Raw genomic sequence first — 57671 nt, forward strand, 5'->3', positions numbered from 1 at the left:
TAATAACACAAGTGATAAAATAAAAGCGCTGAATCATCTGAGGAGGAATCATCGTGACAAAGTCGAGATTAGAAGCATTTACTGATGGAGTAGTGGCCATAGTTTTGACAGTTCTTGTATTAGACATCAAGATTCCTGATCCATCTGGTATCCATTCTTTATGGGCCATCCGAAATACATTATTAGCTTATGCAATCAGTTTTATATTTGTTGCGGTAATTTGGGTGAACCATCATCGTATATTCCAGATGGCAGAACGCATCAATTACCGAGTGGTCTGGTCGAATATCTTTTGGCTCTTCTGGCTGACCTTATGTCCTTCCGTTACTAGTTGGGTCGGGCGTAACCCTGAAGCTTTTTGGCCTGAGATGGCTTATGTCTTAGTATACACGATGTGGAGTTTTTCTTTTGGTATATTGATGAGGCAAATCATGAAAGCAAATAAACCAGATTCCCATGTCGTGAGAGTTTTGTCAAAGGACCATCGAAGTTTTATCTCCATGTTTATTAACTTATGTTTGATTGCCGGTATCTTTTTTGTACCGATGATTGGGTTATTCGGACGTTTTTTCGTATCTGGTATTTGGATTTTTTCCTATAAAAAAGCAGATGCCTATTATCAGCGGTTGTTTCCTGGGAAATAAAAAGGCTGTGACAAAAATCTTGTCACAGCCCTTTTTCCGAATAAACGGTGTTCTCCTGCCAACTCCTCGGTAATAAGTCTAGCCAAACAAAACATATGAAGAGCTATTTTTTATTTGACTATTCTTATTACTTGATGCAGGACAGCTTTTTCACATCCTCTGATTCACGGTGTTCCAGAAGTAGCTTCTTTGAAATAAGCCGAAATTTCACAAAAATTTAAGAAGCAATTTTCGTCAATTCCTTCTTATTTCTTGAAGCTGACCACTTCTGTCACAACCTCTTTCTTACTTCTTACGTTCATATTTCATATGATAGATCAGTAATAGAAGCAAGAACCACACAGGTGTCAGTAATAAAGCGATTCTCGTATCTTTTCCTAGGAACAAGACGACACACACAAAGGCCATATAAAGAAAGACCAAATAATTACTTAATGGATACAGCGGCATTTTAAATGAATGTGCTTTTTTGCCGAGGATACTTTTACGATATTTCATATGTGTGTAGACAAGCATACTCCAAATAAACAAGAAACAAGTAGTGGCAATACTGCTTACGAGTGTGAATACTTCACTAGGCATCACGTAATTCAAGATAACCGAAATGAAAATGACGATCGTAGAAAACGTCAAAGCATTCCCTGGAACATGATGTGTTGTTAACTTTTTGAATTTTTTAGGAGCACTTCCTTCTTGTGCTAAAGAACGAAGCATACGTCCTGTACTGTATATTGCGCTGTTGCAGGCAGAAGCTGCTGCACTTAATACGACTAGATTGATCAAGGATGCAGCAATCGTGATCCCAATTTCCGAAAATACCTCTACAAATGGACTATTATCTGGGTTCAAGCTATTCCATGGATAGATCGCCATAATGACAAAAAGAGAACCTAAGTAAAATAAGATGATCCTGATAGGAATATTATTGATAGCTTCCGGCAATACTTTTTCAGGATTTTCTGTTTCCCCAGCGACTAATCCAACTAATTCGATCCCAGCAAAAGCAAAGGTCACCATTTGGAAAGCCAAGATGAATCCTTTGGCACCAGTCGGAAAGAATCCGCCATGAGACCATAGATTCGTGATGCTGGCTGTGCCAATATCTGTCGTATAGTGGGTGAGGATCATATAAGCACCTACGAGGATAAAGGCGATGATCGCTACAACCTTGATCAAGGCAAACCAGAACTCTAACTCACCAAACAACGAGACAGCCACCATATTCAAGCAAAGAAGAAGACCTAATGCAATCAGTTCAGGAAGCCACTGAGGAACACCAGGTGCCCAGTAGCGTACATACATCCCAATGGCTGTTAAATCTGCCATTGCAATCGATACCCAGCAGAACCAATACGTCCAACCAGTGATGAAAGCCGCTTTTTTGCCAAGATATTCTGCAACAAAATCCAGAAAAGAATGGTTATTAGTGTTTGATAACAGAAGTTCGCCTAACGCACGCATAATGAAAAAACAGATGCATCCAGTGATGAGATAGGCGAGCAATATCGAAGGGCCAGCTAGCTGGATAGACTTTCCGGAACCTAAAAACAGCCCCGTTCCAATCGCTCCGCCAATAGAAATCAGTTGGACATGTCTATTTTTCAGTCCACGCTGCAGTTCTTGCTCTTCATTCATTTTTAAATCATCCTAACTAAAAAAGTTTAATTACTTCCATATTAAGAGAGTTTTCTGAAAAACACAACTAAGATTCCATAATTTTCAGAAATTTACCTTTTATGAGTAGGCGCAAAAAAAGAACTGCGGTAAATACCGCAGCTCTCTGTCCCAATCAGCGATTGATCCTAAGCATTTAAAATACGTGAAAGGAATTCTTTTGTACGTTCTTCTTTCGGATGGACAAAGATATCTTCTGGTGTACCTTCTTCTGCAATCACACCTTTATCCATAAAAATGACACGGTCAGATACATCTTTTGCAAATTCCATCTCATGCGTCACGATAAGCATCGTCAAGCCAGTATGTGCTAAGTCTTTGATCGTATTAAGCACTTCGCCAACCATTTCAGGGTCTAACGCCGAAGTAGGTTCATCGAATAACAATACATCTGGATTCATCGATAATGCCCGAGCAATTGCGACACGCTGCTTCTGCCCGCCAGACAATTGTGCTGGTTTAGCTTCGACATAACGATCCATACCAACTTTTTCCAGATTTTCGATTGCTACTTTTTTGGCAGTTTCTTTATCTCGTTTCAGGACAGTTGTTTGTCCAGACATACAGTTTTCCAAGACGTTCATATTATTGAAGAGATTGAAGGATTGGAAAACCATACCTAGATTCGTTCGATATTTAGGTAAATTATATTTAGGAGCTAATACATTTTCTCCATTATAAATGATCTCGCCGCCTGTCGGTTTTTCTAGTAAATTGATACAGCGCAAGAAAGTAGATTTACCAGAACCAGAAGAACCGATGATCGTCACAACTTCACCTTTGTTGACTGTCACGCTGATATCTTTCAATACTTCATTTTCACCGAAGCTTTTTCTTAGATGGTTGATTTCAATAATTTTTTCACTCATGATTCTTCCTCCTTATTCCTGCAAATTTGAATTGTCGATTTCTTCAAGCTTTGTGTAAGCAGAAGGTCCATCGATTTTCTTTTCTACCGCACGCAGGATTCTGGTGATCGTAAAGGTCATGACTAAGTAGATGATCCCGACGATCGTAAATGTTTGGAAGAATTGGAAATTCGCACCGGAAGCAGAGTTCCCTTGGAAGAACAAGTCAGCTACGCCGATTACACTTAAAACGGCTGTATCTTTGATATTGATAACAAATTCATTCCCCGTTGCCGGCAAGATATTCCGTAAAACTTGTGGAATAACAACTTTTCTCATCGTTTGGCCATGCGTCATACCAATGGCTTGCGCAGCTTCGAACTGTCCTTCATCTACTGCAAAAATCCCCCCACGGACGATCTCTGTCATGTAAGCTCCAGTATTGAGAGAGACGATAAACAAAGCGGCAATCGTTCGATTCAACGAAATACCAAAAGCGAGTGCCAGGCCGTAGAAGATGACCATTGCTTGTACCATCATCGGTGTTCCGCGGAATATTTCGACATAGATAGATAGAAGTGCATTTCCGATTTTTTGGAAGAAGCGAGTCAGTGCATTTCCTGATTCAGGTACCGAACGGAAGACACCAATCAGTAATCCAAGTGTGGTACCGACAACTGTCCCAATCAATGCGATGAACAAGGTAAGTCCAGCACCTCGTAAGAACATATTGCCGTATTGTTTCCAAATCGTAGTGAAGTCAGAAATGATGCCGGGTTTTTCTTCGCTATCAGTTGCAGCAGGCTGATCTTTGACTGCTTGGTCCATGATTTTTGTTCGTTCATCGTTAGAAATGCCAGAAAGAATCTGGTTTACTTTTTGGATATCCGGGTCGCCTTTACGCATACCAACAGAAATCTGAACATCTTCCGGGTTTGTCTGGAAGCCATCTGCACCGCTGAATTCGAGCATTTCCAGGTCTTTGTTCACACTAGTTGCCGTTACACCTTCCGGACGTTCGCTGACATAACCATCGATCATTCCAGAAGCTAACGCTGTTCTCATGGCTGAGAAATTATCCATTGCTTGTTGTTTCTGAACATCCGGTATCTGATCGATCACCGTATAATGGAAGGTATTTAACTGAGCAGTGATCTTTGCTCCAGAAAGATCTGCTAAACTTTTTGCCTTTGCGTATTTGCTATCTTTTTGGACCACCACTACTAATTGTGATTCATAATAAGGATCAGTAAAATCAATTTCTTTTCGTCGTTCAGCAGTAGGGCTCATTCCGGCGATGATCGCATCGATCTTGCCTGATTGAAGGGCAGGAGCCAGACCATCCCATTTTGTTTGGACGATGACTAATTTTTTCCCTAAACCATCTGCTACTTTTTTAGCGATTTGAACATCATAACCGCCGGCGTAACTATTTTGGCCTTGGATTGGCAAGGCGTTATTCTCATCTGTTTGTTGAGACCAGTTGAAGGGTGCATACCCAGCCTCCATACCTACGCGAAACTCATCGCTCGGTGTTTTTTCATCTGCATTTGCCAGAGATCCCACACTGAATAGTGAGAAGACAAAAGCAAATAGTACGGCAACTGAAACCATATTTTTTTTCATTTTTTTCTCCCTTTCTGATTATATGATACACGAGCGGTCTAGATGAAATGCGGTAAAGCTTTATCTGAAAAAATAAAAAGCGACCAATTTATAGATATAAAAAGGCCGCTAAAATTCCATAAGGTGATAAACCTCTCACAAAACATAGCGCAACTTAGCATCACTGCTAAGACAGTCCGCAAGCTCTTAACTTGCGTCCCAACATACACTTCAAGCAAAAAAGTGTACATTTCGGCGATCCTCCCTATTCCTGCTTCTCCATGTTTGCTTCACTCCACAGGGTTAATGATTCTCGCGACCTCTACCTCATTGATTGAGGCATCTCGTATTCAGTTATTTATACAAAAAAAGTTTACGATACTCGAGAGGCTTTGTCAATCTATAACTGCTGTTTTTTGAAAAAATACTGATAAATATAGAAATCTTTACTTTTACCGAAAAAACAATCAAAATGTGAATCATCTATCCATTACAAACGATAGTATAATTATACACAAAAATGTATGTAACACAATAAAAAAAGAACTGAAACAGAAAATTTCCTGCATCCAGTTCCACCTCGATTATTTAAGCAGCCGCTTTCTTTGGCTCGCGTCCTAGGAACGCTTGCAAAAGAACAACGAAACCGTAAATGGCTAATATTAGATAAATCAAACTTGAGTATTGAGTGATTCCCCAGCCCCATGTTCGATAAACGGCTAATGTAATGGCTAAAACAATTGCGGCAATCACGTTGAATAAAGCAAAAGCCCAAAGATTTCCGTTTTCTTTGCGTACAAGGTAAAAAACAGAGAAATAAACACTTAACGCTAACCAGGCGATGCAAGCCAGAATAACGCCCCAGTAAATAAAGAATGGTAACATATCGATTCACCTCACTTTTATACAGCAGTATTGTAACACGTTTTCATTCTTTTGTCAGTGAGGATTGTGATAAATTGTTCAAATGTCCCTCACACTTTTTTATTCCTATTTTTCACACTTTTCAACAATAAATTTGTTTGAGTATGGGCTATAATGGAAAGTGAGGTGACAAAACATGAAACAAGGAACAGTAGACGAAGCAGCAAAAGAGATATTGACTCATCAGAAAATCACGTTTTTGACCGGTGCTGGGGTATCCACACCTTCTGGAGTGCCAGATTATCGATCACTGACAGGAATCTACCACGGAATGGAACAGCCGGAATACTTGCTGAGTCATCAAGCAATGGTGAATGAACCGGATAAATTCTATCAATTTGTCAAAAAGATTTATCATCCTGAAGCAAAACCCAATATTATTCATTTAGAAATGGCACATCTAGCGAAAGAAAAAAATGTCTGGGTCGTTTCGCAAAATATCGACGGGTTGCACGCAAAAGCTAAAAGCCCGCAACTCGTCAATTTTCATGGAAGTTTGTATCAATGTCATTGTCGAAAATGTAAGCAAACAGTAGACTGGAAAGAATATCTTCACAGCGACAAACATCAAGCATGCGGCGGACAAATACGCCCAAACATCGTGTTATATGGTGAAGGATTCCAAGATGAAGTCATTGAGCAGGCGGCTTATGCCGTCAGCCAAGCAGAGCTAGTCGTCATTGTTGGAACGAGTTTTCAAGTTCATCCATTTTGTGATCTGGTACAATTTCGCCAACCGTCAGCCAAAATTTTAGTAATCAATCAAACGCCTGTTTATTTAGCGGAACCTTATACGTTTATTCAGGAAGACGGAGCGGTTGTTTTCAAAAAAATACAAGAATTAGGAGTAGACTATGACTGAATTCAAAACAGAAAAAGAAAAAATGATTGCAGGCGAGCTTTATTTTGCCAATGATCCTGAGCTGGTTGCCGACCGTATGTTTGCAAGAAGTCAAAGCCAAATCATCAACCAAGCCGAATCAGCGGAACTGCGATCCCAATTGTTGAAAGAGACATTTGGTCGTACAGGAAAAAAAATCTATATGGAGCCAGTTATCAATTTTGATTACGGATATAATATATTTGTCGGTGAGAATTTTTATGCAAATTTCAACTGTACATTTTTAGATGTCAGCACAATCGAAATCGGTGATAACTGCATGTTCGCTCCCAATGTCCAGCTGTATACGGCAACACATCCATTACATCCAGTGAAACGTAACAGTGGTTTGGAGTACGCAAAACCCATAAAAATCGGTGATAATGTTTGGTTAGGCGGAGGCGTTATCGTCACGCCGGGTGTCACGCTAGGAAACAATGTAGTGGTCGGCGCAGGTTCGGTTGTGACCAAATCTTTCCCCGACAATGTAGTGATTGCAGGAAATCCTGCTCGTATCATCAAGACAGTAGAGGAAGAACCGTTAGAAGAGTCTCTTGAAACATTACGTCAAAAGATCGATATGATCGATCGAGAATTAGTTGCTTTATTAGAAAAAAGAATGGATACAGTAACTAAAATAGGACAAGTAAAAAAAGAAGGAAACCAGGCAGTTTATGATGAAAAAAGAGAGCAGCAAGTATTGGATAAAGTTGCTAAACTGCTGAAAAATAAGGGATACAAAGAAACAATAACAGACACATATGTTGATTTGATGAAACACTCGCGTGAATACCAAAACAAAATGAAGGAGGAATAAGTGTGATCGAAGGAGAGGCACGGCGAAAACAAATCATGCAAACCTTGGCAAATACAGAAAAACCAGTGAGTGCTAGTAAGTTTGCGAAAACTTTTGGAGTCAGCCGTCAGATTATTGTCGGTGATATTGCTTTACTACGAGCGGCAGGTAAAAGTATCGTGGCAACAGCAAGAGGTTATATCCTTGAAACAGAAGAAACCAATACTGGACATATCAGTAAAATCGCTGTCCAGCATGGAAAAGATCAAACAGAAGAAGAGTTGAGACTCATCGTTGAAAATGGCGGTGAAATCATTGATGTGATCGTAGAACATCCGCTTTACGGTGAATTAACAGGCACGTTGCACATTAAAACGCCACAAGACATCGATTCATTTATGAGACGTTATCAAAAAAGCAATGCTTCTTTATTATCCGAACTCACAGGGGGAATCCATCTGCATACGATCCGCTACCCAGAAAAGCATATGCTGAAAACAATCAAGCAAAAACTAGCTGAAGCAGGTATCTTGTACGAAGGATGACAAGCTCCATAAAAAAATAACACCGAAGAACTGGCGAAATTCAAACGCCAGTTTTTTTATTTCCAAGAAAAAGTAGTTCTTTTTGTTTAAGTAAACTGTTCTATACTTTTTAACAAGTCAGAAAAAAGGAGATGTTCAAGATGGACACTGATAAACAGAAAGAACAAAAAATCAGCCTATACATTGACAAAGGATTGAAATTTGATCAGTACGAAGAAAAACATTACACTAATTATTTAACTGCTATAACCGATACTGTGTTTAAGCATGCACCACAGATTTCTGATAAGAACATTCGACAGCAATTTTTTGAAAACTTTACGGCATATCTTTCCCCTGAAACAAAAAAATGGGCTTTATGGGAGGATTTCCAAAAGGTCAGCAGAAAGTATGAAGAACTTAAATTAGAGAATATCTGTAAAAATCTGAATATAACTTTTGATAGTGCATCAATCGATTCTGAAAAGAAAAAATTCGATGATTATTTGTACAACTTGAGAGGACAAATAGCCGTGGAAGTAGCGAAAACAAGTCCGGTGGTTGAGCTGAACCTTTACTATGATCCAGAATTTTTACATGCAGTGGATGCAGTTGATGGTGGTGTGGGTGCTACTGAATTAATAATGATAGTAGAAGAATGGCAAGAAAGTGTGTACGAGATGGAATGTAATATTGCTAATGGAGTGGAAGGAAGCTACTCTAGCCAAATACTCCGATATGTATATCACAACAATGAAGGATTAGAGGGTAAGATTCATTTATATAAACAAAATAATGAGTTCGTTGAAAAGATGCCTTGGGAAAGAGACGAAGATCTTGCTGTGACATGGAAAGAAGAATGTAGGACTACAAATCTTACGTTGGATCCAGCCTATGTAGCCAATACTCAGCATGAAAATGTTGATCAATTAAACGATTGGGAACAAAAAAGTATGGCAAAACAAGATAATAGTGCGAAGACAGAGACGCTGGTAGAGATAAATCCTTTGGAAAATAGAGAGGAATCAAAGCAAAAGACAGATCAAACGACTCAGCCAAAAGGATTACTTCCAGACAAGTCAGCGCAACTAACTGATTTAGCTTCTCGGCATCACCAAAAGTCGCTGTCAGATTTCATAACAGCAGCTAATGTACAACATAAAGCGGATGATCAATTAAACAATCAGCAACAAAATAGTCCAACAAAACAAAACGTGAGTATGAATACACGAACAGAAAAACCGTTGGTAAAAGTAGATTCTTGGGAAAATAGAGAGGGATTGAAGCAAGAGACAGATAAAAATCAAGGGAAGAAGCGAGTGGGACAGTTAATAAAGTCATGGGAAAATCGGCAAGACAGTAACTCAGGACAGGTGCTAGACAATCGCTTCCAAACAACGGGCATAGCAACACTAAATCCAAGAAAACAGAGGTTAAACCAACTCCAAGAAGGCGCAACGAAACATAAAAAATATCTTTTAGGAGATAAAAAACATATCGTCCCCAATAAAAATTTATCTCTATCCAAGACACAGCCACATGCTGAATTTTGATTTTAGTAATTTTGATTTCAGTCAGTGATGAAACATAAAAAGGGAAGTGACGATTTTCTGTCACTTCCCTTTTTTATAAAGCTTTCTTATGCCATAGAATCGAAGAATCAATCCATGTCTCTATTCGATCACCAATACGCCTTCTTTTAATGCAAATGGATTTTGATCGTTGATATGGTCATAGAACATCACACCGTTGATATGGTCGATTTCATGTTGAACGACAATCGATTCATAATTCTTCAAACGAATCTTGTGTTTTTCACCATTCATATCATAATAAGACACAGTGATTTTGGCATGGCGAACGACATATCCTGGTACTTCTCGGTCAACAGATAAACAGCCTTCGCCTTCCCCTAAACAAGCATCTTGAACAGAATGGCTCAAAATTTTAGGATTATACATAACAGTACTTAGAGAAGGTTCATCTACCTCTGGGTCTGCACTTGGTACGTGAACAGCAATGATTCTTTTAGAAATATCTAATTGAGGCGCAGCTAAGCCAACACCGCCTCGTAAATGCAATTCTTCAGCTTTGATTGGATCTTGGCTGTTTTTTAAGAACTCAAGCATCTCTTTTCCTAAAGAGATATCTTCTTCGCTTAATGGAAGAGAAACTTCGTCTGCTACTTCGCGTAAGGTCGGATTTCCTTCACGAATGATATCATCCATTGTAATCATGGAATATGTACCCCTTTCTTAAAAGACTATATTCAAGTCTATTTTCGCATTATAGTTTACCACAAAAATGGAAAAGTAGTAGTAAGATTGTTTGAAAACTACTTTTTCTTAATGATTAACCACTTGATTTCCAGCCCGGTTTCAGGTAAAGTATAGCTGTGTGCTCTAGGCGCACGGCCTGCCACTTGGTTAAGCGAATCACCAACGTTTTACTCAGTCGCAGGGGAATAATCGAAAGAGGTGAAAGAAATGGCAATTTCAAAAGAACGCAAGAATGAAATCATCAACGAATATGCTCGCCATGAAGGGGATACTGGTTCTCCAGAAGTACAAATCGCTGTATTAACTGAAGAAATCAACCACTTGAATGAACATGCACGCGTGCACAAAAAAGACCATCATTCATACCGCGGCCTAATGAAAAAAGTTGGTCACCGTCGTAACTTGTTAGCTTACTTACGTAAAACTGACGTTCAACGTTACCGCGAATTGATCAAACGTTTAGGCTTGCGTCGTTAATTTTAGTCAAAAAGAGTGGGATTCACATGAATCTCACTTTTTTTACTCGTATATCAATTAAGCAAAATTCCGTGATCAAGCTAGATGGACTCCTACTAACCAAATGAAAGCTGCTCAAAAAACGGCTTTCAGCAGTTTTCATTTGTTTAGTAGCGTCTTGCTTTCACGAGAAGGAAAAGGAGAAGTTATGTCAGAAAAACAAGTATTCAAAACGACATGGGGCGGCCGTCCCTTACAAATCGAAGTCGGTCAGCTAGCAAAACAAGCAAACGGAGCCGTTTTAGTCCGTTATGGAGATACAGTGGTCTTAAGTGCAGCTGTGGCCTCTAAAGAAGCAAAAGATACAGACTTTTTCCCATTAACGATCAATTATGAAGAAAAAATGTATGCAGCAGGGAAAATCCCTGGAGGTTTCATCAAACGAGAAGGTCGTCCAAGTACAGAAGCAACATTGACTGCCCGTTTGATCGACCGTCCGATTCGCCCAATGTTTGCGGAAGGCTTCCGTAATGAAGTCCAAGTAACGAACATCGTGATGAGTGTAGAAACTGACTGTTCACCAGCTATGGCAGCGATGTTAGGTTCTTCTTTAGCACTATCGATCTCAGATATTCCATTTGATGGTCCAATCGCAGGTGTAGAAGTTGGTCGTGTAAATGGTGAGTATGTCTTGAATCCAACGGTAGAGCAAGCAGAACAAACAGATATCGAATTGACTGTTGCTGGTACGAAACAAGCGATCAACATGGTTGAAAGTGGCGCGAAAGAAGTTTCAGAAGAAGACATGCTTGGTGCATTACTGTTTGGTTTTGACGCTATCAAAGAATTAGTTGCTTTCCAAGAAGAAATCGTTCAAGCAGTAGGAAAAGAAAAAATGGAAGTCACTTTACTGCAAGTTGATGAAGTATTGAAAAAAGAAATCTTTGATGCTTCTTACGCTACAATGAAAGCAGCAGTAATGACCGAAGAAAAACTTGCTCGCGAAGAGAACATCGAGCAAGTGAAACTCGATATTCGTGAAGCTTACGCTGAGAAATTTGCAGGTCACGAAGATGAAGATCACTTATTGAAAGAAGTCAAACAAATCACGGAAGATCTGGAAAAAGATGTCGTACGTGAATTGATTACCATCGATAAAATCCGTCCTGACGGGCGTAAATTAGATGAAATCCGTCCATTGTCATCAGAAGTCAGCTTATTGCCACGTGTACATGGATCAGGATTGTTCACACGAGGACAAACACAAGCTTTATCTGCTTGTACACTCGCACCTTTAGGAGAACACCAAATCATTGACGGTTTAGGGGTTGAAGTCAGCAAACGATTCATCCACCACTACAATTTCCCTCAATTTTCTGTTGGTTCTACAGGACGTGCAGGATCTCCAGGACGTCGGGAAATCGGACATGGCGCATTAGGAGAACGAGCATTGGCACAAGTAATCCCTTCAGAGGAAGAATTTCCTTATACGATCCGCTTGGTAGCAGAAGTATTGGAATCAAATGGTTCTTCTTCCCAAGCAAGTATCTGTGCTGGCACGTTAGCATTGATGGATGCAGGGGTACCAATCAAAGCACCTGTTGCCGGTATTGCGATGGGACTTGTTTCTGATGGTGAGAACTATACGATCTTAACAGATATCCAAGGGCTGGAAGATCATCTTGGCGATATGGACTTTAAGGTTGCCGGTACAAAAGATGGTATCACTGCTTTGCAGATGGATATCAAGATCCAAGGAATCACAGAACAAATCCTAACTGAAGCATTGACTCAAGCAAAACAAGCACGTATGGAAATCTTAGAAGAATTGACTTCAACGATTGCTGCTCCACGTGAAGAATTAAGCCAATATGCACCAAAAATCGAAATGATCCAGATCGAACCTGCTAAAATCAAAGATGTCATCGGTAAAGGCGGAGATACGATCAATGGAATCATTGATGAAACGGGTGTAAAAATCGATATCGATCAAGATGGAAAAGTAAGTATTGCTTCTGCTGATGCAGAAATGATCAAAAAAGCCATCAAGATCATCGAAGATCTGACAAAAGAAGTCAAAGTCGGTGAAGTTTATCTAGGGAAAGTTGTCCGTATCGAAAAATTCGGTGCATTCGTCAACTTGATCAAAGGAAAAGATGGACTTGTCCATATTTCTCAATTGGCAAACGATCGTGTCAATAAAGTCGAAGATGTTGTTAAACTAGGTGATGAGATCCTTGTGAAAGTAACTGAAATCGATAAACAAGGACGCGTAAATCTGTCAAGAAAAGCAATGTTGAATGAAGATGGTTCAACGAAAAACGAAGCAAAATAATTTTAATTCTTATGAATATTGTGTCTTGTGATCAAGAAGTTGGCAGGAGAACAATAATTATTCGAAAAAAGGGGACTGTGACAAAAAACGTGTCACAGTCCCTTTTTCCGAATAAACGGTGTTCAAAAGCTTGCATCTGCGGTAATAAGTCCAGCCAAGTTAAAAACATTAGGAGCTGTTTTTACTTGGCTGTTCTTATTACTTGATGCAGAACAGCTTTTTTACAACCTCTTGGTAAACGGTGTTCCAGAAGTAGCTTCTACGGAAATAAGCCGAAATTTCACAAAAATTTAAGAAGCAATTTTCGTAAATTCCTTCTTATTTCTTGAAGCTGACCACTTCTGTCACAACCTCTTTTTTCACAGAAGTTTCTTGGTGCATATTTTTGGAGTCCTTCTAAATAAAGCGTAAAATAAAAGTGAGATAAAGGGACGAAGGAGGGGAAGGCTATGCTGAACTTTTTATGGTCGTTGTTTATCGGCGGTGTGTTAGGTTTGATAGCTGGTGCCATTTTGGAAAAGGAAGTCCCAGGTGGTGTATCTGGAAATATCATTATCGGCTTTTTAGGTAGCTGGCTTGGCGAATTTTTACTAGGACCGCTTGGACCGGAACTTGGCGGTTTTTATTTGATCCCAGCATTATTGGGTGCAATTTTTTGCCTTGCTCTTTATTCATTTGTGGCAAGACGTATCAGGGAACGACCAAAGAAAGAATAATTTTATTCAAATAAGTTGACACTTCAGTGTGTTACTTGGATAATTAGAAGCAATTTAGGAAAGCGGGTGTCATGGATAAGAATATCGTCTATCATTCAAGCTTACCTAAAGGATATCCATATAACAAGAAATGAGGGGAAAACGTGGCAACAACGCACAATACCAAAAAGATATCAATGGCTGGCTTGCTTGTAGCGATGGGAGTCGTCTACGGAGACATCGGGACAAGTCCGCTTTACGTGATGAAATCAATTGTTGAAGATAATGGCGGATTGACAGGAATCAATCCTGATTTTGTTATCGGATCAGTCTCATTGATTTTTTGGACATTGACTCTACTGACAACGATCAAATATGTCGTGATTGCACTGAATGCAGATAACCATGGGGAAGGTGGGATTTTCTCACTCTACACACTTGTCCGAAAAGGTGGGAAATATTTGATCATTCCTGCAATGATCGGAGGAGCTGCCTTACTAGCAGATGGGGTATTGACCCCTGCTGTGACGGTAACGACTGCGATTGAAGGATTGCGGGGAATTCCGCAGTTTTTTGACCGGTTCGGTAATAACCAGAACGTGATCGTCATTATCACTTTAGTTATTATTTTTGTCTTATTCATGGTCCAACGCTTTGGGACAGATATTGTCGGAAAAGCATTCGGACCAATCATGTTCGCTTGGTTTACTTTTTTAGGAGTAATGGGGTTGCTGAATTTTAGCCAGGATTGGACAGTTATCCGTGCATTGAACCCTTATTACGCAATCCAGCTGCTTTTTAGTGCAGATAACAAATTAGGCTTGTTCATTCTTGGAAATATTTTCTTGGCTACGACAGGTGCAGAGGCGCTTTATTCCGATCTTGGACATGTCGGCAAACGAAATATTCGTTTGAGCTGGCCTTACGTCAAAATTTGTTTGGTCATCAATTATTTTGGGCAGGCTGCATGGTTATTGAATGTTTATCAAAACCCTGAAGCACAGCAAATCAAGAACCTGAATCCATTCTTCCAAATGATGCCTCAAAGTTGGATCGTGATTGGTGTTGCTTTTGCAACAGTTGCTGCGGTGATTGCTTCGCAAGCATTGATTACAGGCTCGTTTACGCTGGTTTCGGAAGCCATCAAGTTGAAACTGCTGCCTCGATTAAAGATCATGTATCCTGGGAACAGTATCGGGCAAATGTATATCCCAGCAGTCAATCTGATTCTATGGATCGCCTGTTCTCTAGTGGTCGTCACATTCCGAACTTCCCATCATATGGAAGCTGCTTATGGTCTGTCGATCACGGTGACCATGTTGATGACGACGGCACTGCTTTACTTTTATCTTATCCAAAATGGGCATTCTCGTTGGTTTGCATATTTAGTTACCTTTTTCTTTGGTGCAATAGAAGTCGTTTTCTTTATCTCAAGTGTCGTCAAATTCTTCCGTGGCGGTTTTGTAGCCGTTCTGATTGGTTTGATCATCTTAGTTGTGATGTTCATTTGGGAACAAGGAAACATCATCCGCGAATCGTCAACAGAGGATGTGTCTTTGAGGGATTATATCCCACAGCTTAAAGAATTACGTGATGATACTTCTTTACCAATCTATCAGACGAATGTGGTCTTCCTGGTTCCTGATATGGCTGAAGATAAAGTGGGACGACAGTTCATCTATTCGATTTTAGATAAGCGACCTAAAAGAGCACGAGTCTATTGGTTTGTTCATGTGGAAGTGACGGATGAGCCATATACGAAAGAATACCAAGTAGATATGATGGGCACCGACTTTATTGTCCAAGTGAATCTGTTCTTAGGTTTCAGGGTCCAACAGGAAATCAACGTATATGTTCGCCAAGTCATCCATGATTTGATGAAACAAGGCCGTTTGCCAAAACAGCCACAAAGATACTCTCTGACACCAGGACGGGAAGTTGGCGATTTCCAATTTGTCCTGATTGATGAAGTAGTCTCCAATGTGACAACTCTAGGAAAATGGCAGCGTCAAATCATGCAGGCAAAACTGGCAATCAAAAAAATCGCTACCTCGCCAGAAACATGGTTTGGGCTAGAGTACAGTGAAGTAAAACATGAAACTGTTCCGCTTATCATTGGAAATACTCGGAAAACATGGTTGAAAGAGCGGTTGTGAAAGCAGCGTTTTGACCAGAACTAATGCCGAAGGTTAGCTACTTGAACACCGTATATCAGAGATCATGAAAAAGCTGTTTAGCAACAAGTAATGCAATGCTTTTGAGTAAGAAAGAGATGTGGCATTTTTCAGCCACATCTCTTTTTTTACTCCTAATATAAATACGCATTATTTTCAATCTTTTTGTAGAAAAAGGGTACAATAGAAAATGAGAAAGGCGGGAGAATATGGTTATCAATTTCATTATTTTATTTTTGATGATCGCAATTACTTCATTTTTTGTAGCAAGTGAATTTGCTTTAGTGAAAATCAGACGATCAAAATTGGAACAACTAGAAAAGGAAAACGTGAAGAACGCCAAGCTAGCTCTTCATGTTACACACCATTTAGATAACTATTTATCAGCTAGTCAATTAGGAATTACGCTAACCGGTTTGATCATCGGGTGGGTCGGTGAAGGCTCTGTCGCGGCTCTACTGGAACCAGTGATCGGTAAACTACCTTTCAGTTCGGCTATCAGCAGTACAATCTCTGTGGCGCTAGGATTTATTTTAGTTACGTATATCGATGTGGTTATTGGCGAACTGCTTCCTAAGAGCTATAGTATCGTCAATACGGAGAAGGTCGTCTTGTTCGTAGTCAAACCGCTTCATTATTTTTATAAAGTAATGTTTCCTTTTATTTGGGTATTGAATCATTCGGCAGCGGGTCTAGGAAAGCTTTTAGGTGTGCGCCTCGTATCTGAAGGAGAAGAAACCTTGTCTCAAGAAGAGCTGACATTAGTCGCATTGAATTCTTATGAAAAAGGAGAGTTAACCAAAGAAGAATATCATTATTTGGAAAACGTGTTTGAATTTGATGATACCTTGGCAAAAGATATACAAGTAGACCGTACCTCTATGCAAGTATTCGAAGCTTCAGAAACAGTAAAAGAAGCGATAAAAGCTTCGATAGAGCAAGGACATACTCGCTATCCAGTGATTTTAGAATCCAAAGATAATGTTCTAGGTTATGTTACCTTACCAGATTTGATCAAGCAATCTTATAAAGATGACCAACTGACAGTAGAACACTTGATTGAAGAGCCAATCGTAACAACTGAAACGATCCCTATAAAAAAATTATTGACGATCATGCGAAAAAAAGGAAAACATATTGCTATCTTAAAAGATGAATATGGGGGGACAAGCGGCTTAGTGACGATTGAAGATATTTTAGAAGAAATCGTCGGGGAAATCCGGGATGAGACAGATTTGGACGAAGCATTGATAGCGGAACAGTCAGATGGCTCTTATATCATCTCCGGCAAACTAACATTAGATGATTTTCAACGTTATTTTCATGTAGAGATTCCAGAGTTTGAAGAAACGAATTTTACTACACTTGCGGGATTTGCTTCTAGCCGATATAAAGAAATAAACGCAGGAACGATCATTGAGATTGCCTCATTCCGTTTCACGGTATTAGAATACCAGCATGCACATATCGATTATTTCAAAGTAGAGACCATGGAAAGAGAAACAGAATAAAGAAAAAAGGCTGTGACATTTTTTGTCACAGCCTTTTTGTTATCTAAAAAACCTGTTTTCGGTAAACGAAGAAGATATTTTCAATAAAAGTTTTCATTTTTAGCCGCAACGATTTCTTTTAATCAAGGTTACCTTGCTTCGGCATGTTCTAACGTGAAATGCTCCTCTTCACCCATGTGTTTCAATTGTTTCATCGAACGCATATAAGAGTAAAGCAACACAGCAACAGAGCCGATCCAAGCTAGAGGAGAAGCTGCTGCGGCTCCTGGATACCCCCACATTCCTGTAAGAACGATAGCTGCAAAAGAACGCATAAGTAATTCCATCATACCGGCGATCGTAGGAATCTTGCTTTGTCCAAGACCTTGAAGCGTGTAGCGTAAAATGAACAGGACTGCTAAGATCCAGTAAAGAGACCCATTGATATTGAAGTAGGTTTGTGCTAATTCAAATACACGTGTTTCTGATGGACTAACAAACAGTTGAACAAAGAAATGTCCAAAGAAAATGACGATAGCACCTGCTAAAAGACTAAATCCGACACTCATCAATAAAGTTTGTCGTACACCTTGCAAGATTCGGCCATATTCTTTTGCACCATAGTTTTGTGCAGTGAAAGTCGCCATTGCGATACCAAATGACATCATTGGTTGATTGGCAAATTGATCAATACGACCAGCAGCGGCTTGAGCAGCCACAACATCTGTCCCTAAGCTATTTAGTGCCGCTTGTAATACGATAGCACCGACAGCGATGATTGAAGACTGGAACGCCATTGGCAAAGCTGCATTTAGATGTACACGAATCTCTTCCTTATCAAAATTGAAATCTTTTTTGCGTAACTGTAACAAAGGCATCTTTTTCTTGATATACACAAGACACAGTACGCTAGAAGAAACTTGTGCGATTACGGTAGCAATAGCTGCACCTTCCACACCCATACCAAAATAGATAATAAAAATCAAATCAAGTACGACATTGATGATGACCGCAATGATCAGAAAGAATAATGGTGTGCGGCTGTCACCAAGTGCGCGAATGACATTAGAAAGCAAATTGAAACTGACGGATGCAAAGATTCCTAACAAAATAATTGAAATAAACGTTTGTGCTTGATCAATTATTTCAGGAGGAGTTTGCATCAACTGAAGCATCGGACGAATAAACAGGAGACTCAGGATAGTTAAAATCACAGTGACGACAAGACTAATAACAACACTAGCAGCAAAACTTTTCTTCAGACCCCGATAATCTTTTGCACCGTAACGTTGTGCAGTAATAATGGCTAAACCAGCTGTTAACCCTTGGGCAAAACCAATGATCAAAAATGTCAGGCTTCCAGTTGCACCAACCGCTGCCAGCGCATTTTTACCTAGTGTCTGACCCACGATGATCATATCGATCATATTATAAAACTGCTGAAAAACGTTTCCGATCAGTAAAGGAACAGTGAACAGCAAAATCAGTTTAGCGGGGCTTCCTTTTGTTAAATCGCGCATCTTTTAAACTCCTTATATCTTTAAAATTTAGTTAGTAGTATATAGCGTTTATCCTGAGAATACCAATTAGAAATCAATGATAATTGATGAAATTCCATAAAAAGAAGCCAAGAATTGAGTCAAAGAATCAACAACTTGGCCTGGTCTGTAAAATAAGGGACATCCACGTTTATCTATCACCTTAATATTGTCTGATCTCACTTGGTAAAAGGATCGTTTCTCTCGTACCGTCATCATAGGCGTATACTTGAGCAGGAAATTGGTTCGAATAGGCAAACGGCAAATCAATATCCATTTCCACATTGCTTCCTGCTTGAGAAAAATGCATCGTCACTTTTCCACGATTTTCAAACAAATCAAAGGTTAATATATTTTCTAATGGAATGACTCCCTTAAGATCTAGGTCAATAATAAACCATATACTGTCAATCAATTCATCTGGCAAACTTGATACTACACCAACTGAAGCGTAACGGTTGCGGCTGCTATCAAAACTTTCAAACATCTGGTTAACCTCCTTCGAATCAACGAATGTTTTTATTTTTATAATCAATCATAGGATAAACTAGAAATACTTACTTTAACGAGGGTTCATTCTAATAAAGAATCAGGAAAAATGCAACAATAATTGAATACTTTTTTTCAAAGTATAAATTTTTATAAAGGTACGATAAAAGTATGCGAGGGAAAGCTTGGTAAATCAGCATTTTTCTTTTGCAAAGCTATTTACAAAAGTGGAAGCCCCATATGAAAATAAACGATTAGAAATAAAAAAGGCGTGTTAAAAGCTGCTGACCCGCCGCTTCTAACACCACCTGTTTGTTTCAGTATTATTCTTCTTTTGAACCGATTACTTCTGGTTCGCCGCCTTCACCTGTGCTTTCTTCTTCTTCACTTTGAGCGACTACAGCAGCAATTTGTTCTTCACTGTCGGTCACGAACTTGTAATCGTCATTTTTTGGAAGATCGGCTACTGTAATAGAATCGCCTAATTCCAAGTTTGTCACGTCGACTTCAATTCGTTCAGGCAATTTGTCTGGTGTAGCAGATACGACTACTGTATACAAGTTTTGAGCTAACACTCCACCCGATTTAGCACCAACTGATTCGCCAACAAGAACGACTTCTGTTTCGACTTCTGTTTCTTCCGACATGTTGACAGATAGAAATTCTGCATGTTCGAAATGATTAGTAAAAGTGTTCGTTTGGATCTTATGAACCAATGTATTGACTTTTTGTCCGTCAATGTCCATCGTGATAACTGTGTTCGCTCCATGTTCACGCAACAATTTGCTTAGTGTCAAACCATCGAATGAGATAGGGGTACTTTCTACTTTATACCCATAAACAACAGCTGGAACTTTCCCTTCGTGACGAAGTTTATTTCTTAATGAACGGGGACGTACTTCTCTTTTACTTACTTCTAATGATACTGACATAACCAAAATTCCTCCTTAAAATGTGACTGTCTGCTTTGGTAACGGACAGATTTTATTTAAGTGAATTCTAAAGGCTAATCTCGTGCACATCATCGAAGGCAGGGCGCTTAAAAAAACGCAAAAGGAGAGATGTGCGCATCTCCCCTTAGAAAGTCAGGATTCAACTTTTCTCCACCAGGTCATTACGCTGTGTATGAGAAATCCAATTCACTTTACTCTTTAACCGTAACGCGAACTACTGGTTAAGTCAAGGAATAACGCTGATGATTTATTTGCAAGCAAACATATTCAAGGTATAATTCTTATTAGTAATAAGAAAGGAAACGGTATGCGCTTAGATAAATTAATAGAAGAAAAATTAGAAACGACACGTAAGGAAATGAAGCGGCTGTTTGCTTTGAAGCAAGTGATGATCGATGGCACAATCGAATTTAGACAAAATCGAAATGTAGACAGTTTGCTGCATCGGATTGAAGTAGCAGGTGAACATTTAGAAACAAATGAGTCCTACTATCTTCTCAACAAGCCTAAAAAAGCTGTGACTGCTGTGTCAGATCCAGAAAAGACGACAGTAATCGATCTGATTGCAAGTGCCGATCGTTTTCAGCCGCTCTATCCGGTGGGAAGACTGGATAGAGATACAACAGGACTATTGCTGATTACTTCGAATGGCCAATTGGGATATGAAATGCTCCTTCCTGAAAAAAAGGTCTCAAAGACTTATCAAGCAGTGGTGAACGAAAGGGTGACATCAGCAGACGTAGCAGCATTTGAAAAAGGAATCGTATTCGCTGATGGGTACCAGTGCCAGCCGGCTAATCTAAAAATACTCAAAGCAGACAAGCACCAAAGTACTGTTTTATTGACGATCCAAGAGGGGAAATTCCATCAAGTCAAAAAGATGTTTTTAGCCCAAGGAAAGAAAGTGATCGCATTGAAGCGGTTAAGCATGGGACCATTGGAATTAGATGAACAGTTGGCAGTAGGCGAGTACCGATCGTTGACGCTAGCAGAGATGAAAAAGTTAAGTATTTATTTTAAATAGGAGATCAAAAAGATGAGATATAACACTTTGTTGTTTGATGTTGACGATACATTGCTAGACTTTCAACAAACTGAGGCAAATGCTTTAAGTGCTTTGTTCGCAGAGCAAGGAATCACGTTGACACCAGAAATCAAAACGAGCTATAAGGCTTTGAATCATCATTTATGGCAGGAATTTGAAAAGGGCAGACTATCACGAGAAGAAGTAACAGGCAGTCGTTTTGGATTACTCTTCCAGCAATTTGGGAAAACAGTAGATAGTCGCCAAATGGAGAAACGCTATCGTCACTACTTGAACCAAGGACATGATCTTGTTCCGGGGAGTCTAGAACTTCTGAAAAAGGTCCATCCTCACGCCGAACTTTATATTGTAACGAACGGTGTGTCGCACACGCAATATCAGCGTTTAACAGATGCAGGAATGCTTGATTATTTTAAGGATATATTTGTCTCAGAAGCTGTCGGAGCGCAAAAGCCGATGAAAGAATTTTTTGATCATGTATTTTCCCATATTCCTGATCTTGATAAAAAGCAGACTGTGATCATTGGTGATTCACTGACTTCTGATATCAAAGGAGGGAACATGGCAGGGATCGATACGATTTGGTTCAATAAAAACAAATTGCCGGAAATCGAAGAGATCCAACCCACTTATCGAATCGATTCTTTAGAAGAACTTTACTCATTATTGGAAATTGAAAAGGATTAATTTTCAGAAAAATATAGCATTTTCGTGTTTTTTCGCTATAATAGATTAGAATGAAAAAACGGATACGAAAGAGGTTTTAGTCAATGACAAAAAGCAAGCCAATTATCATTGGTGTGACGGGTGGGTCAGGAAGCGGAAAGACAAGTGTCAGCCGTGCGATTTTCAACAACTTCCCGGACCATTCCATCATGATGCTTGAACAAGATTCTTATTATAAGGATCAGAGCCATTTGAGTTTTGAAGAACGATTGAACACAAATTACGATCACCCTTTTGCCTTTGATAATGATCTGCTGATTCAGCATGTAGGCGACTTACTGAACTATAAAGCCATTGAAAAACCCGTATATGACTATGTAGCGCATACAAGAAGTCAGGCAACGATCATTCAGGAACCAAAAGAAGTGATCATTCTAGAAGGAATCCTGATCTTAGAAGATGAACGTCTGCGTGACTTGATGGATATCAAGGTATACGTAGATACAGACGATGATATTCGTATTATTCGTCGTATCAAACGGGATATGGAAGAACGGGGACGCACATTGGACTCCGTGATCGAGCAATATTTGACAGTTGTTAAACCGATGTATCATCAATTTATCGAACCAACGAAGCGCTATGCGGATATCATTGTTCCAGAAGGCGGAGAAAACCACGTTGCTATTGATTTGATTACAACAAAAGTGGCTAGTTTCTTAAACCATAAATAGTGCGCAGTGAAACAGTTGAACGGACTGCGACCGTTTGAAAAGCAAGGATCCTGCTTTTTGAACAGTCACCAGTCAACTGTTTTTTTATTTATAACAAGAGGTTGTGAAATCAGCGTCTTGACTTGAGTATTAGAGAGAAAAAACGGAAAAATAGCTACTTATATTTTACCGTTTTTTGAGCTAATACCGAAGGTCAGCTGATTGAGCACCGTGAATCAGAGGTCGTGAAAAAGCTGCCCTGCATCCAGTAATAAGAACAAATCAAACAAAACAGCTTCTCATGTTTTTCGTTTGGTTGGGTTTATTATCGCAGCTGCAAGCTTTTGAACACCGTTTAACAAGAGGTTGTGACAGAAGTAGTCAGCTTCAATAAATAAGAAGGAATTTTCCGAAGAAGCTACTTTTGTATCACCCCCCTAAGGAGGCAGTTTTAGCAAATGAAAAAAGATATGAGGAAGAAAGATGTCTAAAAAAGCATCAGTTTTACAAAAATGTCTTCAGATCATGCCAATCATCGGTCTGTTGTTTTTCTTTGTGTTGATTCTCTATGCTTATCATCATGGGATTTTTCGTTCAAGCACGTCTTTGCAAGCGTTTATCCAGGAATTCGGCAAGTATGCAGTGATAGTATTTGTTCTGCTGCAAGTGATCCAAGTGATCATTCCTATTTTGCCGGGAGGGATCTCTTCGGTAGCTGGCATGCTGATGTTTGGCAATGGATTTGGGCTTTTATATAGTTGTATTGGTCTAGTGATTGGAGAAGCAATCGGATTTCTGCTTGTCCGTTACTATGGCGTAGCCTTTGTCCAGCTTATTTTATCGCCAAAAAAGTATCAAAAATTTGATGAATTGCTGACAAGAAAAACGAAAGATATCAAAAAAGTATTAGTCGTTACCTTGCTGCTTCCCTTTGCGCCAGACGACTTGATCTGTCTAGTAGCTGGTTTGACGAAATTATCTTTTAGAGAGTTTATGCAGATCGTGATTTTCTTGAAGCCGTGGTCGGTAGGTGTGTACAGTATGATCATGCTCTTTTTATTCCATCAAGCGCAAGGTCATTTATAATGTAAAAAAGGACGTGGGTGTATGGAAAAAATAAAAGTAACAGAAAATGAACTGGATGAGCTGATGGCAGTCATTCAAGAAGTATGGCCGGAAGCTTTTGTACCAATTATTGGTCAAAAGCAAGTCGATTATATGCTGAAAACTTATCAGTCAAAAAAGCAGATCCAAAAAGAACTGGCAGAAGGTGAAGGTGTTTCTTATTTTTTATTAAAAAGTGAAGGGAAGACTGTTGGTTACACTGCTTATGAAGAGATAAAAGGTAAAATCTATTTAAGTAAATTATATTTGCTGAATAAAGCCCGTGGCCAAGGATTGACTTCTTCGGTTTTTCGCTGGTATGAAGAACTTGCTGCGCAAACAAAGGAAAAAGAGATTTTTTTACGAGTGAACCAGGGAAATCATCAAGCAATCGAGGTTTATAAGCATGAAGGGTTTGAGATTACAGAAGAACTTGTTTCAGATATCGGTCAAGGATTTCAAATGGTCGATTATAAAATGAAAAAAGCTCTCGCATAATCTTAGGAACTGTGTTAAAGTAACTTCATGCGACGGGTCGAGAAGGACTCTGGTTTACAGAGCTCCTAATTGATTTTGGAGGCACAGGATAATTGATTTCTATCTTTATCACCTGCCGGATGCAGGGGTGTCGGGCAAGACTTTTGTGGAGAAGGGCTTGTCTGCTTGAGTAATCAAGTACCGTAAAAATGCGGAAAGAAGCTTATGCTTCTTTCTGCATTTTTTTTTACAAGAATATATTCTGTAAAATTGGTTTATTTCCCCTTTAATGCTAAAATCGAAGAGCAGATTAGTTATAAGACTGTTTAAGGGAGCCATTGTCATGTTCGAAAAACTCAAACGATTTGGGCGCAATTTTACGCAAACAACGCCCTTTATCTTAAGCAATACGGTTATTTTGATTCCTTATCTTTTATTTTTGGGAATAACAGATTCGCATAATTGGCTGACGATTTTGCCATTTACGCTGTTTTATGCCTTTCGGATGACTGGGCTGTTTTTAGTCAATAGTCTACGATTTGGTCTAGATAGTTACACTTTGCTGATGATCGCTCTGCTGATTGGTGGTACTGGATCATTGCTTGGAATACTAGGCGTATTTTATTTTCCTTTGTTTTATTTTTCAAGTGTTCTTCTAGGGCTGAGTGCAGCATGGCTTGTACCTGCTAATATCACGGTCAATTTCCATGAGAAGACGCAAGGCTTTATCAATATGGATGGGAAAAAGTACTTATTTGCAGCTATCTGGCTATTTCTCCTGTATCAAGCAATCGGACTGCCTGCACCGACTCAGATTGCAGCAAGCTTTACGATTTATACACTTTTTTACGTCATGGCCTACCATACGGTCAGTCATTATCCGCGTTATGAACTGGATTTCAAAGATATTAAAACAAATTTAGTGGCTACGCGGGAGCTTGTTTTATTTTTGGTGTTCTTTGGCTTATTGTTTCTTTTGAGAAATGCCCGATTGTTATTCGATGAAAGGCTTTTTGATCTTGCTGTTTATGGTTTCTTGGTGTTGTTCATTGTGTTCGTGTTCGTCTTAGGCCACCAGAAGAAGGAATGGAAGTTGCCAAGTTGGCTGAATCTGTTTACTTTTCTAAATGGAATGCTAGGGAATTTTCTTTTTTTGTTTAGCAGTTTTTATGTTGGCATACTGTACGGATTAGAGAAACTTCCGTTTTATATGTATTTTCCTTATGCTGCCGGGTTGATTGCAGCAAAAATAGTCGGACCATTGGTTTTGAAACATTTATCATGGTCTCCATTGGCTACGCAATTGCTTGGACTGAGTTCTTCTTTGCTGGTCCTCTTGATTCCGAATGGTTTTGCGATAGGTGTCTTTCTGCTTAGTTTCTGGCACGTAGTAACAGGCAGTTGGCTAAATAAGGAATACTATCAAACAGATGTAGCTATTCCTATGGATCGTCGGATTATTGCCAAGTACACTACTCAAAATAAAGGAAGTGTGATCCACCAGTTTTTATTGATGACGCTTTTGTTTATTTTAGCAAAAGAAATGGGAGAGCCAATCCATCTACTACTGATTATGCTGAACCATGGAGCAGTGCCGACAGCAAGTACGCAACTGCTTATTTTAGCCAAATGGATCAATGTCGGTCTCTTAATGAGCGGATTGGTGACTGTATATCATTTATGGAAGAAGGCGAAAAAGAATGAGGCTATTCATTGATGGAGATGGTTCTCCAGTAAAAGAAGATGTCATAAAGTTAGGAGAATCCTATGGTCTCGACGTGATGATCGTAACCAGTGTAGATCATTATACGACCAAAGAATACGCTAATCATGTCCAAATCGTCTATGTAGACCGTGGAGCTGATAGTGCAGATTATAAAATCGTCGGTATGGTTAAGAAGAATGACTTTTTGATCACGCAAGATTATGGTTTAGCTTCACTTGTATTGCCGAAGGGTGTGCGAGTGTTCCATCACTCTGGAAAAGAATTTGACGAAGCGAATATCGGCACACTTCTCGAACAACGTTACCATAGTGGGAAATTAAGAAAAGCTGGTATAAGGACAAAGGGTCCAAAACCCTTTACGGAGAAAGATCATACGGCTTTTCGTCAAGCGTTGAAAAAGGCAATTGACCAAGGTTTACCAAGTGCAGAAGATAGTAGGTAACGAAGGTAGTTTACTTGTGCGCGAATACACCAAAAAGGAACAGGGAAACAGGATAAATGGATTCCTTGTTCCTTTTTTGTTGTTCTTCGGTACTCGCTCAAAAAACGGTAAAATAGGAGGAGCTATTTTTATTTGGTCGTTCTTATTGCTTAAGACAGAACAGCTGTCTCCCAACTTTTTTCTACTTTTTCCTTTTCTTATACATTTGGATCAATGCATCAATTGCTAAAAAAATAATGACAAATGCGGCAATAGCATACGTAAATATCCCTAATAAGGAAACGACCTCTGCGTTTTCTACAGGTGCAGCTTGGACAAGCAGGGAAGATCCTACGATCAATGCAGCTAAAATCATACCGAAAACAAGCCGATTGATCATACTTTCGATCCTGCTCAATAATTTGTCTTGCTTTTTTAATTCCAAATTGACTTTTCCTTGTCCCGAAGTCCACATTTCTAATAGATGATGGAGCTGTTGTGGAATCTTAGGCGCAGCCTTCATTCCTTCTAATAGATCTAACCCACTTTGTTTCAATGTATCTTCTACATCCAGATGGGTGAGAAAGTAATGTTGGGCAAAAGGCGAAGCAACTTCCATGAGGGAAACTTCAGGGTCAAGGACACGGATCACCCCTTCTAATGTCCCGAATGCTTTCAGCAAAAGCGTGATATCACGGTCGAACTGCAGATTATTTTGATGACAGATCATCACGACTTGTGCGAATACTTCTTGCAAGTTGATTTCATCAATAGGGGAATCATAATATTGTTCAAGAAAACTTGTCAGTTCTTGGTGAAACCGACTTTCATCAAATAAGCCTTCCTGCTGACAAAGTCGAAGGACCGCTTTTTCGATTCGATAAGCATCTTTCGTATACAGCGCTAAAACGGCTTGTGTGAGCTTTTGCCTAAGACCTGCAGAAAGATGCCCCATCATGCCAAAATCAATGTAGTTGACCGTATATGGCGCAACAGGGTCTTCTGTAGAAGTAGAGGCTCGAAAAGCAAAGGGACCGAATTCTTTTTCATGAACTGTTTCAGCTGTTCGGCGAGCTCGTGTCTGTTCTTCTTTTGTTAGCACATGGAACAACAAATTCCCCGGATGAGGATCAGCATGGAAAAAACCATCATCAAACACCTGTTTCATAAAGTTCTCAACTAAAAGCTTTGCAACTTCTTGTTTCAGCTGCTTGTTTTGAATACCGGTGATAAAAGTTTCTGTTCCGTTTTCGGCATTCATTAAATGATTCAAGTTTTTACCAGACATTTCTTCCATCACGATCACTTTTTTCGAACAAAAAGCGTCATAAATTTTGGGGCTGCGGATCTCTTTCCAGCCATTGTTCTTTTGATAGAATTGTTCGCCATTTTGACTTTCTTTTAAGAAGTCCATTTCATTGATCAAGGAACGTTTTACTTCTTGGAGTACCCCTTTTAGATCAACTACGCTAGTTTCAGGAATGTATTTGATCAAAGGGATCGCACGCTCAAATAGTTGAAGATCAAGGCGGATCTCTTCGGCAATGTTAGGGTGTTGGATCTTAACAACTACCGCGTCACCGCTTTTCAGCTTGGCACGGTGAGCCTGTCCCATAGAAGCGGAGGCAAAAGGCGATTTGGAAAAATCATCGAATATATCTGATACTGAAAGAGAAAGTTCCGTTTCAATCGTCTTTTTGACCGTTGAAAATGTGTCGCTAGGTACACTGTCTTGTAATGTTTTGAATGTCTGAGTGAAGGCAGAGGAAAGCAAGTCCTCTCGAACAGAAAGCATCTGTCCTATCTTGATGAAGGTGGGGCCTAATTCTTCAAAGGCTTTTTTTACCTGTTCGGGATTTTTTTGCTGTACAAAGTTTGGCACTACATTGTAATTGATGAACACTCGAATGATTTCTGCCAAGCGGCTGCGTGGATTTGTTTGCGCCATCATCATCCCTCCTTTCCTTTATCATAACTTTTTATAAAAAGCGGGACAAATAATCTAGCTGACAAAAAATAAATGACGTTTGTTCTTTTAGGAACCAACTCGTTTTTTTATAAATAAGTTATTCGTTTATTTTTGTTTTGTGCTAAAATATGAGAGTAAATCACTGAACGATTTAGAATACAGGAGGACAATCTTTTGAAGATTACTTTACTATATGGCGGACGCAGCGCAGAGCATGAAGTGTCCATTCTTTCCGCATTTTCAGTTTTAAATGCCATTTATTATAATTATTACCAAGTTCAACTCGTATTTATTACAAAAGAAGGACAATGGGTCAAAGGTCCATTACTAACAGAAAAACCTGCCAGCAAAGATGTCTTGCATCTTTCATGGGACCCAAGTGGACAGACAGAGGAAGGCTTTACAGGAAAAGTGATCAATCCGGGCGAAATCAAAGAAGAAGGAGCCATCGTTTTTCCAGTTTTACATGGGCCAAAAGGGGAAGATGGAACGATCCAAGGCTTCTTAGAGACATTGAATATGCCTTATGTCGGCGCAGGCGTATTGACCAGTGCATGTGCCATGGATAAAATCATGACCAAATATATTTTACAAGCTGCTGGTGTGCCACAAGTTCCTTATGTACCAGTACTTAAGAATCAATGGAAAGAAAATCCTAAGAAAGTATTTGATCAATGTGAAGGTTCTTTGCTTTATCCGATGTTTGTCAAACCGGCGAATATGGGTTCTAGTGTCGGCATTACAAAAGCAGAAAACCGCGAAGAATTGCAAAATGCTTTAGCAACAGCCTATCAGTATGATTCTCGAGCAATCGTTGAACAAGGAATTGAAGCGCGCGAAATCGAAGTTGCTGTATTAGGAAATGAAGATGTTCGGACGACTTTGCCTGGCGAAGTCGTAAAAGACGTAGCATTCTATGATTACGAAGCCAAATATATCAATAATAAAATCGAAATGCAGATTCCAGCCGAAGTGCCGGAAGAAGTTTATCAAAAAGCGCAAGAGTACGCGAAGTTAGCTTACACGATGTTAGGTGGAAGCGGATTGAGCCGATGTGATTTCTTTTTGACAAATAAAAATGAATTATTCCTGAACGAATTAAACTCTATGCCAGGATTTACGGAGTTCAGTATGTACCCACTCTTATGGGAAAACATGGGCTTGAAATACGGTGATTTGATTGAAGAACTGATTCAATTAGGAATGAATCGATACCATCAGCGTCAATCTTTTTTTGAAAAAAATGAATAAAGAGAAATAAAGAAGAAGCTGGAGTGATTGCGTAGCCGCGTTCATTCTAGCTTCTAAATACGAATAGAGAAATTTACTTGGAAGTGAGAGTCATGCGAACCCGCCGTTTAGGCCAAACGCTTTTTTCACAACCTTTTTAGGAGAGATCTCAATGAATCTAACAATACAAGAAATTGCACAAGCCGTGGGCAGCGAATGCTCTGCACTGACAAAGATTACCAATGTCGAATTTGACAGCCGGAAGATAACCGAAGGAAGTTTATTCGTTCCTCTTGCTGGTACGAGAGATGGACATGAATTTATCCAGCAAGCGATCACAAACGGAGCATCTGCTTCATTTTGGAGCTTGCCTGTTGAACAAGCTCCAAAAGATTTTCCAGTTATCCCTGTAGCAGATCCTTTGAAAGCCATGCAGCAATTGGCAACCTATTACTTGGAAAAAGTAGGCGCAGAAGTCGTTGCAATTACAGGAAGCAATGGTAAAACCACCACGAAAGATCTAACCGCGTCTGTCTTGTCTGAAAAATACAAAACATATAAGACGCAAGGAAATTACAACAATAATATTGGTCTTCCTTACACGATTTTGCACATGCCCCAAGATACAGAAAAGATTGTTTTGGAAATGGGCATGGATCACGCCAATGAAATCACGGAACTTTCACTTATGGCTCAACCAAAAGCTGCAGCAATCACAATGATCGGTGAAGCACACATAGAAAATCTTGGGTCGCGAGAAGGAATCGCTAAAGCCAAAATGGAAATCACTGACGGACTTGTACCAGACGGATTACTCGTTGTGCCCGCAGATGAACCGTTGCTGACACCTTTAACGGCAACATTAGTACAAACAGTCACAACATTCGGTATTGGAAATGGCGATGTTCATGCGGAAGTGACAGCAGAAGGAAAAGCACAAACCGATTTTGTAGTAGAAGGAGAAACATTTACGATCCCGCTGCCTGGAAGTTATAATGTAACGAATGCTTTGATTGCGTATACGATCGGGCGCTTCTTTGGACTGTCCATACCTGAGATACGCCAAGGACTCGCTCATGTTTCTATCACTCAAAACAGAACTGAATGGCTAACGGCAGGAAATGGTGCAGCTATTTTGAGCGATGTCTACAATGCAAATCCAACAGCCATGGGACTGGTATTAGATACTTTTAAAAATCTGCCAACAAAAGGACGCAGAATCGCTGTGTTAGCAGATATGCTGGAATTAGGGAAAGATTCTTTAAGCATGCATGCGCAAATGAGTGAACATATCGATCCTGAGAAATTTGCCATGATTTTCTTGTACGGGGAACAAATGCATGCATTAAAAGAAGACTTGAATCAAAAATATCCGCAACTACCTGTGTTCTATTTTGAAAAAGAAAAGAATAAATTGATTGAGGCTGTCAAACAAAATCTTGAATCAACAGACAGCATTATGCTGAAAGGCAGCAACAGCATGGGCTTATTCGAAGTAGTAGAACAGCTTCAGCAAATGAAATAAAAATCTGTAAACTTGCAGAAAATGAAAAACTATGTTAGAATAACCTATTGCCGAAAGATGAAGAGAAATTGGACTGGTTTTGCCATGGAAGCAACTTGTCGAAACCAGATGTCATAATCATGATAAAGCTGAACGCGACCCGTTTGGCTTTTCTAATGCCTAAACTTCGCAAAGTGATTTTTCGGTGGTGCCACAGGGGCTAAGAATGGGTAAAAACGTGCGTGGCCACTGTCAAAAAGAAACAATACACTTTGACCGAACAAATCGACGGGGTAGCAAAAAAGCTACATCCTCAGTTAACAACCATATAGGAGGATTCATTTGAAATTTAAAGAACTAGAATTATCACCAGAATTGTTGAAATCAGTCGAACGCGCTGGTTTTGAAGAAGCAACACCTATCCAAGGAGAAACGATCCCGCTAGCATTAGCTGGAGAAGACGTTATTGGACAAGCACAGACAGGTACAGGGAAAACTGCTGCATTTGGCTTGCCAATGTTAGAAAAAATCGATCCAGATCGTCATGAGTTACAAGGACTGGTTATCGCACCAACACGTGAATTAGCTATCCAAACACAAGAAGAGCTATATCGTTTAGGGCGCGACAAAAAAGTGCGTGTGCAAGCCGTCTACGGTGGAGCAGATATTGGCCGTCAGATCCGTGGCTTGAAAGATCGTCCACATATCGTTGTGGGTACACCAGGACGTATGCTTGACCACATCAACCGCCACACATTGAAACTTGGAACTGTTCAAACATTAGTCTTGGATGAAGCAGATGAAATGTTGAATATGGGCTTCTTGGAAGATATCGAAAAAATTATTTCCCAAGTTCCTGATCAAAGACAAACATTACTTTTCTCAGCAACAATGCCGCCAGCCATCAAGAACATCGGCGTTAAATTCATGAAAAGTCCACATCATGTGAAGATCAAAGCGAAAGAAATGACAGCTGACTTGATCGATCAATACTATGTCCGCGCAAAAGAATACGAAAAATTCGATATCATGACTCGCTTGTTTGATGTTCAAACACCAGAACTAACAATCGTCTTCGGACGTACAAAACGCCGTGTAGACGAATTGGCACGCGGATTAGAAGCACGCGGTTATCGCGCAGAAGGAATCCATGGTGATTTGTCTCAACAAAAACGGATGAGCGTATTGCGTTCATTCAAGAGCGGTCATTTAGATATCCTTGTAGCGACAGACGTTGCCGCACGTGGATTAGATATCTCAGGTGTCACTCATGTGTACAACTATGATATCCCTCAAGATCCAGAAAGCTACGTTCACCGTATCGGACGTACAGGCCGTGCCGGAAAAGGCGGTATGTCTGTGACTTTCGTTACACCAAATGAAATGGACTACTTGCATGTAATCGAAAACTTGACGAAAAAACGGATGACGACTTTACGTCCGCCAACCGAAAAAGAAGCATTCAAAGGTCAATTAGGTGCTGCAGTTGAACAAATCGAAACAAAACTTGCAGAAAACGGTCTAGATAAATATCTGCAAACAGCAGATAAATTATTAGAAGAATATTCTGCACAAGATTTGGTTGCATTACTGCTGAAAACGACAGCAAAAGATCCATCTGATGCAGTACCAGTGAAGATCACACCAGAACGTCCATTGCCAATGCAGAAAAAAGGATACAACAAAAATGGCAAACGTGGCGGCGGAAACAACCGTAACCGTCGTGACGGTGGGAATTATCGTGGAAACAAATCAAAAGGCGGTTATAGCAAAAACAATAACAGCCAAAAAGATGGCGGTAAACGTCACAATGATAAAAAACGCGGATTTGTGATCCGTTCAAATAACGATTAAACCTAAAATGAAAGTTTCTCTGTTTTAAGAGAAACTTTCATTTTTGTTATTTGTGGACTTATTTGTGGCAAAATGGTTATAATTTGGTAGAATGAGAGTGTTCTAAATTTATTGAAAAGAGAAAAGCATATGATAAAAGGAATTGGGATCGATGCAGTCGAATTGTCTAGGATCACTCGGCTGATCGAAGAAAAACCAAAATTCATTGCACGAATCTTGACCTCTGAAGAAACGAAACTGTTCCAGTCCTTGCCTTTTCATCGCCAAGTAGAATTTTTAGGCGGACGTTACGCTTGTAAAGAAGCTTTCTCTAAAGCTTGGGGAACGGGGATCGGGAAAGTTACCTTTCAAGATATCGAGATTTTAAAAAATGAAAACGGTCAGCCCGTTGTTACGCGTTCACCTCATGAAGGCAATGTATGGGTCAGTATTACTCACACAAATGAAACAGCTTTTGCACAAATTATTTTGGAAGACTAGAAAGAAGGAAAAATGATGGTTGTCGCTTGGCACCGCCCAACGAAAGCAGTGATACATAAAAAAGCTATAACTGAAAATGTAGCAAATGAAGTGGCAAGACTTCCGCAAGGGAAAGAATTGTTTGCAGTAGTAAAAGCAAACGGATACGGTCATGGAGCTGTAGAGACAGCTGAAGCAGCAGTTGCTGGTGGAGCTTCGGGCTTTTGTGTTTCAAATTTAGATGAAGGAGTCGAGTTGAGAGAAGCTGGATTTACTCAGCCCATCCTTATCTTGAACATGGTTCCTTACGACGCACTGGCTTTAGCTGTTGCTCATGATTTGTCAGTAACTGCAGGTACACAGGAATGGTTGCAAGCAGCAGCTGTTATTTTAGAGGAAAGTAAGCTAGAGATGCCTCTTTCGATCCATTTAAAAGCAGATACTGGGATGGGACGTATCGGTTTTTATACACCTGAAGAAGTAAAAGAGGCAGCTGCATTCATCAGAGAAAGTCGTGTATTAGAATGGGAAGGATTATTTACCCATTTTTCTACAGCAGATCAAGCAGATGATACGTATTGGAATCTGCAAAAGGAACGCTTTATGGAAGTGCTAAAAAAACTTCCTGAACTTCCTCGATATGTACATGTCAGTAACAGTGCAACGGCTTTATGGCATGATGAAACAATCGGCAATATGATTCGTTATGGAGTAGCAATGTACGGACTGAACCCATCTGGACATGCACTTCCGGAAGTTTATCCGTTACAGCCAGCGCTTGAACTGGTTTCTGAATTGATCCAAGTCAAAAAACTCCCAGCAGGTGAAGGAATCGGCTACGGGGAAACATATATCACTCCTGAAGCAGAATGGATCGGAACGATACCGATCGGTTATGCAGATGGCTGGCTACGAAAGATGCAAGGTTTTTCTTTATTGGTAGAAGGAAACTATTGTGAAACGATTGGACGTGTATGTATGGATCAACTGATGATCCGATTGCCTCAAGAATTTCCGGTCGGAACAAAAGTGACGCTTATCGGCAAAAATGCAGACAAAGAAATCACTATGCAAGATGTAGCAGATCAATTAGGTACGATCCACTATGAAGTGGCATGCGGATTAGGACAGCGGATACCAAGAGAATATCAAGAATAAGGAGGATCCTATGGTAAAAAGAGGAGATATTTATTTTGCTGATCTTTCTCCAGTCGTGGGATCGGAGCAAGGCGGAACACGTCCAGTTTTGGTTATTCAAAATAATCTAGGTAACCATTTCAGCCCGACGATCATTGTTGCGGCTATAACGGCAAAAATGGCTAAGCCTAAGCTTCCGACTCACATTGGGATCAAAGCTACTGGAACAGGAATAGAAAGAGACTCCGTTATCCTGTTGGAGCAGATCAGAACGATTGATAAATCAAGATTGAAAGAAAAAGTCTGCCATTTGGATCGACCAATTATGGCAGAAGTTGACCGAGCATTAAAAATTAGTGTGGGCATTGAGGCACTGACTCCTGTTACTAAATAAGTATAGCGAAGTAACCATGCAGCCTTTACATATAAAAAAAGGACCAACTGTGCGTAAAAAAAGATACGTCCGCTTCTAGTACCAGCATTTCTGCTAGAAGAAGCGAACGTATCTTTTTTGATGATCCAAGGAGTGGTCCATGCGCCCTCCTCCTTTACAGCCAGACTTGGACTACCAGCTGGCTTTTTTTACTCCTGGAATCAAACCTTTATGTGCTAACTCACGGAATTTTATACGGGACATCCCGAATTTACGCATGTATCCGCGAGGTCGTCCATCGATTAGATCACGATTTTTCAACCGTTCTGGACGAGCATCTAAAGGAAGTTTACGCAAGCCTTCATAATCTTTTTGCGCTTTTAATTCCTGACGTAAAGCAGCATAGCGTTCAATCGTTTCTTGCTGTTTTTTTGCTTTGGCAATCTTTGATTTTTTAGCCATCAACAAATTCCTCCAATTTTTTTATTAGCGTAAATCGTAATCTTTACGCTTTTAGATGAATAATTTAACACGATACGCGAAAAAAAACAACTATTTTGTTTTGGATCATGTTCCAAATTGAAAAGACATTTTTTTTGTCAAAATAAAGGCATCAACGTAAACTTAAAGAAAAAGGGAGATGGTAACCATGCGAAGATTTGCAATTAACGGTTACGGAGAAGCGCAAGATGTTTTTGAAGAAATCGATGCTCATCCCAGAGAAGTCGATTCCGGACATATTCGTGTAGAAATAAAAGCATTCAGCGTGAATCCGTATGATGTTGCCTTGCGTTCAGGAGAGATGAAAGAGATACGAACATTGAAATTCCCTTATGTACTAGGTAATGATGGCGCTGGTATCGTGACAGAGATTGGTTCAGATGTCACAACTGTTCATGTAGGTGATCGAGTAGCTGTCCATGCAGTCGGCGGGACTTACGGAGAAGAAATCGTACTGCCATCAGCAAAAGCAGCAAAAATTCCAGATGAAATGAGTTGGGAAGAAGCAGCCGGAATGGTCACACCAGGGATTACGGCGTACAATCTAATCAATCATTTGACGGAAATCCAGCCGACAGATACAGTGATGATTCTAGGTGCATCAGGTGCGGTCGGGTCTAGTCTGATCCAGCTTCTCCACGAAAAGGGCATCCGAGTCTTAACCAGTGCCTCTAGTAAAAACGAAGAAAAAGTAAGGAAACTAGGAGCTTCAGCATTTGCTGCTTATGATAAAACAGACCCAGGTATGCAATTTGCTGATCAAGCAGACCTTGTGATTGATGCCACGAAAGGAAGCATCAAAGGAGAAACCGGCATCCAGATCCTGAAACCAGGTGGGAGATATGTTGCATTAAATGACCTCCCAGACCTAGATTTGCGGCAAAAAAAGGAAGGCTTTTATGAATCATTTGTTCCAAGAAAGGAATATCAAGATGCAGAAGCCTTTGCTGGCATAATCAAAGCCTATCAAAAAGGTGCCTTTCATATTTTTATTTCAATGAATCTGTCTGCTTCCCTTACACATGTCATCCAAGCACATCAGCAAGTTGAAGGGCATCCTCCTGCTGGGAAAATCATTTTGTCATTCGAAAAGTAAGAAATATAGGGATAAAAAATGAAAAAAGCTGAAACATTTTTGTAGGGGCAAAGACCAAAAAAAGTGTTTTAGCTTTTTTTGCGTATACGTATAATAGATAAAAATTTTGGCATAAAATTATCTTTCCCTTTTATTTCATGATAAAGTAAAGGCTGTAATCCTTAATTATTTCTCAATATGTAAGAGATTACAATGAGACAATTGCCGTGATATGTCCAAAAATTCGACTTTTTTGAAAAAAGCCGATTGAAAAAAGTATGAAATACATGGTAAAGTAATTCAGCTGAAAAAAGAAGAAGGGGGAGAACTATGCAGTCAATCAAAAATACACTTCGTTTATATTTGCTTGACTGGAAACGGATTTTCAAAAACCCGATTGCTACACTTTTGATCATTGCGATCATGATCATCCCTTCGCTATATGCGTGGTTTAACATTAAAGCACTATGGGATCCATATGGAAATACTGGAGAGCTGCCAATTGCTGTTTACAGTGCAGACAAGCCAGCAGAGTTTCAAGGTAAAGAAGTGGCCATTGGGGAGCAAGTCATCGAATCGCTTCATAAAAATAAACAATTAGGATGGCAATTCGTTGATTCAAAAGAACAATTAGAAGACGGAGTCCGTTCCGGAAAGTATTACGCAGGTATTTACCTGCCAAAGGATTTCTCAGAAGATCTGCTGAGTTTTACTAGTGGTGACATCAAGAAACCAAAAATCGAATATACGGTAAATGAAAAAATCAATGCGATTGCACCGAAAATCACCGATAAAGGAGCAAGTTCGATCCAATCGCAAATCACAAATGAATTTATCAAAACAGCCAGTTCGACTTTATTGAAAGTATTCAATGAAATAGGTTACGACATCGATACGAACCTAGTAAGTATCAATAAAGTCAAAGATATGATTTTATCAACAGATGAAAATCTAGACACGATCGACGGCTACACAAAGCAAGTCCTCGAATTACAAAGCCAGCTACCTGACATCAAGGAAAAACTGAATAAAGCAAATGAATTCGTGGATTACATCCCTAAAGTAGATGAGATGGGCGAAAAAGTCGTTGCATTGAATGATAAAATGCCTGAGTTGAAAGACCAAGCAAAAATCATCCTTGATTTGCAAGAAAAAATCCCAGAGATCCAAAATGCCGGTAAACAACTAGCAGAGATCGACGGTGATTTTGCTTCGATCCAAGAGACAATGAATCAAGGAATTGACGAAGCAAAACAAGGCTTGACGATCATCCAACAAGTACAAGGTATCTTGCCAGATGTGAAAAATTTAGAAAACCAGGCAAGTGATCTAGCAAACCAAACAAAATCAGGTGCCTCTCAGCTGAAAGATGCGATACCAAGCATCACAAACAGTGTAGATGTTACATTGAAGTCAATTGGACAAGTGGCAACAACGACTAGTTCGTTAATAGATACTGTAAGAACAGCTATTGAAGATGGTAAGCTGACTGATGATGAAAAGAAAAACATCAGCAATGTATTGAACGGCTTTATTGACGGAATATCTCAACAACAAAATGCAATCGATAAACTGGTCGAGTTCCTGACTAAATTGCAAACAAGTGCTGGAAATACGAAATTGCAGCCAATTATTGATCAGCTAAATCAATTAAAACCCTTGCTAAGCGATCTGCAAAACCGCCTATCTGCTTTGAACACAGCTGTTCAAAATGAAGACACGAAGGCTATTGATGAATTGCTGGATCAAATTGATGCCGTTGCTAATAATATCAATGGCATCATTGCTGGTATCAATACAGGTCAAATCAGTTCCACCGTCACTTCTCTACTAGACCAAGTCATCGATACGATTGGGACTGCACAAGGCGCACTGAGCAAAGCGGACCAGATCGACTTTGATTCGCTTCTCAGCTCAACGAAAGCAACTGTAACAAATGCAGTGGCAATCTTAGAAAAATATCAAAAAGAAATGCCTGCAATTGGACAAGAAATCCACGATGCCAATACAATGTTGAATGGCAATATGGAGACCATCGTCAATGGCATCAATGAAGGGGCAGACCTATACAACAATGAATTACCGATCCTTCAGCAAAAATTAGGGTTGGCCGCTGATTTTATCCAAAATGATTGGCCCGCACTAAAAAATGAAATCACCGGTACATTGACAACAGTAAATGAAAAAATGCCAGAAGTCGAAACAGCTGTGAACGCTGCTGCGGACTTGATCAACAATGACTGGCCAAATATCAAAGCTGGTATCCAAAAAGCAGCAGATGCGATCCGAAAAGGCGAACAGGAAGTTGATCTAGGCGAAGTCATCAAATTATTGAAACTAGATGCAACAAAAGAAAGTGACTTCTTTACACAACCTGTTGAGCTGCAAACCAATGCGCTCTATCCAATCGCAAATAACGGTTCAGCTAGCACTCCATTTTATACTGCACTATGTCTGTGGGTCGGCGCTGTTCTTCTTTCAAGTGTTGCTACGACAGAATACTATTTAGGAAAGAAAGACCGAAACAATTTTACGAAACGAGAACAATTCGTTGCTCGTATGCTGACATTCTTGACAATGGCAATCGCGCAAAGCTTGATTGTTACATTAGGAAATATTTTCTTACTAGGAGTAGATGTCCAAAATCCAGTCTACAGCGTGTCATTTGCTGTCTTGATCGCCTTAGCGTTCATGATGATCGTTTACGTCTTGGCTGCATTATTCGATAATGTCGGTAAGGGGATCGCTATCATCATTTTAGTACTGTCGATCTCTGGTGGAGGCGGGAACTATCCGATCCAAGTCTCAGGAAAATTCTTCCAAATGATCAATCCGTTCTTGCCATTTACGCATGCGGTAAACTTGTTGCGGGAATCTGCAGGAGGCATTTACTGGCCAAATGCTACGAATGCAATCTGGATCATGGTCGGTTTGTTTGTTGTCTTTGGAGTCGTAGGAACGGCAGTCTATCCGTTCATCGAAGAAAAAATGACGAAATTCAAAGAAGCGGCGCATGAGAGCCATATTTTTCATTAAAGAAAAGAGGTTGTGAAATCAGCGTTTTGAGCTAATACCGAGGGTCAGCTGATGGAACACCATTTACCAAGAGGTTGTGAAAAAGCTGTTCTACATGAAGTAATAAGAATAACCAAACAAAAACAGCTTCACATTTCTCTTTCAAAAGTTAAGATATAAAAAAGGATAGAACCTGATTTTCTAAGTCAAGTTCTATCCTTTTATTATAGAATTCAAAGAAAAAGCCCATAAAAAAATGTTAGATTTTTGCTGTATTAAAGCGTTTGAAAAAGCGCTTGATATTTTTCTGTTTTTTTCCAATTATTTTCTTAAAGTTTATTGACTTTTTAGGTCAGTGAGCGTACTATAACATCTTGTTTACTATAAATTTTCGACTATAATACTTGAAGTAAAATTGCGTGTAAAGGAGTTTAAAAATTGGATTACTTAAAAAGGTTGTTAGTAGGTAAGCCTTTAAAATCTGCTGAAAATGATGAGCACAAATTAACCCGTTTTGCTGCTTTGGCATTATTGTCGTCTGATGCGTTATCATCTATTGCATATGGTACGGAACAAATCGTTGTTGTTTTAGTCGCTTTGTCTGCTGCAGCTATCTGGTATTCGCTGCCCATTGCCGCTTTTGTTATTATTTTATTGATTTCCTTAACGCTATCATATCGTCAAATCATCCATGCTTATCCTCATGGCGGTGGAGCATATGTCGTCAGCAGTGAGAATCTTGGGAAGAATGCGGGCTTGATTTCCGGTGGCTCTTTATTGATCGACTACATGTTGACGGTAGCAGTATCTGTCTCAGCAGGTGCTGAAGCAATCACATCAGCGGTGCCAGCATTATACGGGCATCAAGTTGCTATTTCTGTGACAATCGTTTTACTACTGATGATGCTGAATCTTCGTGGTCTGAGAGAATCTGCATCGTTCCTGTTATTTCCGGTGTACACATTTATCCTTGTGATCTCGTTGCTAATCGTTGTTGGGTTATATAATATCGTGACAGGTGCTGTGCCATTGCAAGCTACTGCGCTTCCAGGGGCGGCTGTTCCAGGGGTTTCTATCGCCTTGATTTTACGAGCATTTTCTTCTGGTTCCTCCTCTTTGACTGGGGTTGAGGCTATCAGTAATGCCGTACCATTCTTCAAAAAGCCAAGAGCCAAAAATGCCGCTGCCACATTGACGATGATGGCATTGATCTTAGGTTTCTTCTTCGTTGGAATCACATTTATCAATTATTGGTATGGAATCGTTCCAGAAAAAGAAGTTACTGTTTTGTCTCAAATCGGTAAAGCTGTCTTTGGACATGGTATTTTGTATTACGTCCTTCAATTTGCTACAGCGCTGATTTTAGCCGTTGCTGCCAATACCGGTTTTTCTGCTTTTCCAGTTCTTGCATACAATTTGGCAAAAGATAAATTCATGCCCCACATGTATCAAGATCGTGGGGATCGACTAGGCTATTCCAATGGGATTATCACACTAGCGCTAGGTTCGATCGTGTTGCTGTTTATTTTCCATGGCTCAACAGAACGCTTGATTCCGTTATACTCTATCGGCGTGTTCATTCCATTTGCTTTATCTCAAACAGGGATGGTCGTCAAATGGAAAAAAGAAGGAAAAAGATGGTTAAGCAAATCGATTGCCAATATTACAGGTGCGTTCATCTCATATGCAATCATTGCGATTTTGTTCGTCTATCGGTTAGGGGACATTTGGCCTTTCTTCATCATCATGCCAATCGTTATGTTCATTTTTTATAAGATCCATGATCATTATAAAAAAGTGGCAGAACAGCTTCGTTTAGAAAATGATGCAAAACTACATGATTATGACGGAAATACCGTTCTTGTATTAGTTGGGAATGTGACACGGGTGAATATCGGTGCGTTGAATTACGCACGTTCGATCGGTGATTATGTCGTTGCGATGCACGTTTCGCTAGACGAAGATGTCGAAAAAGAAAAAGAAATCGAAGCAGAATTTAAAAAGCATTTCCCAGATGTCCGTTTTTCAATCGTCCATTCTTCTTATCGCTCGATTGAAAATCCGATTATCCGTTATGTAGATATCGTAAGTAAAAATGCAGCGAAACAAAACTATACAACTACTGTGCTGATTCCTCAATTTGTACCAAACAGACGTTGGCAGAATATTCTCCATAACCAAACAAGTTTGCGGTTAAGATTGCGATTGTCTTGGCGTGAAAATATCGTTGTCAGCACCTATAGCTACCATTTGAAGAAATAAGCCAAGTTTTAAAATCAAAAACAGACCATCTAGCTCTTAATTGAAACTAGATGGTCTGTTTTTTTCTTATTCTCAGCTAAAGGTGCCCTCTATAAGCCATTAAAGATGGGAACAACGTATGAAATGTTATTATTCTTCTTATTTAGCTGTAAAACATTTTGATTTTGATGCCTTGATCATAATTTCCGAATCCTTTGCCAAATAATGTACAGCCTCCTATATTTTCAGCTTCTTCCTTTACCTCGACTCTTAAGTGCCATGTGTCTTCATAAGTAGGAATATCCTTGATCGTGACATCTGACAATGGTTCGCCTTCCATAATCAATGATCAGGGCGTTGCGTTTCTTGGTCGAAAAGTGTGCGAAGAATAAAAAACAAGCAGCACAATGAGCAGATTGCATTGTGCTGCTTACAAACATATACTGTTGTCATCTACTAAATAATGCCTTTTATTAATCTGACGCCATGAGTAGGAATCTCAGCCTCGTCAAGTGACCATTTTTTTGTTACCATAACTCAGTGCCATTTTTAATGGGTGATTCACAAACCCAACGGTCTAAGCAAGTTTCAAATCAATAGTGAACATGAATGGCAGGAGACGAAAGAGGCAATCATTTTTGAGGCAGTAGAAGACTTGACGGCCAAAATCAGTTTTGAACAACCGTTACAAATCTTGCGTGCGTATACTCAGGTTATTCAAGATATCAAATCAAGTCACACTGCAACGAGGAACCTTCGTGTATTGTATTGGTGTTGTCGCATAGACCCACAGGCTTTGGATACGACCTTTGCTAAATATGATATGTTGTTACCAATTACTTTACGTTTGGCGATCAAAGGTTACCAAAGCGAAGAATGATCTGGAACAACCCTTTACGAAGAACGAGCCGAAACGGTTACACCACATACGTGAGAACTGATTCCTTACCATCTATGGGGCGATCGAGGCATTGGCGAAATGCGCGTTTGGCTACCGCTAGTCGTAAAGGAGTAAGAAGTGATCGTGGACAAAGCTCCTCCCTAAAAAGGGGTCTTTTTTTCTATGTAAAAAAGAGGAAAAAATCTGCTGAATTTAAGTGCTTTATTGTATTTTTTTGACGTACTTAACCAAGTACGCTATAATTATATAAGAAAAAGGAGGAGAGACAATGGCTAATACAACGATGAATCCTAGCACTGCTCGTAAAAATTTTTATCAGTTATTGAAAGATGTAAATGAAAATCATACTGAAATCGAGATTATTAGTGATCGTAGTGGAAACAATGCTGTATTGATTGGGCTGGAAGACTGGAGAGCGATTCAAGAAACCCTTTTTCTTGAGCAAACAGGTACTTTAGATAAAGTACGAGACCGCGAAAAAGACGACAGTGGCTTTACGAATATCGATGATATTGATTGGGAAGCTCTTTGATGAGTAACTATACAGTCGCAATCAAAAACTCTGCGAAAGTGGATTTAAGAAAAATCAAGCAATCGAATTTAAAGAAACAATTTGAAGAAGTGATTCAGACATTGAAGAAAGATCCATATATGCCCACGCAGTCTTTTGAAAAGCTGAGACCTACACATGAAGGCAGATACTCATGCAGGCTGAATAGGCAGCATCGAGTGGTTTACAAAGTTGATGAGGAAAATAAAGTTGTGGAAATTTATTCTGCCTGGACACATTATGAGTGAAGTGAGAAGAGCCAACCTTTTTAGGTAGTTAACAAAGGGCCTCCCCAAAAAGGAGACTCTTTTTTTGTTTTAAAACCAACCTTCTTGGATTTATTGCATGATTTCTTTAATTTGTTCCTATTTCTCCACCTTTGAAGGGTTATCGTTTGTGTTTAGGAATGTTGACGGATTTATGTAAAACAAGGAGGAAGAAGTGTGACAAGGAAAATCAGTAAAATTGGAGCATCGTTGTTAGTGTTGGCAGTGGCAACGACCATCGATTATCGCCAAAGTGAGGCGAAGACAATTGGAAAAGTCGTTTATCGAGAAACAGCCAAAAGTATGTTGAAAAAAGCAATGGATAATCAACCGGAGTCGTCTTATTGGTTCCCAGAGATTCGTTGGCATGGTCTTTTGGAAAAGATACAGATACGAAATACAATAACCAGTGTCGTTCCTTTAGCAGAGCGGATATCCAAAGCGACATTGCCGAACATGAATGTCACTCAAACGGAAGAAGTCAAAGTCGTGGCGATTTCGGCCATGAATAGCAGTATCAACGGCAATGCACCACGAGGGATCGATACCTTTGACGCCAATGTCTTTTCTTATTGGCAATATATCGATCAATTGGTTTACGGGGGTACTCTTCTGGTGAAGGAATCATCGTACCGCCAAGTCTAGTTGCGACGGATGCAGCCCATAAGAATCGTGTACCGGTTTTAGGAACTGCAAACCGCCCATGGTGAGAAGCTGGAATGGCCAGATATGTTTTTAGCCAAGGATGAGGATGGCAAGTTCTCGATTGTAGAAAAGATGATCGAAGTTACCAATACATATGGTTTTGATGACTGGTTCATCAATCAAGAAACCGATACGGCAGTCACCAGTTTTGATGATGCAGCTGTAGGCATCGAACAATCGAGGACTGATGGAAAAGGCTTAAATGAAAGCCACGCCAAAGCGATGTAAGAATTGATGCCCAATTCAAAGAACAAGCAGGCGAGTATTTAGAGATCATGTGGTATGAATTCCATGACGAGTGATGGAAAAATGGATTGGCAAAATGCCTTAGCGGATAAGAAAAAAACTTAGTCGGTGGATGCAAAGATGAACCCGTTGGCAGTATGAAGTTGGAGTATACGGAATGGACAAATAGTTAAAAAAGCAACTCTTTGCCCATAAGGAGGGAAGAATCAGAGTGGATTATTGCCTTAAAAAATGACAGAACTAAAAAAGCTTTTGCGACCAACAAATGGTCGCAGAAGCTTTTGTTTTTTACAATAACATCAGCGTGATGTACGGCTAGCTGGATCTAGCCGTCTTTCCAAAATACCTAAAAGCCAGTCTGTGATGATCGCCATTAATGCAGTTGGCAATGCACCGGCTAAAATAATCGATGTGCCATCTGTTGCATTGGTTCCTCGGATAATGATATCTCCAAGACCACCAGCACCGACGAATGCACCGATCGCGGTTATCCCGATGGCAACAACTAACGCGTTTCTTATACCTGCCATGATAACAGAAACAGAGAGTGGTAACTCTACCATGAATAGTCGTTGTCTAGCAGTCATCCCCATGCCTTTGCCGACATCAAGGATATTTTTATCTACTTGGATCATCCCGGTGTACGTATTCTTGATAATGGGTAACAGGGAATATAAAAATACAGTAACAATCACGACATTGACTCCTAGACCTAATCCAATGATCAGAATGGAGATCATGGCTAAGGAAGGAATCGTCTGGATGATATTCGCTAAACGAATCACCCAGTTTGCTAATTTACGTCTCCTAGAAATCATGATCCCGACCGGAATCCCGACAGCTGCTGCAAAGAGGACACCATAGATAGAAATCAGGAAGTGACGGATAAATTGTGCAAAGATATAGGAGCCATTTTCCTGGAAATAATAGAAAAATTGTTGAAAGACATTCATTTTATCCAATTGCTTCACTTCCCTTCAAAATAGTGGTTTTCTTGTAAGAAACGTTGTGCTACTACTGATGGTTCCACTAGATTATTATCTGCTTCGTAGTTCAATTCCTGCATTTTTTCCGTACTGATGGTATGACCTAACTTATTTAAGGCTTCTTTTAAATGAGGTGTATCAGCTAATACCTTGTTGTCTACAACTGGAGCAGCATCATATGGTGGGAAGAATTGACGATCATCTTCCAACATGACTAAATCATAACTGGCAATCCGTCCATCCGTAGAGTAGCCAAGAACAATATCCATTTTACCTGCTTCGACTGCATCGTAAACAAGTCCAATCTGCATGGGTAATATCGAATTAAAAGAGAAGCCATAAGTTTCCTGGAAGCCGTCGTAACCGTCTCCTTTACGATTGATCCAAGAAGTATCTACACCAGCTACTAATTCATCCGCTACATTTTTCAGATCGCTGACTTTAGATAGATGGTATTTTTTTGCGGTGTCTTTTCGAACAAGAAAGACATACGTATTTTCAAAACCATAGGATGGGAACCACGTTTGGTCATATCTTTTCTCAAATTCATCTTTCACGATTTCAAAAGCTTTTTTCGGATCTTTTTCAGGAGGAAGATTCAATGTAGTAGTTAAATCTGTTCCTGTGTAGCGAGCCGCTGAAATCGAAGCATCTCCGTTCATCATCGCTTGGTGGTTGATAGTTGTAGTAGCCAGATTGTTGATGATCGCTGTGTTTTTATCTGTATAATGTTCAACCATCCCGGCAACTAGGCTTGCTAAGATCTGAGCTTCAGAAGTGATCCCACCTGTGATCGAGATGGTGTCTTCATCTGTATTGCTGGCAAGTCCAGGGAAGGAACAACTCGCAAGTATAAGAAGAGAGAAAAGAACCATGGTCATTTTTAGTATACGTTTCATTCTTCATTCTCCTCTCTAAGTGCGATCGGTGTCAGCCGGTGTTCCAAGAGACCTAGAAGCCAATCAGCCAACAGTGCTAAAATCGTTACAGGGATCGTACCTGCCAAAATGAGATCTGGTTGGTAATTATTCAGTCCACTAAAAATCAAATCACCTAAACCACCAGCCCCGATATAAGAGGCAAGGGTAGCCCATGCAATCACGTAAACGGCAGCTAAACGAATGCCGGCCATGATCGTTGGCATAGCAATAGGCAGTTCGACGGAAAAAATGGATTGGAACTCAGTCATTCCCATCCCTTTTGCCACATCCCGATAATTCCAATCGACATTTTTCATCCCGATATACGTATTTCGTAGAATTGGTAATAATGAATAAATAAAGAGAGCGATGATCGCAGGTAATTTACCTACGCCAAATAGCGGGATCATCAATGCCAATAATGCAAGAGAAGGGATTGTCTGCAAGGCACTGGTTAAGCCAATCACAATCGTAGCAGCTTTCGGAAAACGTGTCAGTAAGACACCAAGCGGTACAGCAATGATGATACCAATGATCAAAGCAAGTCCTGAAATATAAAGATGTTCAAAACCTTTTGAGAGAATTTCTGAACCGTGCTGATGAAAAAACTGCTGCATAGGTCAGACCTCCTTAGATTCTTCAGGAGTAGCTGACTCTGCAACATCGGTAGTTGCAGGGTCTTCTCCCCAAATCACATCGTAGACAATATCCACTAATGATGCGCGAGTCAAGATACCTACGACTTTGTTCTGTTCATCAACGACCGGCACGTATTTCAGCCCGCGTTTTAAAATGCGTTGCAAGGTATCACGAAGATAGGCGGATTCTTTTACGTAAAAAACATGTTTATTCAAAATGTCGCCTACACTGGATACTTTTCCTCGTTTTTTATTCAACGTTTCTACATCGATAAATCCTTTTAATACATTCGAATTATCGGTAACTAATAACGTATCTACACGTTTTTCCCTCATCAGTTTGATTGCTTCTTGTAATGATTTTTCCGGTGTAATCGTGATTGCTGTATTTAGCATAACTTCTCCGACTCTTGTCGCATTTGGTTTTGCTTGTAGTAAGCGATCTTCTCCAATCAACTCTTCTACGAAATCGTTTGCAGGATGACGTAAAATATTTTCTGGTGTATCGAATTGGATCACACGACCTTCACTCATGATGGCGATACGGCTTGCTAGTTTAATCGCTTCATCCATGTCATGGGTTACAAATACGATCGTTTTTCCCAAGCGCTCTTGTAAATCTTTGACAAGGTCTTGCAAAGAATCACGAGTGATGGGATCAAGCGCACCAAATGGCTCGTCCATCAAGATGATATCTTGATTCGCTGCAAGGGCACGAACGACTCCAATACGCTGCTGCTGACCACCAGATAATTCATGTGGGTAGCGATCTAACATCTCACGGGGCAATTCCACAAGATCAATCATTTTTTCAGCTGTTTTATTCCGTTCTTCTTGACTGACTTTCAACAATTTTTGGACAAGAGTGATATTTTCACGGATCGTCATGTGAGGCATCAATCCAATACTTTGGATAACATAGCCGATCTGACGTCGCAATTCCACTGGATCAATTTCTTGGATGGATTTTCCATCAATCAAAATTTTCCCGTGTGTTGGATCAGTCATTCGGTTGATCATCCGCATCGTCGTCGTTTTTCCGCTCCCGCTCGTACCGATAAAACAAATGAACTCACCCTTTTCAAATGAAAGATTGACGTCCTCTACAGCAACTTTCCCACCTTTATAAATCTTTGACACATTTTGAAATTCAATCATGGTGCCACCTCTTTTTCTATTTTCAATGAAGAACTATCTATTACTAGTATGCCTAAAACAATGAAAAAATACAAATAGGGTAGTTTTTTTATTTTAATTAGAGACATGATCGTTTCTTTTTAAGAAAAATCAATATAATAGCGATATTTGTTTCCAATGTAATAGCATTCGCTATATTCTCTGAAATCTGTTTCGAGTTGTTTGGTGATTCGTACCCTTTTTAAAATCGGTTCATGTTCTGTAATATTCAATACTTCCTGTATTTCTTTGTCTGGTAATATGGCTTCAATATATTCTTTCGATTGGTTTACTTGAATATGATACCGGTTCAATAGTTCGTAAAAGGAGTCATAATAAGCCGAATCCTCTGTAGGAAAATCTGCTCGATATTTAAAGTAGGTAATGAAATAAACGAATGGCTTTTCATCAGCTGTAGTTGCACGAGTACGTCTCATGACCATTACTTTTTCGTCAGGACTCACGTTAAGGAGTTTTGCTATTTTTCGATTGGCTTTCTCAATTGAAATACTTGCATGAATCGTTTTTATTTCTTTACCTAATTCTCTCATTTCATCTGTAAAAGAGCGTACAAGCGTAAAATGTTCATCTTTTTCTGTTTTCCAATCCGTCACAAACGTTCCTTTTGCTCTTTTTCTTTCTACTAGCCCTTCATTTACTAAACTGTCGATAGCAGTTCGTACGGTAATGCGGCTTACATGGTAGGATTCACAAAGATTTTCTTCTGTAGGGATTTTCATACCTGTTACCCATTCTTCCATAAAGATCTTTGTTCGCAGTTCATCAGCAATTTGTGCATATAAAGGAATATTACTTGCTGTTTTTTTCATTTTTACCCTCCTAAAATAAATCATCATACTATTGTTATAACATAGTTTGGCTGTTTTTATAATTATAACAAACTAAGAAATAATGAGAATATACACTTGATTTAACGCTATTGTAATGAAATTTCATACATAAATACCCATTGTTATCATGGTATCTTAGCTATATAATCATAATGTAATGACAATAGAAAGGTTGTTAGAGATGAAATATAATTTGAAGCCAACTGTAGATGTCAGAAATAAAGGAAAAGCGATTGTAGGGTACAGAGCAATTATTGAAGAAATAAAAAGCTATCTAGGTAATAGAGAAGACGCAGTCATCGTTTTGGAATGCTATCCTGGAGTAAGAAAGGAAGAAATTGAAAACGATTTCCTTAGTGAGTTTCCAGAAATCAAAGAAAAAATCTTTATAGACGAATACGGATTGACAGTAGAGGAAGTTCAGAAAAAAATTCGAGATCATATCACAGAAGATCGAGTATTTGGTGTCTATTCTCATTATAATATCCAAGATTTTTATCCATCTGAACAATTGGAAGCAGCACGAGAACGCTTAGCAGGTAAAGGATTAAAAGTCATCTATGGATTTGGTGCAAGTCTTCTTACAAAAGCAGATGTTCTTATTTCTATAGGGGTATCACGTTGGGAGATACAGCTACGTTACCGAAATGAACAAATGACCAATTGGAAAACCAATAATCCTGATGAAGAAGGAATCGGTAAATTTAAAAGAGGATTCTTTTTTGAATGGCCAATGGCAGATCGTTTACAGCATGGTATATATCCAATAATCGATTACTATATCGATACGGTCAAAACTAATCAGCCCAAAATGATCACTGGCAGTCAATACCGTCAGGCAACTGCTCAAATAGCGAAACAGCCCTTTCGTACAGTACCGTATTTTGATGAAAGTGTTTGGGGCGGTCAATGGATGAAAAAGAATTTTCATTTACCAGAAGACAAGGAAAATTATGGTTGGGCTTTTGACGGGGTTCCCGAAGAAAACTCATTGCTTTTACAATTCGAGAATGACATCGTTGAAATCCCTTCACAAGTTGTGGTGGAGGAAGAGACAACTAATTTGCTGGGAGAGAAAGTGCGAGCAAGATTTGGAAGAAAGTTCCCGATCCGTTTTGATTATTTGGACACGATGGACGGAGGAAACTTGAGTTTGCAAGTCCATCCTTTAACGGAATACGCTTTTGATAAATTTGGGATGCCTTTTACACAAGATGAATCCTATTACATTTTGGATTGTAAAGAAGGAGCAAAGGTCTATTTAGGGACAAAAACAGGAATAACCAAAGACACCCTGTTTAATGACTTGAAAAAAGCCAATCAAACTGGAGAAAATTTCGAAGCTGAAAAATATGTCAATGAAATCACTGTCAAAAAGCACGATCATTTTTCGATCCCAGCAGGTACCATACACTGTTCAGGGAAAAATACAGTTGTACTTGAAATCAGTGCCACACCGTATATCTTTACCTTTAAGCTTTGGGACTGGGGGCGTGTGGGACTAAATGGACTGCCTCGTCCGATTCATTTAGAACATGGGATTGAAAATATACAAATGGATCGAAATGAAGAATACATTAATGAACACCTTTTTACTAGACTGGAAAATTGTGAAAAGCTTGAAAATCAACAAATAGGAGTAACGAGTGAGCGTACAGGTCTAGCAGAGATTGAATTTATAGATAGTATCCGGCATTGGTTCACAGATGAGGTTCAGCTACAAACAAATGAAAGCGTCAATATGTTATGTCTAGTTGAAGGAAGCGAAATTCTTGTTTGCTCGACTGATAACACTTTCCAACCGATGGAAGTCCATTATGGCGAAACATTTATTGTGCCAGAAAGTGTGAAGGAATACACGCTAAAGGCAAAAGAAAAAGGCAAATTCGCAGTGATACAAGCGTTTGTAAAAATTTGACAAGGAGGGATCGTTTATGAATGCAGTCATTCTATTAGTTTCCCATGGACAACTCAGCATCGAATTAAAAAATGCCTATCAAATGATTGCTGGTAAGGCGGAGCATATTTTTGCATTACCTCTGACAGAAGAAGGAATCGAAACTTTCTCTAAGCAATTCCATTCTTTAGTCGAGGAAAAAATCAAAAACAATTATCTGTTTTTATTCACAGACATCAAAGGGGGAACACCATATAACGAGAGTTATCGTTTGAAATTGAAATATCCAGAGAATATTGAAGTGATTTCTGGAGTAAATCTTCCCATGCTTTTAGATATAGGTACGATGCTTTCGTTTGAGAAAAACGTAGACAAGGATACATTCACTTTGTACGCTCGAAAGGCTGTTGAAACAGCACAAAGTTCAATCGAACGTCTGCTTGATTCGGAAGTAGAAAATAATGATTTGGATGACTTTTTTTAATAACGGAGGGAAATAAAATGACAATCACATTAGCAAGAATAGATGACCGGGTTATACACGGGCAAACAATGACACGTTGGACGAAGCAATACGCTGTTCAAGGAATACTTGTAGTGAGCGACGAAGTGGCCAAGGATGAGTTAAGAAAAAAGGTTTTAAAAGCAGCAGCGGCAGAATTAAAGCTAGGTATTTATACAGTTGAACAAGCAAAGGAAAGTATCCCAAAAGCAGTAAAATCAAATAAAAATTTCTTTCTTATCACTGATTCTCCAGCTTATTTTGCGCAACTAGCAGAAGCAGGAATCGATTTTGGAAAAGTAGTAAATGTAGGACCTATTTCTGGCGGCACAGGTGCTATCAATGTGGCGCGTAATGTTGCGTTAACTCAAAACGAATATGATGCATTTGAAAAATTAGAAACTAGTGGGTATCGGGTAACTTTCCAATTGTTGCCAGATGATGAAAAAAAATCATGGGAAGTTGTCAAGAAAAAATACAGTTAGAATAATTTTGATGTAGGCGAAGGATTATATTTTTTAAATGGGGGATAAAAATGGATATTAATTTACTACTTTCCGCTGCTTTAACTGGTATATTTTGTTATTTAGGAGCAGTTGATTCTGCACCCCTTCTTGGTGTGACAGGTGGTTTTTACGTTGTTGGCCGGCCATTAGTTGCAGGTTTTTTGACAGGGCTAGCCTTTGGAGATGTGAAAGCAGGTGTGTTATGTGGACTAGCCGTACAGGCAGTTTTTATAGCGAACTTATCTACTGGCGGTGCGACAAATAGTGAGATTACTTATGCATCATATGGTGGACTGGGACTCGCTTTGGCAACTACAAAGGATCCAGCAGTAGCGGTCACTTTAGCTATTCTTATAGGGCAAACATTCGGATTGATTTTCCACAACTCAAAACAGGCGTTTTTCTCTTTCTTCAATAATCGTGCACAGAAAGCAGCAGAAAATGCAGACGGTAAAGGAATTGTTTATAATCACGTTATCTATCCGCAATTAGTTATTTTCATCATTCGATTTCTTCCTGTAACTCTGGCTATTTATTTCGGTAAAGGGATGGTCAATTGGTTATTGAATAGTGTTCCTCATCAAATCACAGATATCATCGCTGTCTTAGGCGGTGTATTGCCAGCGCTTGGTGTTGCTATGTTGATGAGTATCGTAATCAAACAAAAAATCCAGCTTATTTTCTTCTTTGCCGGTTTTGTGTTGATTGCATTTGCGAATCTCAGCACACTCGCATTAGTTTTTATCGCCGCTCTGATTGCCTATTTGGTTTACATCGCAACAAGTAACCAACAAAAACAACCATTGGCAGCTACAAATCTAGGGGCTGAAATCGATACATCTAAAGATGACGCAGCTTATGAAGATGAAGATATGTTCTAGGAGGAAGAAATAATGACTGAGAAAATAAAGTTAAGCAAAAAAGAATTACGTCAAATATGGATAAGATTTGCTATGACATCCTTATCCTCCTCGTCTTACGAAAAATTACAAGCACATGCGGAAGCTTATTCATTTTTGCCATTTGCCAAGCGGTATTATTCAGATGATCTGGAGGCACAAAAGAGACTTTTGGTCCGTCACTCTATGTTCTATAATACTGAACCGCAAACTGGACAGTTGATTAATGGGATCGTGACTTCACTAGAAGAATCTATCGCTAATAAGAGTGGTGTTGACGAGGAAATGCCGACTGCCATCAAGGCTACTTTGATGGGCCCGATTGCTGGGATTGGTGATTCGATTATTCAAGGTATCGTCATCCCGATTTTATTGTCGATTGCTATGGGAATGGCTAAAGATGGAAGTCCCATGGGTCCGATTTTTTATATGATAGCTTATTTCATGATTGGATTATTTATTAGCTATTTTTGCTTTATGAAAGGCTATAAACTTGGAGTAGATGCAATTGATGTGATTGTTGGAGAAAATTCAAGACATATCACAAATGCATTTAATATTTTGGGAATCATGGTTGTAGGAGGCCTATCTGCTAATTATGTAGCTTTAACAACGAAAATAAAATACATGAGTGGCGATGAAAGCGTCAAGCTTCAATCTGTTTTAGATGGTGTTTTTCCAAAAATTTTACCTTTGATCATGGTTTTACTAGCTTGGTATCTTATTTCTCAAAAACATTTGAGTGCCGTAAAAGTGATTCTTATTTTAACGGGTATTACAACAATTGGAGTATTGGTCGGAATATTTTAAGAAGAGTCAGGCTAATGAAATAATAAATATATAGAATGGAATGAACGGATAGAAGCAATCGCCTCTATCCGTTTTTAGTTAGTACACAATATACTTGTAAGATTTCGTTTTTTGCCAACAGAACGAAAAACATGATAGAATGATGAAGCACATGATAGAAAGTGAGTGACGATATGTTAACAACAGAAGATTTTGATTTTGACTTGCCGGAAGAGTTGATCGCACAAACACCATTAAAAGACCGCGATCATTCTCGTTTACTTGTTTTGGATCGGAAAACTGGAGAAATGAAAGACAAGCATTTCCATGAAATCATTGAAGAATTACACCCTGGTGATGCGCTAGTCATGAATAATACACGAGTTCTGCCCGCTCGTTTATATGGAGAAAAACCAGATACTGGTGCTCATTTAGAAGTCCTTCTTCTAACGAATACAGAAGGAGATACGTGGGAGACATTGATCAAACCTGCGAAACGTGCCAAAGTTGGGACAAGAATCTCTTTTGGTGATGGCAGATTGCAAGCAGTAGTGAAAGAAGAATTGGAACACGGCGGACGGATCATTGACTTTGAGTATGAAGAAATTTTCCTAGAGATTCTTGAATCATTGGGAGAAATGCCATTGCCACCATATATCAAAGAACGTCTGGAAGACCCAGATCGCTATCAAACTGTCTATGCGAAAGAAAATGGTTCTGCTGCAGCGCCAACAGCGGGATTGCATTTTACGAAAGAACTGCTTGATGAGATCGAAGCAAAGGGTGTTGAATTAGTCTATCTGACACTACACGTAGGGTTAGGTACATTCCGTCCTGTCAGCGTAGATAAGATCGAAGAACACCATATGCATAGTGAATTCTACCGTTTGACGGAAGAAGCAGCTGAACGATTGAATCAAGTACGTAAAAACGGCGGGAAAATCGTGGCTGTCGGAACAACTTCGATTCGAACGTTAGAAACGATTGGAACGAAATTCAATGGAGAAATCAAAGCAGACAGTGGATGGACCGATATTTTCATCACGCCTGGCTATGAATTCAAAGTGGTGGAAGCTTTCTCAACCAATTTTCATTTGCCAAAATCAACTTTAGTCATGTTAGTAAGTGCTTTTGCCGGAAGAGAATTGACATTATCTGCTTATCAGCATGCAATTGACGAACGCTATCGTTTCTTTAGTTTCGGAGATGCGATGTTCGTGAAATAAGGTTATGAAAAGCACTGATTTTTGAATATCAAAAAGTTTTACAAAGATTTAATGACAAAGAAAAAGCCGAGCTCTCGATAAGCTCGGCTTTCTTGTATCTCGGAAGGATTCAAATAAACAGAAATGATTGTAACTTTCCATCATACATGCAAAGCACGGTGTTGAATTTCTTCATGTTAAACAAAAATTTTGTTTTCGTTACATCTTCAACATTTGAAACATCTCTTGTTCCTATTCAATTTTCAGACGTTTACGTTATTCAATTGTTACGTATCGCATTACTTCTTGTTTCGGATACTTCGTGATCCAAACATCCATACGCATTCACTATTTATAGGTTTGTACTCTACACGCATGTCTGGGTGAAACCTGTACTTCTAACAACTTTGTTTGCTTACATTGTTCTATCGAGAAATTCTTCTGTTTATTTGATGGTATCCTCCTTCCTTACAACTATATAATAGCATTTTTTGGCAGCGCTTGCAAATATAAGCGCTTTGGATTTTATGCTTTCTTAACAAATAATCAATAAGCCCTTTGTTTGAAGTAATTAAAAAAAGGGTGTTATAGTAAATGAAGGATGTTATAGTAAAATAAGTACCTTTTTTTGTGCGAAGATTTTGAAGGAGGAATAGGATGGAAGAATACAAGCAGACAATAGAAGAAGTAAAAAAGGTAACAGAAGCAGATCCAGATACTGGGGTGTCTTCACAAGAAGTGGATGAACGTCGAAAAAAGCAGGGATTGAATAAATTCGATGAGGCGCCGAAAGAATCGATGATCAAAAAATTCTTTCGAAGCTTGTCGGATTTTACAACGATCATCCTTCTTATAGCAGCGGTGATTTCCTTTTATACTGCATTTGCTACAGAGCATGGAGATTTATTTGAAGGACTGCTGATCATCGCTATCGTTGTGATCAACTCGGTATTGGCGATCGTCCAAGAAGGAAATGCAGAAAAAGCACTGGAATCCTTGCAAGATATGAATAAACAAACGGCAACTGTCATACGAGACGGCAAAGTGACCACTGTTGAGTCAGAGCAACTGGTGGTTGGGGATATTCTTGTTTTAGAGTCCGGTGATGCTATTTCTGCCGATGCCCGTTTGATCGAAGCATCACAATTGCGTGTAGAAGAATCGGCGTTGACTGGAGAAAGTGAAGCAGTCGAAAAAGATGCAGCATTCGTCGCAAAAGAAGATGAGTCATTAGGTGACCAACTTAATATGGTATTTAAAGGATGTACGGTTGCTGCAGGTCGTGGGAAAGCCATCGTCACTGCTATTGGTATGGCTACTGAAATGGGTAAGATCGCGGATCTTTTGAACGAAAACACCATGCAAAAAACACCTTTACAGGTCCGATTGAATCAGCTAGGCAAACGAATCAGTATGATCGCTTTAGCGGCTGCGGCTCTAGTATTTGTGATTGGCGAACTGCAAGGAGAACCACTCCTTGAGATGTTCATGACTTCGATTTCCTTGGCTGTTGCAGCTGTACCGGAAACCTTGACTGTTATTGTTACGTTGACACTTGCATACGGTGTGCAGAAGATGGCGAGGAAACATGCGATCATCCGGCAGCTACCAGCAGTAGAGACGCTAGGAACCGCTAATGTTATCTGCTCAGACAAAACAGGAACGCTGACACAAAATGAAATGCGCGTCCGCCGAGTCTGGAGCAAAGAAGATGAAGTAACGAATATCGAAGACTCAATGACGAACAGCGCGATGGAAATATTGAAAATGGCTGCATTATGTACAGATGTGACGGTCGAACAAGAAGACGATGAGCTTGTTATCAAAGGTAATCCAACAGAGGTAGCCATCGTTAGGGCTGTTGAAGAGAACTATCATACAAAAGCAGAATTAGAAGAAAAATATCCACGAGTAAACGAGCTTCCTTTTGATTCCGAACGAAAAATGATGACAACGGTTCATCAAATGGGCGAAAAATACATCTCAATCACCAAAGGAGCATTCGATGTTCTGGCTCCGCGCTTTAGTTCAGGCGATGTAGAACAAGCAGCAATCGTTAATGATCGCTTTGGTAAACGGGCACTGAGAGTGATTGCTGTTGGTTATGCTACTTATGATGAAGAACCGCAAGATATTTCTTCTGAAGCATTGGAAAAAGACTTACGTTTGATTGGCCTGATCGGAATGATCGATCCGCCACGTCCAGAAAGTAAAGGAGCAATCAAGCGAGCGAAAAAGGCCGGCATCAAAACAGTCATGATCACTGGAGATCATGTGGTAACTGCCAGTGCCATAGCGAAAGAATTAGGTATCTTGAATGATCCGTCAGAAGCACTCTCAGGATCAGAACTGCATCAATTATCAGACGAAGAATTAGATGCGCGTGTCAAAGCTCTCTCTGTCTATGCTCGGGTAACGCCAGAAGACAAGATCCGGATCGTCAAATCTTGGCAACGTACAGGTGCAGTCGTAGCGATGACAGGTGATGGTGTGAATGATGCACCAGCGTTGAAAGCAAGTAACGTCGGATGTGCTATGGGGATCACAGGGACAGATGTGGCGCAAAGTGCCGCAGATATGATTCTGACGGATGACAACTTTGCGACGATCGTCGATGCTGTCAGTCAAGGACGCTCGGTTTATCAGAATATTCGTAAAGCAATCAACTTTTTGCTAAGTTGCAACATTTCGGAGATCTTTATTGTTTTGATTGCGATGCTGTTAGGCTGGGGAGCGCCATTCACAGCTGTACAACTACTGTTTGTCAATGTAGTTGCCGATGGGCTTCCAGGATTTGCTTTAGGAAGAGAACCAGCAGAA

52 protein-coding genes, 2 pseudogenes and 1 riboswitch (1 of these 55 cut by a window edge) are annotated in these 57671 nt (G+C 39.6%); of the genes and pseudogenes, 38 read left to right on the forward strand and 16 right to left on the reverse strand.

The genetic code is table 11. The features are described from left to right. The first annotated feature begins 53 nt into the window (after positions 1-53). A complete protein-coding gene (locus tag IGJ53_RS00865) occupies positions 54-644 on the forward strand; it encodes a TMEM175 family protein (RefSeq protein ID WP_002312417.1) in 591 nt (196 codons plus the stop codon). A 285-nt stretch (positions 645-929) separates the two neighbouring features. On the opposite strand, the gene IGJ53_RS00870 is transcribed toward IGJ53_RS00865, so the two are convergent. The 4 genes from IGJ53_RS00870 to IGJ53_RS00885 all read right to left on the reverse strand — a co-directional run bounded on the left by IGJ53_RS00870 (position 930) and on the right by IGJ53_RS00885 (position 5656). After that, complete coding sequence (locus IGJ53_RS00870; RefSeq protein WP_010731757.1) at positions 930-2279, reverse strand: amino acid permease; 1350 nt, start codon at positions 2277-2279, stop codon at positions 930-932. Between the two features lie 167 nt (positions 2280-2446). Beyond that, the gene (locus tag IGJ53_RS00875; protein ID WP_002293446.1) at positions 2447-3187 is read right to left on the reverse strand and encodes an amino acid ABC transporter ATP-binding protein; all 741 of its coding nucleotides are present in this window, start codon (positions 3185-3187) and stop codon (positions 2447-2449) included. 12 nt (positions 3188-3199) lie between these two features. Further along, a complete protein-coding gene (locus IGJ53_RS00880) occupies positions 3200-4792 on the reverse strand; it encodes an ABC transporter permease subunit (protein ID WP_002373390.1) in 1593 nt (530 codons plus the stop codon). Positions 4793-4929: 137 nt separating this feature from the next. After that, positions 4930-5104, reverse strand: a riboswitch (Lysine riboswitch). Positions 5105-5359: 255 nt separating this feature from the next. Next, the gene (locus IGJ53_RS00885) at positions 5360-5656 is read right to left on the reverse strand and encodes a hypothetical protein (protein WP_010731759.1); all 297 of its coding nucleotides are present in this window, start codon (positions 5654-5656) and stop codon (positions 5360-5362) included. Between the two features lie 175 nt (positions 5657-5831). Here IGJ53_RS00885 and IGJ53_RS00890 point away from each other — a divergent pair, with 175 nt between their 5' ends. The 4 genes from IGJ53_RS00890 to IGJ53_RS00905 all read left to right on the forward strand — a co-directional run bounded on the left by IGJ53_RS00890 (position 5832) and on the right by IGJ53_RS00905 (position 9448). Then, positions 5832-6557: an NAD-dependent protein deacylase gene (locus IGJ53_RS00890; RefSeq protein WP_010731760.1), complete on the forward strand. Its 726-nt coding sequence runs from the start codon at positions 5832-5834 to the stop codon at positions 6555-6557. Then, a complete protein-coding gene (locus tag IGJ53_RS00895) occupies positions 6550-7392 on the forward strand; it encodes a chorismate mutase (protein WP_010731761.1) in 843 nt (280 codons plus the stop codon). The genes IGJ53_RS00890 and IGJ53_RS00895 overlap by 8 nt, the downstream gene beginning before the upstream one ends. A 2-nt stretch (positions 7393-7394) precedes the next feature. After that, entirely contained in the window at positions 7395-7916 is a 522-nt protein-coding gene (locus tag IGJ53_RS00900; protein WP_002341084.1) for a transcription repressor NadR, read from the forward strand. 131 nt (positions 7917-8047) lie between these two features. Further along, positions 8048-9448: a hypothetical protein gene (locus IGJ53_RS00905; protein ID WP_438749336.1), complete on the forward strand. Its 1401-nt coding sequence runs from the start codon at positions 8048-8050 to the stop codon at positions 9446-9448. 120 nt (positions 9449-9568) lie between these two features. On the opposite strand, the gene def is transcribed toward IGJ53_RS00905, so the two are convergent. Further along, a complete protein-coding gene (gene def, locus IGJ53_RS00910) occupies positions 9569-10132 on the reverse strand; it encodes a peptide deformylase (RefSeq protein ID WP_259742060.1) in 564 nt (187 codons plus the stop codon). Between the two features lie 249 nt (positions 10133-10381). Between def and rpsO the strand changes: the two genes are divergently transcribed. From rpsO to IGJ53_RS00935, 5 genes are all read left to right on the forward strand, one after another. After that, positions 10382-10651, forward strand: coding sequence for a 30S ribosomal protein S15 (rpsO, locus tag IGJ53_RS00915; protein ID WP_002289282.1), 270 nt, complete (start codon positions 10382-10384; stop codon positions 10649-10651). A 187-nt stretch (positions 10652-10838) separates the two neighbouring features. Then, entirely contained in the window at positions 10839-12965 is a 2127-nt protein-coding gene (gene pnp, locus IGJ53_RS00920; RefSeq protein WP_002309766.1) for a polyribonucleotide nucleotidyltransferase, read from the forward strand. A 449-nt stretch (positions 12966-13414) separates the two neighbouring features. Then, positions 13415-13681, forward strand: coding sequence for a GlsB/YeaQ/YmgE family stress response membrane protein (locus IGJ53_RS00925; protein WP_086327845.1), 267 nt, complete (start codon positions 13415-13417; stop codon positions 13679-13681). A gap of 143 nt (positions 13682-13824) precedes the next feature. Beyond that, positions 13825-15816, forward strand: a complete 1992-nt coding sequence (locus tag IGJ53_RS00930) for a KUP/HAK/KT family potassium transporter (RefSeq protein ID WP_002315557.1) — start codon at positions 13825-13827, stop codon at positions 15814-15816. 227 nt (positions 15817-16043) lie between these two features. Continuing rightward, positions 16044-17345 (forward strand): hemolysin family protein, encoded by a 1302-nt coding sequence (locus IGJ53_RS00935; RefSeq protein WP_086327846.1) that lies wholly within the window; start codon positions 16044-16046, stop codon positions 17343-17345. A 128-nt stretch (positions 17346-17473) separates the two neighbouring features. Here IGJ53_RS00935 and IGJ53_RS00940 read toward each other — a convergent pair whose 3' ends face one another. The 3 genes from IGJ53_RS00940 to IGJ53_RS00950 all read right to left on the reverse strand — a co-directional run bounded on the left by IGJ53_RS00940 (position 17474) and on the right by IGJ53_RS00950 (position 20283). Beyond that, complete coding sequence (locus IGJ53_RS00940; protein ID WP_259742059.1) at positions 17474-18844, reverse strand: MATE family efflux transporter; 1371 nt, start codon at positions 18842-18844, stop codon at positions 17474-17476. 181 nt (positions 18845-19025) lie between these two features. Further along, the gene (locus tag IGJ53_RS00945; RefSeq protein WP_010731764.1) at positions 19026-19349 is read right to left on the reverse strand and encodes a DUF960 domain-containing protein; all 324 of its coding nucleotides are present in this window, start codon (positions 19347-19349) and stop codon (positions 19026-19028) included. Between the two features lie 325 nt (positions 19350-19674). Further along, on the reverse strand, positions 19675-20283 hold the full coding sequence (locus tag IGJ53_RS00950) for a 50S ribosomal protein L25/general stress protein Ctc (protein ID WP_002374201.1): 609 nt from the start codon (positions 20281-20283) through the stop codon (positions 19675-19677). A gap of 328 nt (positions 20284-20611) precedes the next feature. Here IGJ53_RS00950 and IGJ53_RS00955 point away from each other — a divergent pair, with 328 nt between their 5' ends. From IGJ53_RS00955 to IGJ53_RS00985, 7 genes are all read left to right on the forward strand, one after another. Next, the gene (locus IGJ53_RS00955; protein WP_259742058.1) at positions 20612-21328 is read left to right on the forward strand and encodes a 16S rRNA pseudouridine(516) synthase; all 717 of its coding nucleotides are present in this window, start codon (positions 20612-20614) and stop codon (positions 21326-21328) included. A gap of 12 nt (positions 21329-21340) precedes the next feature. Beyond that, positions 21341-22036, forward strand: coding sequence for a YjjG family noncanonical pyrimidine nucleotidase (locus tag IGJ53_RS00960; RefSeq protein ID WP_259742057.1), 696 nt, complete (start codon positions 21341-21343; stop codon positions 22034-22036). Between the two features lie 83 nt (positions 22037-22119). Next, positions 22120-22749, forward strand: coding sequence for a uridine kinase (gene udk, locus IGJ53_RS00965; RefSeq protein WP_002289751.1), 630 nt, complete (start codon positions 22120-22122; stop codon positions 22747-22749). Between the two features lie 462 nt (positions 22750-23211). Beyond that, the gene (locus IGJ53_RS00970) at positions 23212-23814 is read left to right on the forward strand and encodes a TVP38/TMEM64 family protein (RefSeq protein ID WP_002293431.1); all 603 of its coding nucleotides are present in this window, start codon (positions 23212-23214) and stop codon (positions 23812-23814) included. A gap of 21 nt (positions 23815-23835) precedes the next feature. Then, the gene (locus tag IGJ53_RS00975; RefSeq protein ID WP_259742056.1) at positions 23836-24330 is read left to right on the forward strand and encodes a GNAT family N-acetyltransferase; all 495 of its coding nucleotides are present in this window, start codon (positions 23836-23838) and stop codon (positions 24328-24330) included. A gap of 322 nt (positions 24331-24652) precedes the next feature. Further along, complete coding sequence (locus tag IGJ53_RS00980; protein WP_259742055.1) at positions 24653-26026, forward strand: hypothetical protein; 1374 nt, start codon at positions 24653-24655, stop codon at positions 26024-26026. Next, the gene (locus IGJ53_RS00985; RefSeq protein WP_010731769.1) at positions 26010-26477 is read left to right on the forward strand and encodes a YaiI/YqxD family protein; all 468 of its coding nucleotides are present in this window, start codon (positions 26010-26012) and stop codon (positions 26475-26477) included. Before IGJ53_RS00980 ends, IGJ53_RS00985 begins: the two co-directional genes overlap by 17 nt. 181 nt (positions 26478-26658) lie before the next feature. On the opposite strand, the gene IGJ53_RS00990 is transcribed toward IGJ53_RS00985, so the two are convergent. After that, a complete protein-coding gene (locus IGJ53_RS00990; RefSeq protein WP_010731770.1) occupies positions 26659-28404 on the reverse strand; it encodes an ABC1 kinase family protein in 1746 nt (581 codons plus the stop codon). A gap of 195 nt (positions 28405-28599) precedes the next feature. On the opposite strand from IGJ53_RS00990, the gene IGJ53_RS00995 reads away from it, so the two are divergent. The 6 genes from IGJ53_RS00995 to IGJ53_RS01020 all read left to right on the forward strand — a co-directional run bounded on the left by IGJ53_RS00995 (position 28600) and on the right by IGJ53_RS01020 (position 35003). Further along, positions 28600-29676: a D-alanine--D-alanine ligase gene (locus IGJ53_RS00995; protein ID WP_438749344.1), complete on the forward strand. Its 1077-nt coding sequence runs from the start codon at positions 28600-28602 to the stop codon at positions 29674-29676. A 151-nt stretch (positions 29677-29827) separates the two neighbouring features. Further along, on the forward strand, positions 29828-31180 hold the full coding sequence (locus tag IGJ53_RS01000) for a UDP-N-acetylmuramoyl-tripeptide--D-alanyl-D-alanine ligase (RefSeq protein ID WP_010731771.1): 1353 nt from the start codon (positions 29828-29830) through the stop codon (positions 31178-31180). 321 nt (positions 31181-31501) lie between these two features. Then, complete coding sequence (gene cshA / locus IGJ53_RS01005) at positions 31502-33013, forward strand: degradosome RNA helicase CshA (RefSeq protein ID WP_010731772.1); 1512 nt, start codon at positions 31502-31504, stop codon at positions 33011-33013. 129 nt (positions 33014-33142) lie between these two features. Further along, positions 33143-33493, forward strand: a complete 351-nt coding sequence (gene acpS / locus IGJ53_RS01010; protein WP_002293418.1) for a holo-ACP synthase — start codon at positions 33143-33145, stop codon at positions 33491-33493. Positions 33494-33508: 15 nt separating this feature from the next. Beyond that, positions 33509-34630 carry an alanine racemase gene (gene alr / locus IGJ53_RS01015; RefSeq protein WP_010731773.1) on the forward strand — a complete coding sequence of 374 codons (1122 nt, stop codon included), beginning with the start codon at positions 33509-33511 and terminating at the stop codon, positions 34628-34630. Positions 34631-34640: 10 nt separating this feature from the next. Then, the gene (locus IGJ53_RS01020) at positions 34641-35003 is read left to right on the forward strand and encodes a type II toxin-antitoxin system PemK/MazF family toxin (protein WP_002289874.1); all 363 of its coding nucleotides are present in this window, start codon (positions 34641-34643) and stop codon (positions 35001-35003) included. A 171-nt stretch (positions 35004-35174) separates the two neighbouring features. Here IGJ53_RS01020 and rpsN read toward each other — a convergent pair whose 3' ends face one another. Beyond that, the gene (gene rpsN, locus IGJ53_RS01025) at positions 35175-35444 is read right to left on the reverse strand and encodes a 30S ribosomal protein S14 (RefSeq protein ID WP_002293413.1); all 270 of its coding nucleotides are present in this window, start codon (positions 35442-35444) and stop codon (positions 35175-35177) included. Positions 35445-35631: 187 nt separating this feature from the next. Between rpsN and IGJ53_RS01030 the strand changes: the two genes are divergently transcribed. The 3 genes from IGJ53_RS01030 (at position 35632) to IGJ53_RS01040 (ending at position 41835) form a co-directional block, all read left to right on the forward strand. Further along, positions 35632-36579: an NADP-dependent oxidoreductase gene (locus tag IGJ53_RS01030; protein WP_010731774.1), complete on the forward strand. Its 948-nt coding sequence runs from the start codon at positions 35632-35634 to the stop codon at positions 36577-36579. A 309-nt stretch (positions 36580-36888) separates the two neighbouring features. After that, positions 36889-39594 (forward strand): YhgE/Pip domain-containing protein, encoded by a 2706-nt coding sequence (locus IGJ53_RS01035; RefSeq protein ID WP_259742054.1) that lies wholly within the window; start codon positions 36889-36891, stop codon positions 39592-39594. A gap of 417 nt (positions 39595-40011) precedes the next feature. Then, on the forward strand, positions 40012-41835 hold the full coding sequence (locus IGJ53_RS01040; protein WP_002294202.1) for an APC family permease: 1824 nt from the start codon (positions 40012-40014) through the stop codon (positions 41833-41835). Between the two features lie 142 nt (positions 41836-41977). On the opposite strand, the gene IGJ53_RS01045 is transcribed toward IGJ53_RS01040, so the two are convergent. Beyond that, entirely contained in the window at positions 41978-42139 is a 162-nt protein-coding gene (locus IGJ53_RS01045; RefSeq protein WP_042956872.1) for a hypothetical protein, read from the reverse strand. Positions 42140-42370: 231 nt separating this feature from the next. On the opposite strand from IGJ53_RS01045, the pseudogene IGJ53_RS01050 reads away from it, so the two are divergent. The 5 genes and pseudogenes from IGJ53_RS01050 to IGJ53_RS01070 form a co-directional block, all read left to right on the forward strand. Then, positions 42371-42829: pseudogene (locus tag IGJ53_RS01050) on the forward strand (glycoside hydrolase family 127 protein); the annotation flags it as partial. A 154-nt stretch (positions 42830-42983) separates the two neighbouring features. Continuing rightward, a complete protein-coding gene (locus IGJ53_RS01055; protein WP_010731777.1) occupies positions 42984-43247 on the forward strand; it encodes a type II toxin-antitoxin system Phd/YefM family antitoxin in 264 nt (87 codons plus the stop codon). Beyond that, positions 43247-43513 carry a Txe/YoeB family addiction module toxin gene (locus IGJ53_RS01060; protein WP_438749349.1) on the forward strand — a complete coding sequence of 89 codons (267 nt, stop codon included), beginning with the start codon at positions 43247-43249 and terminating at the stop codon, positions 43511-43513. Before IGJ53_RS01055 ends, IGJ53_RS01060 begins: the two co-directional genes overlap by 1 nt. 195 nt (positions 43514-43708) lie before the next feature. After that, a pseudogene (locus IGJ53_RS01065) lies at positions 43709-44198 on the forward strand (mannosyl-glycoprotein endo-beta-N-acetylglucosamidase). Between the two features lie 62 nt (positions 44199-44260). Further along, complete coding sequence (locus IGJ53_RS01070) at positions 44261-44464, forward strand: endo-beta-N-acetylglucosaminidase (protein WP_259742053.1); 204 nt, start codon at positions 44261-44263, stop codon at positions 44462-44464. A 317-nt stretch (positions 44465-44781) separates the two neighbouring features. On the opposite strand, the gene IGJ53_RS01075 is transcribed toward IGJ53_RS01070, so the two are convergent. The 5 genes from IGJ53_RS01075 to IGJ53_RS01095 all read right to left on the reverse strand — a co-directional run bounded on the left by IGJ53_RS01075 (position 44782) and on the right by IGJ53_RS01095 (position 49032). Next, positions 44782-45453 carry an ABC transporter permease gene (locus IGJ53_RS01075; RefSeq protein ID WP_311135318.1) on the reverse strand — a complete coding sequence of 224 codons (672 nt, stop codon included), beginning with the start codon at positions 45451-45453 and terminating at the stop codon, positions 44782-44784. After that, complete coding sequence (locus tag IGJ53_RS01080) at positions 45450-46367, reverse strand: osmoprotectant ABC transporter substrate-binding protein (RefSeq protein WP_002374232.1); 918 nt, start codon at positions 46365-46367, stop codon at positions 45450-45452. Before IGJ53_RS01080 ends, IGJ53_RS01075 begins: the two co-directional genes overlap by 4 nt. After that, entirely contained in the window at positions 46364-47005 is a 642-nt protein-coding gene (locus IGJ53_RS01085; protein WP_002293405.1) for an ABC transporter permease, read from the reverse strand. Before IGJ53_RS01085 ends, IGJ53_RS01080 begins: the two co-directional genes overlap by 4 nt. Positions 47006-47008: 3 nt before the next feature. Further along, positions 47009-48184, reverse strand: coding sequence for a betaine/proline/choline family ABC transporter ATP-binding protein (locus IGJ53_RS01090; protein WP_259742052.1), 1176 nt, complete (start codon positions 48182-48184; stop codon positions 47009-47011). 119 nt (positions 48185-48303) lie between these two features. Further along, positions 48304-49032 carry a GntR family transcriptional regulator gene (locus tag IGJ53_RS01095; RefSeq protein ID WP_002325215.1) on the reverse strand — a complete coding sequence of 243 codons (729 nt, stop codon included), beginning with the start codon at positions 49030-49032 and terminating at the stop codon, positions 48304-48306. 202 nt (positions 49033-49234) lie between these two features. Between IGJ53_RS01095 and IGJ53_RS01100 the strand changes: the two genes are divergently transcribed. The 7 genes from IGJ53_RS01100 to IGJ53_RS01130 form a co-directional block, all read left to right on the forward strand. Next, positions 49235-50971, forward strand: coding sequence for a class I mannose-6-phosphate isomerase (locus IGJ53_RS01100; protein WP_002325216.1), 1737 nt, complete (start codon positions 49235-49237; stop codon positions 50969-50971). A gap of 16 nt (positions 50972-50987) precedes the next feature. Next, entirely contained in the window at positions 50988-51434 is a 447-nt protein-coding gene (locus IGJ53_RS01105) for a PTS sugar transporter subunit IIA (RefSeq protein ID WP_259742051.1), read from the forward strand. Positions 51435-51451: 17 nt separating this feature from the next. After that, entirely contained in the window at positions 51452-51937 is a 486-nt protein-coding gene (locus tag IGJ53_RS01110) for a PTS system mannose/fructose/N-acetylgalactosamine-transporter subunit IIB (RefSeq protein WP_002325218.1), read from the forward strand. 50 nt (positions 51938-51987) lie between these two features. Then, on the forward strand, positions 51988-52839 hold the full coding sequence (locus tag IGJ53_RS01115; RefSeq protein ID WP_002325219.1) for a PTS mannose/fructose/sorbose/N-acetylgalactosamine transporter subunit IIC: 852 nt from the start codon (positions 51988-51990) through the stop codon (positions 52837-52839). A gap of 12 nt (positions 52840-52851) precedes the next feature. Next, complete coding sequence (locus tag IGJ53_RS01120) at positions 52852-53667, forward strand: PTS system mannose/fructose/sorbose family transporter subunit IID (protein WP_010731784.1); 816 nt, start codon at positions 52852-52854, stop codon at positions 53665-53667. A gap of 173 nt (positions 53668-53840) precedes the next feature. Beyond that, positions 53841-54872 (forward strand): tRNA preQ1(34) S-adenosylmethionine ribosyltransferase-isomerase QueA, encoded by a 1032-nt coding sequence (queA, locus tag IGJ53_RS01125; protein ID WP_438749355.1) that lies wholly within the window; start codon positions 53841-53843, stop codon positions 54870-54872. Positions 54873-55508: 636 nt separating this feature from the next. Then, positions 55509-57671, forward strand: partial view of a cation-translocating P-type ATPase gene (locus IGJ53_RS01130; protein WP_010731785.1) — the 5' portion only. Its footprint extends 477 nt past the window's final position; the window shows 2163 of its 2640 coding nt (coding positions 1-2163); the start codon lies at positions 55509-55511; its stop codon lies beyond the right edge, outside the window.

This window comes from Enterococcus sp. DIV1283b (assembly GCF_051710965.1).
GTDB lineage: Bacteria > Bacillota > Bacilli > Lactobacillales > Enterococcaceae > Enterococcus_B > Enterococcus_B lactis.

Excerpts from the sequence above, each read along its gene's own strand:
- IGJ53_RS00870 (WP_010731757.1), bottom strand. The coding sequence starts at position 2,279 with ATGAATGAAGAGCAAGAACTGCAGCGTGGACTGAAAAATAGACATGTC.
- IGJ53_RS00875 (WP_002293446.1), bottom strand. The coding sequence starts at position 3,187 with ATGAGTGAAAAAATTATTGAAATCAACCATCTAAGAAAAAGCTTCGGT.
- IGJ53_RS00880 (WP_002373390.1), bottom strand. The coding sequence starts at position 4,792 with ATGAAAAAAAATATGGTTTCAGTTGCCGTACTATTTGCTTTTGTCTTC.
- IGJ53_RS00885 (WP_010731759.1), bottom strand. The coding sequence starts at position 5,656 with ATGTTACCATTCTTTATTTACTGGGGCGTTATTCTGGCTTGCATCGCC.
- IGJ53_RS00890 (WP_010731760.1), top strand. The coding sequence starts at position 5,832 with ATGAAACAAGGAACAGTAGACGAAGCAGCAAAAGAGATATTGACTCAT.
- IGJ53_RS00895 (WP_010731761.1), top strand. The coding sequence starts at position 6,550 with ATGACTGAATTCAAAACAGAAAAAGAAAAAATGATTGCAGGCGAGCTT.
- IGJ53_RS00905 (WP_438749336.1), top strand. The coding sequence starts at position 8,048 with ATGTTCAAGATGGACACTGATAAACAGAAAGAACAAAAAATCAGCCTA.
- def (WP_259742060.1), bottom strand. The coding sequence starts at position 10,132 with ATGATTACAATGGATGATATCATTCGTGAAGGAAATCCGACCTTACGC.
- rpsO (WP_002289282.1), top strand. The coding sequence starts at position 10,382 with ATGGCAATTTCAAAAGAACGCAAGAATGAAATCATCAACGAATATGCT.
- pnp (WP_002309766.1), top strand. The coding sequence starts at position 10,839 with ATGTCAGAAAAACAAGTATTCAAAACGACATGGGGCGGCCGTCCCTTA.
- IGJ53_RS00925 (WP_086327845.1), top strand. The coding sequence starts at position 13,415 with ATGCTGAACTTTTTATGGTCGTTGTTTATCGGCGGTGTGTTAGGTTTG.
- IGJ53_RS00935 (WP_086327846.1), top strand. The coding sequence starts at position 16,044 with ATGGTTATCAATTTCATTATTTTATTTTTGATGATCGCAATTACTTCA.
- IGJ53_RS00940 (WP_259742059.1), bottom strand. The coding sequence starts at position 18,844 with ATGCGCGATTTAACAAAAGGAAGCCCCGCTAAACTGATTTTGCTGTTC.
- IGJ53_RS00945 (WP_010731764.1), bottom strand. The coding sequence starts at position 19,349 with ATGTTTGAAAGTTTTGATAGCAGCCGCAACCGTTACGCTTCAGTTGGT.
- IGJ53_RS00950 (WP_002374201.1), bottom strand. The coding sequence starts at position 20,283 with ATGTCAGTATCATTAGAAGTAAGTAAAAGAGAAGTACGTCCCCGTTCA.
- IGJ53_RS00955 (WP_259742058.1), top strand. The coding sequence starts at position 20,612 with ATGCGCTTAGATAAATTAATAGAAGAAAAATTAGAAACGACACGTAAG.
- IGJ53_RS00960 (WP_259742057.1), top strand. The coding sequence starts at position 21,341 with ATGAGATATAACACTTTGTTGTTTGATGTTGACGATACATTGCTAGAC.
- udk (WP_002289751.1), top strand. The coding sequence starts at position 22,120 with ATGACAAAAAGCAAGCCAATTATCATTGGTGTGACGGGTGGGTCAGGA.
- IGJ53_RS00970 (WP_002293431.1), top strand. The coding sequence starts at position 23,212 with ATGTCTAAAAAAGCATCAGTTTTACAAAAATGTCTTCAGATCATGCCA.
- IGJ53_RS00975 (WP_259742056.1), top strand. The coding sequence starts at position 23,836 with ATGGAAAAAATAAAAGTAACAGAAAATGAACTGGATGAGCTGATGGCA.
- IGJ53_RS00980 (WP_259742055.1), top strand. The coding sequence starts at position 24,653 with ATGTTCGAAAAACTCAAACGATTTGGGCGCAATTTTACGCAAACAACG.
- IGJ53_RS00985 (WP_010731769.1), top strand. The coding sequence starts at position 26,010 with ATGAGGCTATTCATTGATGGAGATGGTTCTCCAGTAAAAGAAGATGTC.
- IGJ53_RS00990 (WP_010731770.1), bottom strand. The coding sequence starts at position 28,404 with ATGGCGCAAACAAATCCACGCAGCCGCTTGGCAGAAATCATTCGAGTG.
- IGJ53_RS01000 (WP_010731771.1), top strand. The coding sequence starts at position 29,828 with ATGAATCTAACAATACAAGAAATTGCACAAGCCGTGGGCAGCGAATGC.
- acpS (WP_002293418.1), top strand. The coding sequence starts at position 33,143 with ATGATAAAAGGAATTGGGATCGATGCAGTCGAATTGTCTAGGATCACT.
- alr (WP_010731773.1), top strand. The coding sequence starts at position 33,509 with ATGGTTGTCGCTTGGCACCGCCCAACGAAAGCAGTGATACATAAAAAA.
- IGJ53_RS01020 (WP_002289874.1), top strand. The coding sequence starts at position 34,641 with ATGGTAAAAAGAGGAGATATTTATTTTGCTGATCTTTCTCCAGTCGTG.
- rpsN (WP_002293413.1), bottom strand. The coding sequence starts at position 35,444 with ATGGCTAAAAAATCAAAGATTGCCAAAGCAAAAAAACAGCAAGAAACG.
- IGJ53_RS01030 (WP_010731774.1), top strand. The coding sequence starts at position 35,632 with ATGCGAAGATTTGCAATTAACGGTTACGGAGAAGCGCAAGATGTTTTT.
- IGJ53_RS01035 (WP_259742054.1), top strand. The coding sequence starts at position 36,889 with ATGCAGTCAATCAAAAATACACTTCGTTTATATTTGCTTGACTGGAAA.
- IGJ53_RS01055 (WP_010731777.1), top strand. The coding sequence starts at position 42,984 with ATGGCTAATACAACGATGAATCCTAGCACTGCTCGTAAAAATTTTTAT.
- IGJ53_RS01060 (WP_438749349.1), top strand. The coding sequence starts at position 43,247 with ATGAGTAACTATACAGTCGCAATCAAAAACTCTGCGAAAGTGGATTTA.
- IGJ53_RS01070 (WP_259742053.1), top strand. The coding sequence starts at position 44,261 with ATGTTTTTAGCCAAGGATGAGGATGGCAAGTTCTCGATTGTAGAAAAG.
- IGJ53_RS01080 (WP_002374232.1), bottom strand. The coding sequence starts at position 46,367 with ATGAAACGTATACTAAAAATGACCATGGTTCTTTTCTCTCTTCTTATA.
- IGJ53_RS01085 (WP_002293405.1), bottom strand. The coding sequence starts at position 47,005 with ATGCAGCAGTTTTTTCATCAGCACGGTTCAGAAATTCTCTCAAAAGGT.
- IGJ53_RS01090 (WP_259742052.1), bottom strand. The coding sequence starts at position 48,184 with ATGATTGAATTTCAAAATGTGTCAAAGATTTATAAAGGTGGGAAAGTT.
- IGJ53_RS01095 (WP_002325215.1), bottom strand. The coding sequence starts at position 49,032 with ATGAAAAAAACAGCAAGTAATATTCCTTTATATGCACAAATTGCTGAT.
- IGJ53_RS01100 (WP_002325216.1), top strand. The coding sequence starts at position 49,235 with ATGAAATATAATTTGAAGCCAACTGTAGATGTCAGAAATAAAGGAAAA.
- IGJ53_RS01105 (WP_259742051.1), top strand. The coding sequence starts at position 50,988 with ATGAATGCAGTCATTCTATTAGTTTCCCATGGACAACTCAGCATCGAA.
- IGJ53_RS01110 (WP_002325218.1), top strand. The coding sequence starts at position 51,452 with ATGACAATCACATTAGCAAGAATAGATGACCGGGTTATACACGGGCAA.
- IGJ53_RS01115 (WP_002325219.1), top strand. The coding sequence starts at position 51,988 with ATGGATATTAATTTACTACTTTCCGCTGCTTTAACTGGTATATTTTGT.
- IGJ53_RS01120 (WP_010731784.1), top strand. The coding sequence starts at position 52,852 with ATGACTGAGAAAATAAAGTTAAGCAAAAAAGAATTACGTCAAATATGG.
- queA (WP_438749355.1), top strand. The coding sequence starts at position 53,841 with ATGTTAACAACAGAAGATTTTGATTTTGACTTGCCGGAAGAGTTGATC.